This is a genomic window from Agromyces sp. Marseille-Q5079 (genome assembly GCF_051016555.1).
Lineage (GTDB): Bacteria > Actinomycetota > Actinomycetes > Actinomycetales > Microbacteriaceae > Agromyces.
On sequence record NZ_JBPEJF010000006.1, the window covers coordinates 167,336 to 211,104 of the forward strand.

37 protein-coding genes (1 of these 37 cut by a window edge) are annotated in these 43,769 nt (G+C 68.9%); 19 read left to right on the top strand and 18 right to left on the bottom strand.

Translation table 11 applies throughout. The features are described from left to right. Both ACR3IO_RS14815 and ACR3IO_RS14820 read left to right on the top strand, forming a co-directional pair. Window positions 1-725 carry the 3' portion of a glutamine synthetase family protein gene (locus ACR3IO_RS14815; protein WP_434071977.1) on the top strand. 613 nt of this gene lie to the left of the window's left edge, so 725 of the gene's 1,338 nt are visible here — the last part of the coding sequence; its start codon lies off the left edge, out of view; its stop codon occupies window positions 723-725. A 10-nt stretch (window positions 726-735) separates the two neighbouring features. Next, complete coding sequence (locus ACR3IO_RS14820) at window positions 736-3,753, top strand: bifunctional [glutamine synthetase] adenylyltransferase/[glutamine synthetase]-adenylyl-L-tyrosine phosphorylase (protein ID WP_434071978.1); 3,018 nt, start codon at window positions 736-738, stop codon at window positions 3,751-3,753. 213 nt (window positions 3,754-3,966) lie between these two features. Here ACR3IO_RS14820 and glnA read toward each other — a convergent pair whose 3' ends face one another. Beyond that, entirely contained in the window at window positions 3,967-5,391 is a 1,425-nt protein-coding gene (glnA, locus tag ACR3IO_RS14825; protein WP_434071979.1) for a type I glutamate--ammonia ligase, read from the bottom strand. A 147-nt stretch (window positions 5,392-5,538) separates the two neighbouring features. Between glnA and ACR3IO_RS14830 the strand changes: the two genes are divergently transcribed. Further along, window positions 5,539-5,973: an RDD family protein gene (locus tag ACR3IO_RS14830; protein ID WP_434071980.1), complete on the top strand. Its 435-nt coding sequence runs from the start codon at window positions 5,539-5,541 to the stop codon at window positions 5,971-5,973. 125 nt (window positions 5,974-6,098) lie between these two features. Here the strand turns inward: ACR3IO_RS14830 and ACR3IO_RS14835 are convergent, their stop codons facing one another. The 3 genes from ACR3IO_RS14835 to lipB form a co-directional block, all read right to left on the bottom strand. Then, window positions 6,099-6,812, bottom strand: coding sequence for a DUF4191 domain-containing protein (locus ACR3IO_RS14835; protein WP_434071981.1), 714 nt, complete (start codon window positions 6,810-6,812; stop codon window positions 6,099-6,101). Between the two features lie 73 nt (window positions 6,813-6,885). Then, complete coding sequence (gene lipA / locus ACR3IO_RS14840) at window positions 6,886-7,875, bottom strand: lipoyl synthase (RefSeq protein ID WP_434071982.1); 990 nt, start codon at window positions 7,873-7,875, stop codon at window positions 6,886-6,888. Continuing rightward, window positions 7,872-8,513, bottom strand: a complete 642-nt coding sequence (gene lipB / locus ACR3IO_RS14845; RefSeq protein WP_434071983.1) for a lipoyl(octanoyl) transferase LipB — start codon at window positions 8,511-8,513, stop codon at window positions 7,872-7,874. The genes lipA and lipB overlap by 4 nt, the downstream gene beginning before the upstream one ends. A 155-nt stretch (window positions 8,514-8,668) precedes the next feature. On the opposite strand from lipB, the gene ACR3IO_RS14850 reads away from it, so the two are divergent. Next, on the top strand, window positions 8,669-10,282 hold the full coding sequence (locus tag ACR3IO_RS14850; RefSeq protein ID WP_434071984.1) for a hypothetical protein: 1,614 nt from the start codon (window positions 8,669-8,671) through the stop codon (window positions 10,280-10,282). Here the strand turns inward: ACR3IO_RS14850 and sucB are convergent. From sucB to ACR3IO_RS14865, 3 genes are all read right to left on the bottom strand, one after another. Further along, on the bottom strand, window positions 10,279-11,718 hold the full coding sequence (sucB, locus tag ACR3IO_RS14855; protein ID WP_434071985.1) for a 2-oxoglutarate dehydrogenase, E2 component, dihydrolipoamide succinyltransferase: 1,440 nt from the start codon (window positions 11,716-11,718) through the stop codon (window positions 10,279-10,281). The two genes, ACR3IO_RS14850 and sucB, sit on opposite strands and share 4 nt — an antisense overlap. 66 nt (window positions 11,719-11,784) lie before the next feature. Continuing rightward, on the bottom strand, window positions 11,785-13,158 hold the full coding sequence (gene lpdA / locus ACR3IO_RS14860; protein ID WP_434071986.1) for a dihydrolipoyl dehydrogenase: 1,374 nt from the start codon (window positions 13,156-13,158) through the stop codon (window positions 11,785-11,787). 98 nt (window positions 13,159-13,256) lie between these two features. Continuing rightward, window positions 13,257-14,735, bottom strand: a complete 1,479-nt coding sequence (locus ACR3IO_RS14865; protein WP_434071987.1) for a leucyl aminopeptidase — start codon at window positions 14,733-14,735, stop codon at window positions 13,257-13,259. An 87-nt stretch (window positions 14,736-14,822) separates the two neighbouring features. On the opposite strand from ACR3IO_RS14865, the gene ACR3IO_RS14870 reads away from it, so the two are divergent. The 4 genes from ACR3IO_RS14870 (at window position 14,823) to ACR3IO_RS14885 (ending at window position 19,377) form a co-directional block, all read left to right on the top strand. After that, entirely contained in the window at window positions 14,823-15,749 is a 927-nt protein-coding gene (locus tag ACR3IO_RS14870) for a proteasome assembly chaperone family protein (RefSeq protein ID WP_434071988.1), read from the top strand. 322 nt (window positions 15,750-16,071) lie between these two features. Next, on the top strand, window positions 16,072-17,373 hold the full coding sequence (locus ACR3IO_RS14875; protein ID WP_434071989.1) for an RNA polymerase sigma factor: 1,302 nt from the start codon (window positions 16,072-16,074) through the stop codon (window positions 17,371-17,373). A gap of 7 nt (window positions 17,374-17,380) precedes the next feature. Beyond that, complete coding sequence (locus tag ACR3IO_RS14880) at window positions 17,381-18,637, top strand: Mur ligase family protein (protein ID WP_434071990.1); 1,257 nt, start codon at window positions 17,381-17,383, stop codon at window positions 18,635-18,637. Continuing rightward, entirely contained in the window at window positions 18,634-19,377 is a 744-nt protein-coding gene (locus ACR3IO_RS14885) for a type 1 glutamine amidotransferase (RefSeq protein WP_434071991.1), read from the top strand. The genes ACR3IO_RS14880 and ACR3IO_RS14885 overlap by 4 nt, the downstream gene beginning before the upstream one ends. Before the next feature lie 144 nt (window positions 19,378-19,521). Here ACR3IO_RS14885 and ACR3IO_RS14890 read toward each other — a convergent pair whose 3' ends face one another. Beyond that, entirely contained in the window at window positions 19,522-19,752 is a 231-nt protein-coding gene (locus ACR3IO_RS14890) for a DUF7455 domain-containing protein (RefSeq protein ID WP_434071992.1), read from the bottom strand. A 146-nt stretch (window positions 19,753-19,898) separates the two neighbouring features. Here ACR3IO_RS14890 and ACR3IO_RS14895 point away from each other — a divergent pair, with 146 nt between their 5' ends. After that, complete coding sequence (locus ACR3IO_RS14895; RefSeq protein WP_434071993.1) at window positions 19,899-21,977, top strand: DNA gyrase/topoisomerase IV subunit B; 2,079 nt, start codon at window positions 19,899-19,901, stop codon at window positions 21,975-21,977. A 97-nt stretch (window positions 21,978-22,074) separates the two neighbouring features. Here ACR3IO_RS14895 and ACR3IO_RS14900 read toward each other — a convergent pair whose 3' ends face one another. Then, the gene (locus tag ACR3IO_RS14900) at window positions 22,075-24,549 is read right to left on the bottom strand and encodes a DNA gyrase/topoisomerase IV subunit A (protein WP_434071994.1); all 2,475 of its coding nucleotides are present in this window, start codon (window positions 24,547-24,549) and stop codon (window positions 22,075-22,077) included. A 72-nt stretch (window positions 24,550-24,621) separates the two neighbouring features. Between ACR3IO_RS14900 and ACR3IO_RS14905 the strand changes: the two genes are divergently transcribed. Then, window positions 24,622-25,770: an alkaline phosphatase family protein gene (locus ACR3IO_RS14905; protein ID WP_434071995.1), complete on the top strand. Its 1,149-nt coding sequence runs from the start codon at window positions 24,622-24,624 to the stop codon at window positions 25,768-25,770. 113 nt (window positions 25,771-25,883) lie between these two features. On the opposite strand, the gene ACR3IO_RS14910 is transcribed toward ACR3IO_RS14905, so the two are convergent. Continuing rightward, window positions 25,884-26,465, bottom strand: coding sequence for a DUF3043 domain-containing protein (locus tag ACR3IO_RS14910; protein WP_434071996.1), 582 nt, complete (start codon window positions 26,463-26,465; stop codon window positions 25,884-25,886). 37 nt (window positions 26,466-26,502) lie between these two features. Here ACR3IO_RS14910 and ACR3IO_RS14915 point away from each other — a divergent pair, with 37 nt between their 5' ends. The 5 genes from ACR3IO_RS14915 to ACR3IO_RS14935 all read left to right on the top strand — a co-directional run bounded on the left by ACR3IO_RS14915 (window position 26,503) and on the right by ACR3IO_RS14935 (window position 31,621). Further along, window positions 26,503-27,933, top strand: a complete 1,431-nt coding sequence (locus tag ACR3IO_RS14915; protein WP_434071997.1) for a dipeptidase — start codon at window positions 26,503-26,505, stop codon at window positions 27,931-27,933. Window positions 27,934-28,011: 78 nt separating this feature from the next. Beyond that, entirely contained in the window at window positions 28,012-28,362 is a 351-nt protein-coding gene (gene erpA / locus ACR3IO_RS14920) for an iron-sulfur cluster insertion protein ErpA (protein ID WP_434071998.1), read from the top strand. Window positions 28,363-28,562: 200 nt separating this feature from the next. After that, a complete protein-coding gene (ctaC, locus tag ACR3IO_RS14925) occupies window positions 28,563-29,465 on the top strand; it encodes an aa3-type cytochrome oxidase subunit II (RefSeq protein ID WP_434071999.1) in 903 nt (300 codons plus the stop codon). Next, entirely contained in the window at window positions 29,462-31,198 is a 1,737-nt protein-coding gene (ctaD, locus tag ACR3IO_RS14930; protein ID WP_434072000.1) for an aa3-type cytochrome oxidase subunit I, read from the top strand. Before ctaC ends, ctaD begins: the two co-directional genes overlap by 4 nt. After that, window positions 31,199-31,621 (top strand): cytochrome c oxidase subunit 4, encoded by a 423-nt coding sequence (locus ACR3IO_RS14935; RefSeq protein ID WP_434072001.1) that lies wholly within the window; start codon window positions 31,199-31,201, stop codon window positions 31,619-31,621. It abuts the gene before it with no gap. A gap of 278 nt (window positions 31,622-31,899) precedes the next feature. Here the strand turns inward: ACR3IO_RS14935 and ACR3IO_RS14940 are convergent, their stop codons facing one another. The 5 genes from ACR3IO_RS14940 to ctaE form a co-directional block, all read right to left on the bottom strand. Further along, window positions 31,900-32,697, bottom strand: coding sequence for a methyltransferase domain-containing protein (locus ACR3IO_RS14940; protein WP_434072002.1), 798 nt, complete (start codon window positions 32,695-32,697; stop codon window positions 31,900-31,902). Window positions 32,698-32,810: 113 nt separating this feature from the next. Then, window positions 32,811-34,418, bottom strand: coding sequence for a cytochrome bc1 complex cytochrome b subunit (gene qcrB / locus ACR3IO_RS14945; protein ID WP_434072003.1), 1,608 nt, complete (start codon window positions 34,416-34,418; stop codon window positions 32,811-32,813). Further along, window positions 34,415-35,491 (bottom strand): cytochrome bc1 complex Rieske iron-sulfur subunit, encoded by a 1,077-nt coding sequence (gene qcrA / locus ACR3IO_RS14950; protein WP_434072004.1) that lies wholly within the window; start codon window positions 35,489-35,491, stop codon window positions 34,415-34,417. The genes qcrB and qcrA overlap by 4 nt, the downstream gene beginning before the upstream one ends. A 37-nt stretch (window positions 35,492-35,528) precedes the next feature. Further along, on the bottom strand, window positions 35,529-36,323 hold the full coding sequence (gene qcrC / locus ACR3IO_RS14955; protein WP_434072005.1) for a cytochrome bc1 complex diheme cytochrome c subunit: 795 nt from the start codon (window positions 36,321-36,323) through the stop codon (window positions 35,529-35,531). A gap of 49 nt (window positions 36,324-36,372) precedes the next feature. After that, entirely contained in the window at window positions 36,373-37,011 is a 639-nt protein-coding gene (gene ctaE / locus ACR3IO_RS14960) for an aa3-type cytochrome oxidase subunit III (RefSeq protein ID WP_434072006.1), read from the bottom strand. 132 nt (window positions 37,012-37,143) lie between these two features. Between ctaE and trpD the strand changes: the two genes are divergently transcribed. Further along, the gene (gene trpD / locus ACR3IO_RS14965; protein ID WP_434072007.1) at window positions 37,144-38,196 is read left to right on the top strand and encodes an anthranilate phosphoribosyltransferase; all 1,053 of its coding nucleotides are present in this window, start codon (window positions 37,144-37,146) and stop codon (window positions 38,194-38,196) included. Window positions 38,197-38,258: 62 nt separating this feature from the next. On the opposite strand, the gene glpK is transcribed toward trpD, so the two are convergent. Together glpK and ACR3IO_RS14975 are read right to left on the bottom strand one after the other, a co-directional pair. Continuing rightward, window positions 38,259-39,773 carry a glycerol kinase GlpK gene (gene glpK, locus ACR3IO_RS14970; protein WP_434072008.1) on the bottom strand — a complete coding sequence of 505 codons (1,515 nt, stop codon included), beginning with the start codon at window positions 39,771-39,773 and terminating at the stop codon, window positions 38,259-38,261. A gap of 96 nt (window positions 39,774-39,869) precedes the next feature. Next, a complete protein-coding gene (locus ACR3IO_RS14975) occupies window positions 39,870-40,628 on the bottom strand; it encodes an MIP/aquaporin family protein (protein WP_434072009.1) in 759 nt (252 codons plus the stop codon). 204 nt (window positions 40,629-40,832) lie between these two features. Here ACR3IO_RS14975 and dhaK point away from each other — a divergent pair, with 204 nt between their 5' ends. Genes dhaK through dhaM form a run of 3 tightly spaced genes read left to right on the top strand, consistent with a single transcriptional unit; the run spans window position 40,833 to window position 43,210 of the window. Beyond that, complete coding sequence (gene dhaK, locus ACR3IO_RS14980) at window positions 40,833-41,834, top strand: dihydroxyacetone kinase subunit DhaK (RefSeq protein WP_434072010.1); 1,002 nt, start codon at window positions 40,833-40,835, stop codon at window positions 41,832-41,834. Window positions 41,835-41,844: 10 nt separating this feature from the next. Beyond that, window positions 41,845-42,492 (top strand): dihydroxyacetone kinase subunit DhaL, encoded by a 648-nt coding sequence (gene dhaL, locus ACR3IO_RS14985; RefSeq protein WP_434072011.1) that lies wholly within the window; start codon window positions 41,845-41,847, stop codon window positions 42,490-42,492. Between the two features lies 1 nt (window position 42,493). Next, a complete protein-coding gene (gene dhaM, locus ACR3IO_RS14990; RefSeq protein ID WP_434072022.1) occupies window positions 42,494-43,210 on the top strand; it encodes a dihydroxyacetone kinase phosphoryl donor subunit DhaM in 717 nt (238 codons plus the stop codon). A 44-nt stretch (window positions 43,211-43,254) separates the two neighbouring features. Here the strand turns inward: dhaM and ACR3IO_RS14995 are convergent. Further along, window positions 43,255-43,769 (bottom strand): SDR family NAD(P)-dependent oxidoreductase (locus ACR3IO_RS14995; protein ID WP_434072012.1); only part of this gene is annotated, 515 nt, incomplete at its 5' end.

Genomic DNA, 43,769 nt, shown 5'->3' on the forward strand with positions numbered 1-43,769 from the left:
CGGCCGACAACATCATGACCTTCCGAACGGTCATCAAGGAGGTCGCGATCGAGCAGGGCGTCTACGCGACGTTCATGCCGAAGCCGTTCTCGCAGTTCCCGGGCAGCGGCATGCACACGCACCTCTCGCTCTTCGAGGGTGACTCGAACGCCTTCTACGAGGCCGGCTCGCAGTACCAGCTCTCGAAGATCGGGCGACACTTCATCGCCGGCCTGCTGCGTCATGCGAACGAGATCTCCGCCGTGACGAACCAGTTCGTGAACTCCTACAAGCGCCTCTGGGGCGGGGACGAGGCTCCGAGCTTCATCTGCTGGGGCCACAACAACCGTTCGGCCCTCGTGCGGGTCCCGCTCTACAAGCCCAACAAGGGGCAGAGCGCTCGCGTCGAGTACCGTGCGATCGATTCGGCCGCGAATCCCTACCTCGCCTTCTCGCTGCTCCTCGCAGCGGGCATGAAGGGCATCGAGGAGGGCTACGAGCTGCCGGCCGAGGCCGAAGACGACGTCTGGGCGCTCACCGACAGCGAGCGACGTGCGCTCGGGTACAACCCGCTGCCGGCGAGCCTCGACCACGCGATCGAGTACATGGAGGGCTCCGAGCTCGTTGCCGAGACGCTCGGCGAGCAGGTGTTCAACTACGTGCTGGCGAACAAGCGGGCCGAATGGCGCGACTACCGCACGCAGGTGACGCCGTTCGAGTTGCATCGCAACCTCGAGATCCTCTGACCTGCCCCGGATGTCCCGTCAGACGCCGACGCTCGGACGACTCGCACGAGCCGGATTCGACGACCTGTCGGCGGCGGCATCGCGTCTCGGCGCCCTTGCCGACGCGACCTCGCTCGATGAGGAGCACCTCCTCGCGGCGTTCGCGCACGCAGCGGACCCCGACGAAGCGCTGATCGCGACCGAGCGACTCCTCGCTCGCGCCCCGCAGGAGGTCACCGCAGCGCTCGAGCAGTCGGCGTCGGCCGAACGGTTCGCCAGGTTGATCGGCGCCTCCCGTGGGTTCGCGGACTTCCTGCTGCGGCATCCGTCCGAGCTCGCGCTCTTCCAGGAGGTTCCCGGGCCGCCGTTCACCGCGGGCGAGGCGCGCGAGCTCCTCCTCGACGCCGTCGAGCAGGCATGGACGGCTCCGAAGTCGTCGTTGGAGTCGGCATCCGGGGCGCTGCGCGTGCGCTACCGGAGCCTGCTGGCCCGCATCGCGGTCTACGACCTCACCCGCCTCGACGCCGTCGACGCGGTCGAGTCGGTCGCCGCCGGACTCGCCGACCTCGCGGGCGCCACGCTCGATGCCGCGTTGCGGGTCGCCCGGCTCGCGACCTCGCGAGCCGAGGGCGCCCCCGCCGCGCCCGGGTTGTTCCCCGAGGTCGAGGTCGAGGCCACCAGGCTCGCGATCATCGGCATGGGCAAGGCGGGCGCCAGGGAGCTCAACTACGTGAGCGACGTCGATGTCATCTACGTCGCGGAGTCGGCCGACGAGTCGGTCGCGTCCAATGCCCGCGCGCTCGAGATCGCGACGCGTCTCGCGATGATCCTCATGCGCGTCATCTCGGAGCCGGGCGTCGAGCCGCTGCTGTGGGAGGTCGATCCGAACCTCCGACCCGAGGGCAAGGACGGCGCGCTCGTGCGCACGCTCGATTCGCATCTGCAGTACTACGACCGGTGGGCCAAGAGCTGGGAGTTCCAGGCCCTGCTGAAGGCCCGTCCGCTCGCCGGTGATGCGGAACTCGGCGCCCGCTACGCGGCAGGCGTGGGTCCCAAGGTCTGGACGAGCTCGGGTCGCGACGGCTTCGTCGAGTCCGTGCAGCGCATGCGGGAGCGCGTGACCGAGTTCATCCCGGCCGATGAGATCGCGTACCAGGTGAAGCTCGGGCCCGGAGGCCTGCGCGACATCGAGTTCACCGTGCAGCTCCTGCAGCTCGTGCATGGCGCGAGCGACGACGCGATCCACCAGAAGGGCACGCTGCCGGCCCTCGAGGCCCTCGCCGACAACGGCTACGTCGGCCGCGAGGAAGCGGCCGAGTTCTCGCGCGACTACCGGCTGCTCCGCGTGCTCGAGCATCGACTCCAACTCGACCGGCTTCGGCGAACGCACCTCATGCCGCAGGACCCGGCCGGCATGCGGCGGATCGCGCGGGCATCGGGACTCGCACCCGACGCCGAGCGTCTCGCCGAGGTCTGGCAGACCGTCCGCCAGCGCGTGCGCGGACTGCACGAGCGGCTCTTCTACCGGCCGCTCCTCTCGGCCGTGGCTGCGCTCCCCGCATCGGGACTCGAGCTGACGAGCGCCCAGGCCGAGGCCCGCCTCGCCGCGATCGGCTTCCGCGACCCGCGTGGTGCGCTCGCGCACATCGGCGCGCTCACGGCCGGGGTCTCGCGTCGCGCGCAGATCCAGCGCCACCTCATGCCCGTGCTCATCTCGTGGTTCGCCGACGGCACCGACCCCGACTTCGGGCTGCTCTCGTTCCGTCGACTGAGCGACACGCTCGGCACCACGCACTGGTACCTCCGCCTGCTCCGGGACTCGTCTGACGCCGCACTGAACCTGACCAAGGTGCTCTCGGGCTCGCGCTTCGCCGCGGCGCTCCTCGAGCACAGTCCCGAAGCCGTCGCCTGGCTCGAGGACCTCGACGAGCTTCGCCCGCGCAGCCTCGCTGCGCTCGAGGAGGAGGGCCGGGCAGTCCTCGCCCGTCACACCGAGCCCACCGCCGCGGCGAAGATCTTCCGTGCGATTCGTCGTCGAGAGGTCCTGCGCCTCGCGCTGGCAGCGATCCTCGACGTCGTCACCGTCGAAGACCTCGGTCGCGCGCTCAGCGACGTCACCGAGAACCACATCGCGGCGCTGCTCGCGGCGATCCGCGGCGCCGACCCCGACGGCATCGAGTTCGCGGTGATCGGCATGGGCCGGTTCGGCGGGCGCGAGCTCGGCATCAGCAGCGACGCCGATATCATCTACGTCTACCGGCCGACGGATGCGGCTCCCGATGCCGCGCATTCGCACGCGCTCCGCATCGTCGCCGATCTCGTGCGGCTCAGCGAGGACGCACGCCTCCCGTTCGAGCTCGACGCCGATCTCCGCCCCGAGGGGCGCAACGGCGTCATCGCCCGCTCGCTCGACGCCTACCGCGCGTACTACGCGCGCTGGTCGCTGACCTGGGAGGCCCAGGCACTCCTGCGGGCGCGGGGGGTCGCGGGCGATCACGCGCTGATCGACGACTTCACCGAACTCGCCGACACGGTCCGGTATCCCGCGACGATCTCCGACCGCGACATCCGCGAGGTCAAGCGCATCAAGGCACGCGTCGAGAACGAGCGCCTCCCGCAGGGCGCGGATCCCACGCGGCACCTGAAGCTCGGACGCGGCTCGCTGAGCGACGTCGAGTGGTACGTGCAGCTCGCGCAGCTCGAGAACGCAGCGGAGGTCCCGGCGCTCCGCACGACGTCGACCCTCGACGCCCTCGCCGCGTGCGTCGAGCACGACCTCATCTCGGATGCCGATGCGGAGACGCTGCGCACCGCGTGGGTGCTCGCCTCCCGTGCGCGGTCCGCACTCACGCTCTGGCTCCAGCGCACCACCGACGTGCTTCCCGTCGAGCGCACGCAGCTCGAGGGCGTGGCTCGCATCATGGGCTATCCGCCGGGCTCGGCGACGCAACTCGAGCACGACTACCTCGCCGTCACCAGGCGAGCGCGCGCCGTGTTCGAGCGCGGCTTCTACGGCGAAGAGGAGCGGCGCGAGCCGACGACTCACTGAGTGCACGTGCGAGCTCGCCTCGAGCCTGCCGCTCGATGATGCCGCTCGGCGCACCGGTGCTCGGCGCGTCATCGCTCGGCGCGCGCGTCCGATCCGACCCCGCGACGCGAACCCGTCGTGCCCGACCCGAGCCGCAGTGCCGGAAACGGCGGATGGGCCTGCACCGCCGAAGCGATGCAGGCCCATCCGGGTGCTGCAGGGGGAGTGTCCGAATCAGACGCCGTAGTACAGCTCGAATTCGAACGGGTGCGGACGCTGGGCCAGGGGCTTCAGCTCGCGCTCGCGCTTGTAGTCGATCCAGGTCTCGATGAGCTCCTTGGTGAACACGCCGCCCTCGAGGAGGAAGTCGTGGTCGGCCTCGAGCGCATCGAGCGCCTCGCCGAGCGAGCCGGGGACCTGCGGGATGAGCTTGGCCTCCTCGGGGGGAAGCTCGTAGAGGTCCTTGTCGACGGGCTCGTGGGGCTCGATGCGGTTCTTGATGCCGTCGAGGCCTGCCATGAGCTGCGCGGCGAACGCGAGGTACGGGTTGCCGGAGGCATCCGGCGCGCGGAACTCGATGCGCTTGGCCTTCGGGTTGGTGCCCGTGATCGGGATGCGGATGGACGCCGAGCGGTTGCCCGCCGAGTACACGAGGTTGACGGGGGCCTCGAAGCCGGGAACGAGGCGGTGGTACGAGTTCACCGTCGGGTTCGTGAAGGCCAGCACCGCCGGCGCGTGCTTGAGGAGGCCGCCGATGTACCAGCGAGCCAGGTCGGAGAGTCCGCCGTAGCCGGCCTCGTCGTAGAACAGCGGCTTGCCGTCGTTCCACAGCGACTGGTGCGTGTGCATGCCCGAGCCGTTGTCGCCGAACAGCGGCTTCGGCATGAACGTGGCGGTCTTGCCCCACTGCTCCGCCGTGTTCTTGACGATGTACTTGAACTTCAGGATGTCGTCGGCCGCGTGCACCATGGTGTCGAAGCGGTAGTTGATCTCGGCCTGGCCGCCCGTGCCGACCTCGTGGTGCGCGCGCTCGAGGATCAGGCCTGCATCGATGAGCTTCAGCGAGATGTCGTCGCGCAGGTCGGCCTGCTTGTCGACGGGGGACACCGGGAAGTAGCCGCCCTTGTACGGCGTCTTGTTGCCGAGGTTGCCGCCCTCTTCGGTGCGGCCGGAGTTCCAGGCGCCCTCTTCGGAGTCGACCGAGTAGAAGCTGGAGTGCTGGTTGACCTCGTAGCGCACGTCGTCGAAGATGTAGAACTCGGCCTCGGGAGCGAAGAACGCGGTGTCGGCGATGCCGGTCGACGCGAGGTACTTCTCAGCCTTCTTGGCGACCTGACGCGGGTCCTTGGAGTAGATCTCGCCGTTGCGCGGGTTGTAGATGTCGAAGACCATGATGAGCGTGCGCTCGACACGGAATTGGTCGATGTACGCCGTCGTCACGTCGGGGATGAGCTGCATGTCGGACTCGTGGATGTTCGCGAATCCACGGATCGAGGAGCCGTCGAACAGCTGCCCCACCGTGAAGAACTCCTCGTCGACGGTCGACGCCGGGATGTTGAAGTGCTGCTGCACGCCCGGGAGGTCGGTGAAGCGGATGTCGAGGAACTTGACATCCGTCTCCTTGATGAACTTGAGCACTTCAGAGGAATCACTGAACATGGGTTGGAATCTCCAAGGGGGCGAATTGAACCGGCGAGGCCGGACGGACGTGCACAGCCAATAGCGACCGTACAGAGGGAGGGTTTCTCTACCGTGACGCAGTTGTTTCCGGCATGTTACGCAGGTGGCCGCCGATAGAATCCATGGGTGCCTGACTCTACACCGACCACCTTCGGCCAGCTCGAACCCAGCCGCTGGCCGGGGCAACGACTCGGCCTCCCAGACGAGGGTCGGGGTTCGGTCGCGCGCGTCGGGCGGCGCATCCTCGCGATCCTCATCGACTGGGCGTCGGCGCTGCTCATCGCGCTCCTGTTCGCCCCGTACAGCTCGGCACTGCACTCGTGGCTGACGCTGGCGCTGTTCGCGCTGCTGCAGATCGTCTTCATCCCGACCATCGGCGGCAGCATCGGACATCGTCTCATGGGTCTGCGCATCGTGCCGATCGCCGGCGGCTGGGTGGGCCCGTGGCGCCCGGTCGTGCGAACCCTGCTCCTCGTGATCGTCGTCCCGGCGCTGGTCTGGGATTCCGACCAGCGCGGGTTCCACGACAAGGTCGCGGGAACGGTGCTCACGCGCGCGTGACCCCGCGCGCGTTCGCCTCACGCACGTCGTTGAGGCGCGCAATCCGAGCTGCCTCGAACCGCGCAGACGAAAGCGGCATCCGACTCGAGTCGGATGCCGCTTTCGGGATGTCGTGGGTGTGGGACTCAGCGCATCTTCCCGCGCTGCGGACGTGCCTTCATCGGGTCGATGCCCTTCGGGATCGGCAGCGAGTTCTGCAGCGAGTTGAGCCGGTTGGAGACCGCGAGGACCTCGGGCTTGGTGAGCGTGCGCTTGATCTTGCGGAGTGCGGCCGGGAGCCGGTGCAGCTCGATCGAGCTGTCGTCGGTTCCGACCGAGAGGAGCGTGACGGGCACGTTCGGCAGGATGCGCGTGACCTTGCGCTTCTCGTCGTCGAGCATGCGCTGCGTGCGCGAGAGCGGACCCTCGCTGATGAGGGCGACGCCGCCCCGACCGACGGCGCGGTAGACGGCGTCCTGCGTCTTGCCGTTCACGGCGACCGGCATCTCGTTGCCGATCCATCCGCCTCGGAGTCCGCTGCGGAGCACCGCGCCGACGGCGCCGGGCTGGCCCTCGATCTGCGAGTACGCGGCGCGCTCGGCGCGTCGGCCGAGGACGATCATCGCCAGGAGGAGACCGGCGAGCACGCCGGCGACGATCCAGAGCGCGATGGTGAAGCCGTTTCCCTCGCTGAGCCAGAGCGCCAGGCCGAGGCCGACGATCACTGGGGCGAGGAAGACCAGCAGCATGAACCACTGTGCGGTCGGGTCGTAGCGGCGGGTCATCTGGAAGACCTGCCACATCTGCTTCAGACGGCCTGGTTCCTTCGGAGCAGACGACGAGTCCTTGGTGCGTGCCATGCAGACAAGGATACCGGCGCGCGGGGCCGCCTCCGACCGTGTTCTCGGCGGGCGAAGGCGACCTGCGGATGCCTCAGCCGACCGCCTGCGCGAAGCCCAGTTCCGTGTCGGCGAGATGGGCGAGCTGCGGGGGGAGACGGCGCCCCTTCGCATGCATCGACTGCGCCCAGAGGCGACCCGCGCGGTAGGACGAGCGGACGAGGGGGCCTGCCAGCACGCCGAGGAACCCGATGGCCTCGGCCTCGGCCTTGAGCTCGACGAACTCCTCGGGTCGGACCCACCGGTCGACCGGCAGATGTCTCGGGCTCGGGCGCAGGTACTGGGTGATCGTGATGATGTCGGTTCCCGCGTCGTGCAGGTCCTGGAGCGCCTGGGAGACCTCCTCGCGTTCCTCGCCCATGCCGAGGATGAGGTTCGACTTGGTGATCAGGCCCGCGTCGCGGCCCTGGGTGATCACGTCGAGCGAGCGCTCGTAGCGGAACGCCGGGCGGATGCGCTTGAAGATGCGCGGCACGGTCTCGACGTTGTGGGCGAAGACCTCCGGCCTGGCGGAGAAGACCTCGCCGAGGTGTGCCGGGTTGCCCGAGAAGTCGGGGACGAGGATCTCGACGCCGGTCCCGGGGGACTGGCGGTGGATCTCCCGGATCGTCTCCGCGTAGAGCCAGGCGCCCTCGTCGGGCAGGTCGTCGCGCGCGACGCCCGTGACCGTCGAGTACCGGAGGTTCATCCGCAGCACCGACTCGGCGACGCGACGCGGCTCGTCGATGTCGTAGTCGGCGGGCTTGCCGGTATCGATCTGGCAGAAGTCGCAGCGCCTGGTGCACTGCGATCCTCCGATGAGGAAGGTCGCCTCGCGATCCTCCCAGCACTCGTAGATGTTCGGGCAACCGGCCTCCTGGCAGACCGTATGCAGGTCCTCGCTCTTCACGAGGCTCTGCAGCTGCCGGAACTCGGGACCCATCTTCGCCTTGGTCTTGATCCACTCGGGCTTGCGCTCGATCGGCGTCTGGGCGTTGCGGACCTCGAGGCGCAGCATCCGGCGCCCCTCGGGTGCGGTGCTCATGCGGCGACCACGACCTCGAACTCGGCGCGCAGGTGCGAGCCGACCGTGGCCAGCACGTCGGCCGGAGTCGTCTCCAGGCCGGTCTCGCGGGAGATCGTGGTGACGCCGGCATCCCGGATGCCGCAGGCGACGATCTTCTCGTACGGTTCGATCGAGTTCGAGCAGTTCAGCGCGAAACCGTGCATGGTCACGCCGTCGGCGACTCGGATGCCGATCGCGGCGATCTTGTTCTCGCGTCCCGGGGGACCGACCCAGACGCCGGAGCGACCGTCGACCCGGCGCCCTTCGACGCCGAGTCCCGCGAGGACGTCGATGAGCACGCCCTCGAGGCGCCGCACGTAGGCGACGACGTCGACGGGTTCCGCCAGGCGGATGATCGGATAGCCGACGAGCTGGCCCGGACCGTGCCAGGTGATCTTGCCGCCCCGATCGACGTCGATGACCGGGGTTCCGTCGGTCGGCCGCTCGTCGGGCGCGGTGCGCTTGCCGGCGGTGTAGACGGAGGTGTGCTCCAGGAGGAGGACGGTGTCAGGGCGTTCGCCGCTGACGACCGTGCGATGGACGGCGCGCTGAAGGTCGAGACCCTCGATGTACGGCACGGAGTTGGCGCTTAGCCCCGCGACGACGAAGTCGAGCATGGCCTCATTCTAGACAGCGGATGCTTCCCGGTCGCACCGGGCGCGGCGTGCGACCGAGTCCCGACCCGTCCTCGACACCTGCCGGTCGCAACGCGCCGTCACCGAACCGGGTCGGCGCACGAACGGACCGGTGCCGGCCGCGTCAGGCTGGGCGCATGAAGCGACGCATGCGACGCAAGGCCGGTCCCGAGCCCGATGCGGCGACGTTCGCCGAAGGCGGCGATTCGAGTGCCGAGAACGGCATCGCGGGCTACCGCGTCCTGCGGCGCATCGCGTCCGGCCGGCGTGCAGAGGTCCTCCTCGCGGTCGCGACGCGACCGGGCCCGGACGGTGGGGATCCGTCCTTGCGTCCGGGAGATGTCGCTGGGGCCGCGATTTCGGCACCCCTCGTCGTGCTCCGGGTCTACCACGACGATGTCGACGACCTCGGCATCGCGACGGAACTCGCCATCATGGAGGCGGCAGATGGAGCGGGAGCTCCGGAGCTCATCGACGTCGCGATCGCGGATGACGGGGCCCGTGTCCTCGTGGTGGAGCGCATCGCCGGCGTCACGGTCGGCCAACTGCTCGCGACACGCGCGCTCGATCCCGGAGAGGCCGTCACGCTGATCGCGCCGGTCGTCGCGGCCGTCTCGTCACTCGCCGACCAGGGCGTCGTGCACCTCGGGCTCTCTCCATCCGATGTCCGTCTCGACGCGACCGGAAGGCCGCGCCTGCTCGGCCTCGGCGGGCTGGTCAAGATGCCGGGGGATGGTGCGCAGCGCACCGCGCTCAGACGTGAGGGTCTCGCGGCGCTGGTCGAGTACGTCGAGTCCGTGGTCGCCGCGGTTCGCCCGGGAGGCGTCTTCGACGGCGTGCGGTCGCTGATGGCGCGGGCGCTCGACGCGCGGCCCTTCGTGCCGTTCGAACTCGACCTCGAGCGCGCGGTGTTCGCTGCGGCGCCGCCCGTGCCGGTGAGCGGTGCGGCGTCGGCAGTGGGTCAGCGGGTGCCGGCGCGGATGCTGCCGGCCCAGGCACTCGACCATTCCGACCTCGATCCGGTCGTGGAGCAGGGATCGCCTGCGCGCGGACGTCGGGGCGGAGCCGCTTCGACGGCGGCGGGGCTGCTCGAGGTCGCCGACCTGCCCACGCCGATCGTCGAGCGCCTGGCGGACTCGCTCGAGGGGGATCGCGTCGGGCGACTGCGGCTGGGCATCCAACGCTGGATCCGCCGTCGCAAGCGACAGGTCATCGTGGCGGTGCTCATCGGGGGTGCGGTCCTCGTCGTCCTCCTGACCGCCGTGCCTCCGACACCGGCCGGCGCCGGGCCGTCCGTCGCGGAACCCGGTGCCGTATCCGGGGCACTCGGTCATGTCGACGACTCCGACCCGTCGCCCACGCCGGTCGGCGAGCCTGCCGCAGACGATCGGTCCGATGCGTCGGATGCGCCCGATGCGTCCGATCTGCTGGCGAGCGTCGCCGAGCCGGCCGAGGCCGCGTCGGAGCTCATCCGTCGCCGAGCCGAGTGCTTCGCGGCCCTCGAGCTCGACTGCCTCCGGCCGCTCGTGCAGCCCGGCTCCCCAGTCGAGGAATCCGATTGGAATCTCATGCTGGCCGCTCGGGACGGCGGCCCCGGCGTTCCGACGCTCGATGCGGACCACGTCGAGCTCGTGGCCGAGATGGGAGCCGCGGTGCTGGTGCGTGCTCCAATCCTCGACCGAACGCAACCGGCCTCGCTCCTCATCGTGAGGAGCGAGGCCGGTTGGCGTCTTCGAGAGGTGTTCGACTAGAGGCCGAGGTCGCCTTCGAAGTCACCGGACTCGAGGCGGTCCTTGACGGCCGTGAGGAAGCGGGCCGCGTCGGCACCGTCGATGATGCGGTGGTCGTACGAGAGGGCGAGGTAGACCATCGAGCGAACCGCGATGGCCTCGGAGCCGTCCGTGGTGACCACGACCGGGCGCTTGACCACGATGCCGGTGCCGAGGATCGCCGACTGCGGGAGGAAGACCACCGGCGTGTCGAAGAGCGCGCCGCGCGAACCGGTGTTCGTCAGCGTGAACGTGCCGCCGGAGAGCTCGTCGGGCTTCAGCTGGTTGTTGCGCGTGCGATCGGCGAGATCGGCGATCTGCGCGGCGAGGCCGGCGATGTCGAGTTCGCCCGCGTTGCGGATGACCGGCGTGAGGAGGCCCCGCTCGGTGTCGACCGCGATGCTGACGTTCTCCTGCGCCGGGTAGACGATGGAGTCGCCGTCGACCGTGGAGTTGATGATCGGATACGCGCGGAGCGCCTCGGCCGTGGCCAGCGCGAAGAAGGGCAGGAAGCTGAGCTTGTTGCCGGTCTTCTCGAGGAACTCGCCCTTGACCTTGTCGCGGAGGCGGGCGACCTTGGTCACGTCGACCTCGACGACCGAGGTGAGCTGCGCGGTCGACTGCATCGAGACGACGGCGCGCTCGGCGACGACCTTGCGCAGCCGGGTCATCGGAACGGTCGTGCCCCGAAGCGGCGACGGCTCGAGCGGAGTACGCGCGGGGGCTGCCTCCGCCTTCGGCGCGGCCTGCGCGGAGATGACGTCCTGCTTGCGGATGCGGCCGCCGACGCCGGTGCCCGTGACGCTGGCGAGGTCGACACCCTGGTCGTTCGCGAGCTTCCGGACGATCGGGGTGACGTAGCCGGGAGCCCCGGCGTGCGAACCCGTGGATGCGGCGGGCGCTGCAGCCGGTGCCGCGGGAGCTGCCGGTGCGGCGGGAGCCTCGGCGGCCGGAGCCTCAGCAACGGGAGCAGCCGGTGCGGCGGGAGCCTCGGCGACGGGAGCTGCGGGAGCAGCGGGTGCTGCGGGAGCCTCGGCGACGGGAGCCGCAGGGGCTGCCGGCGCGGCGGGCGCGGGTGCTTCGGCAGCCGGCGCCGGTGCGGCGGGCGCCTCGGCGACGGGAGCCGCTTCCGCGGGGGCTTCGGCAGCGGGTGCCGGCGCCTCCTCTGCAGGTGCAGCCGATCCGTCGCCGATCGTCACGAGTGCGGTGCCGACCTCGACGGTCTCGTCCTCCTGGACGAGGATCGCCTCGATGACACCGGCCACCGGCGACGGGATCTCGGTGTCGACCTTGTCGGTCGAGACCTCGAGCAGCGGCTCGTCGACCTCGACACGGTCGCCCACGTTCTTCAGCCAGCGGGTGACCGTGCCCTCTGTGACACTCTCACCGAGTGCCGGGAGGCTGACGGATTCGCTCATGCGCTTGTCTCCTTCACAGCGTTGGGACGCTTTCTAGCTTATTGCAGTCGTATGGGGATAGGTGGATCAGAGCGCGTGCAGCGGCTTGCCCGCGAGCTTGAGGAACGCCTCGCCCAGCGCCTCGTTCTGCGTGGGGTGCGCGTGGATGAACGGTGCGATGTCCTCGGGGTAGGCCTCCCAGTTCACGGCGAGCTGCGCTTCGCCGATGAGCTCGCCCACTCGGGCGCCGATCATGTGCACGCCGATCACCGGGCCGTCGTTGACGCGGACGACCTTGATGGAGCCGCTCGTCTCGAGGATGTGGCTCTTGCCGTTGCCGGCGAGGTTGTAGTCGTACGAGGAGACCTGGTCGGCGCCGAACTTCTCGGCCGCCTTCGCCTCGGTGTAGCCGACCGACGCGATCTCGGGGTCGCAGTACGTGACCTTCGGGATGTTCACGTCTTCGACGATGATCGGGTTGAGGCCCGCGATCTCCTCGGCGACGAAGATGCCCTGCTGGAATCCGCGGTGCGCGAGCTGGAGGCCCGGGACGATGTCGCCGACGGCGTACAGGCCGGGAACGCTGGTCGAGAGGCGCTCGTCAGTGATGACGAAGCCGCGATCGACGGTGACGCCGGCCTCTTCGTAGCCGAGTCCCTGGGTGACCGGGCCGCGGCCGACGGCGACGAGCAGGAGCTCTGCCTCGACGGTCTCGCCGTTCTCGAGCGTGATGACCACGCCGTCGTCGTTCTGGGTGACGGACTGGAAGCGCACGCCGATCTTGTAGCCGATGCCACGCTTGCGGAAGGCGCGCTCGAGCTGCTTCGAGATCGACTCCTCCTCGTTGGGCACGAGGTGGGGGAGCGCTTCGATGATGGTGACGTCGGCGCCGAAGGACTTCCAGACGCTCGCGAACTCGACGCCGATGACGCCGCCTCCGAGGATGGCGACCTTGCCGGGGACGAAGTCGAGCTCGAGGGCCTGCTCGCTCGTGATGACGCGGCCGCCGATCTCGAGGCCGGGCAGCGAGCGGGAGTACGACCCGGTCGCGAGGATGACGTTCTTGCCCACGATGCGCTGCTCGCCGACCTGCACGGCGTTCGGGGCGACGAGACGGCCCTCGCCCTCGATGACGGTGATGCCGCGGGCCTTGATGAGGCCCTGCAGGCCCTTGTACTTGCTCGAGATGATGCCCTCGCGGTACGCCGTGACGGCGGGGACGTCGATGCCCTCGAACGTCGTGCGGACGCCGAACTTGGACGACTCGCGCGAGTTGTCCGCGATCTCGGCGGCGTGCAGGAGCGCCTTGGTGGGGATGCAGCCGCGGTGCAGACACGTGCCGCCGAGCTTGTCCTTCTCGACGAGGCCGACGGTGAAGCCGAGCTGGACGGCTCGCAGCGCTGCTGCATAGCCTCCGCTGCCGCCACCGAGGATGACAATGTCAAAGTTCTGCTCGGACAACCGGAATCTCCCTTGCGCAACTGTTCTGCAGCACGAACCGCCTCGGGTGGGTCACCGTGGGCGGAGTGATGGGCGAAGAACTCGCCCCTAAGACCCTACTACTCTGCGGCGAGGTCCTCGCTCAGCCCGATCAGCGTGCGGACGGCCATGGCCGTGCCGCCGGATCCCGTGAATCCCCATGGTGCGGCGCTGTTGAATCCGGGGCCCGCGATGTCCAGGTGCGCCCATGCGATGCGCTCGGTCGAGTCGGTCCGCCGGCCGACGAACTCGCGGAGGAACACCCCCGCGACGAGCATGCCCGGGATGGTGGTGCCGAGCTTGGCGTTTGTGAGGTCGGCCACGTCGGACTTCAGGTAGGTCTTCAGGTCGCCGGGCAGCGGCATCGGCCAGAACGCCTCGTCCGCGGCATCCGCGGCTCGGCGCACGCGCTCGACCAGCGCGTCCTCGCCCATGAGCCCGCCGATGCGGTGGCCGAGGGCGACGACCTGCGCGCCGGTCAGCGTGGCGACGTCGATGATCGCATCGGGCTGCTCCTCACTCGCCGCCGCGAGTCCGTCGCCCAGCACGAGACGTCCCTCGGCGTCGGTGTTGATGACCTCGACGGTCGTGCCGCCGCGCAGGCGCAGCACGTCGTTCGGACGGATCGCGGTGCCCGACGGCATGTTCTCGGCGAGGCAGAGCCAACCGGTGACGCGAATCGGCACCTCGAGCGTGGCGAGCGCGAGCATGGCGGACAGGACGGTCGCCGCGCCCGCCATGTCGGACTTCATGCCCACCATCGAGCCCGCCGGCTTCAGCGAGAGCCCTCCGGTGTCGAAAGTGATGCCCTTGCCCACGAGCGCGAGGTGCGTGCTCGCCGACTCGGGGGCGTACTCGAGGCGGACGAGGCGCGGGCCGCGCACCGAGCCCTGGCCGACGCCGAGGATGCCGCCGAAGCCGTCGGAGGCGAGCGCCTCCTCGTCCCACACCGTCGACGTGATGCCGACGGCATCCGCCGAGTCGACGGCGATCTCCGCGAACCGTGCGGGGGAGAGGTCTCCCGGAGGCGTGTTCACGAGGTCCTTCGTGCGGTGCACTGCGTCCGAGACCGCCCGCACCCGATCGAGGCGGACGACCGACTCGGGGTCCGTGCCGGTGAGGTGCAGCGTGATCTCCGACGCGGCCGGCTTGGGGTCGGTGCGATACCTGGTGAAGGCGTACGCGCCGAGTGCGGCGCCCTCGAGCGCGGCCTCGGCGGCATCCGCGTGGCTCGTCGGCACGGCCACCGCGATGCGGTCCTGCCCCGTCAGCTTCCGCAGCGCGCTGCCGACGGCGAGGCGCATGGACGCGGCATCCGCTCGTTCACCGAGACCCGCGACCGCGACGACGGCCGGGCCCCCGACCTGCGATGGGAGCCGGACGAGCTCGTCGATCGCGCCGCTCGCGCCGAGCGGACGGAGCAGCGGCGCCACCCAGTCATAGCCCTCGACGCCCAGGAGCACCGGGCCGTCGTCGCCCGTCGTCGCGGTGAGGACGAGGACGTCGGCATCGGACGTCGTGGCTGGCTGGTCGCTGAGGCGGAGTGCTGGGGAGCTCATGGTGCGAATGCTACGTGTTCGCTCTGAGCATCGCGCGGGCGGGCGGGAAGCGGGCCGAGGCGCCGACGTGCTCAGTAGGCTGGACGCATGCGCGATCCACGTTCCCTGTACGAGTTGAGCCCCGAGGTCGAGGTGCCTCGCGGCCTGCCGCTCGTCGCGGGCGTCACCGGGTTCGCCGATGCCGGCGGTGCCGTCGCGCAGACCACCGACTACCTGCTCGCCACCCTCGAGAACGTGGTCGTCGCGACGTTCGACGCCGACGAACTGCTCGACTACCGCGCCCGACGTCCCGTGATCCTCTTCGAGGAGGACCACATCGCCGATTACCGACCGCCGCGGCTGATGCTCTCGCTCGCGCGCGACGAGATCGGGCAGCAGTTCCTGCTCCTCACCGGCTACGAGCCCGACTTCCAGTGGGAGCGGTTCGGGGCGGCCGTTCTGCAGCTGATCGACCGCCTCGGCGTCTCCTCGACCACGTGGATCAACGCCATCCCGATGCCGGTGCCGCACACGCGCCCGGTCAGCATGACCGTCAGCGGCAACCGGGGCGAACTCGTCGAGGCCCTCTCCGTCTGGCGTCCGACCACGGAGGCGCCGGCGAACGCCCTGCACCTGGTCGAGTACCGCCTGCAGGAGTCCGGGCAGCCGGTCGCCGGATTCGTCCTGCTGATCCCGCACTACTTGAGCGACACGGAGTACCCGGCGGCCGCGGTCGCCGCCCTCGAGGCCGTGAGCAAGGCCACCGGTCGCATCTTCCCGACCGACAGCCTCCGCGAGCAGAACCGCGACTTCGTCGCGCGCATCGACGAGCAGGTGGCGGGCAACACCGAACTCGCCAAGCTCGTGGGAACGCTCGAGGAACGGCACGACACCTACATGGAGGAGACGACGCTCCGCTCCCCGCTCACCGATGAAGAGGGCGACCTGCCCTCGGCCGACGAGATCGCCGCGGAGCTCGAGAAGTTCCTCGCGGTTCGACGTCGGCACGACGACGAGTCGCCGCTCGGCAGCTGAGCCGGCATCCGCCCGGATAGATAGCCGGTCTCGGCGAGCGGATGCCTCGAGCACGGGAATTCCGGGGCGGTCGCGTTCGTTGCATCATGCAGGACGGTGGGCGCGTGCGGGTCGGGCACGGGCGACGCGCTGCCGGAGTGTACCGCAGCACCGCGCTGCGCCTGTATAATGGGGGAAGGACCCGTTCTGGTCCGCGGGCACGATCGCGTGCCGGACATCGCGGACTTGACATGGGTCCTCATAGTGTCCGAAATCGTTCGGGCCACCACGATCCGCAACCCCTCACCGGGCAGCGCCGTGCGATGTAGGAGAGGTTCAACGAATGGCAACGACGAAAGCTGCGACGTCGGCGACGACCGAGGCGGAAACGCCGACGGCTCGCGCAACGGCCGCGAAGTCGACCACGAAGGCGGCCGCGACGAAGACCGCCGCGAAGACCGCCACGGCGAGCAAGACGCCTCGCAAGACGACCGCCAAGGCCACCACCAAGCCTCGCGGTGCCGCGAAGGGCGGCGACGAGGATGAAGAGGACGCCGAGGTCGAGGTCGACGTCGACGCCGAGACGGCCGTCGACGAGGCCGACACCGAGTCGACCGACGACGACGACGAAAAGCCCGTCGCGGTCGAACCGCACCCCACCGGCGCACTCGTGCTCCGCGCGGTCGACGACGAGGACGACGTCCCCGTCTACTCCAGCGCCATCACGGGCGCGACGGCGGACCCGGTCAAGGACTACCTGAAGCAGATCGGAAAGGTCGCGCTGCTGAACGCGGCCGAGGAGGTCGAGCTTGCGATGCGCATCGAGGCGGGCCTGTTCGCCGAAGAGAAGCTGTCGCACATGACCGACGCCGAGAAGCGTTCGCAGCTCGGTCGCGAGCTGCAGTGGGTCGCGAAGGACGGTCAGCGCGCGAAGAGCCACCTCCTCGGCGCGAACCTGCGCCTCGTGGTCTCGCTCGCGAAGCGCTACACCGGCCGCGGCATGCAGTTCCTCGACCTGATCCAGGAGGGCAACCTGGGCCTCATCCGTGCGGTCGAGAAGTTCGACTACACCAAGGGCTTCAAGTTCTCGACCTACGCGACCTGGTGGATCCGTCAGGCGATCACGCGCGCCATGGCCGACCAGGCCCGCACCATCCGCATCCCGGTGCACATGGTCGAGGTCATCAACAAGCTCGCCCGCGTGCAGCGCCAGATGCTGCAGGACCTGGGCCGCGAGCCCACGCCCGAAGAGCTGAGCCGCGAGCTCGACATGACGCCCGAGAAGGTCATCGAGGTCCAGAAGTACGGCCGCGAGCCCATCTCGCTGCACACGCCCCTCGGTGAAGACGGCGACAGCGAGTTCGGCGACCTCATCGAGGACACCGAGGCGGTCGTCCCGGCCGACGCGGTGGGCTTCACGATGCTGCAGAAGCAGCTCGAGTCGCTGCTCGACTCGCTGAGCGAGCGCGAGGCCGGCGTGATCCGCATGCGCTTCGGCCTCGGCGACGGCATGCCGAAGACGCTCGACCAGATCGGCGACACGTTCGGCGTCACGCGCGAGCGCATCCGCCAGATCGAATCCAAGACGATGGCGAAGCTCCGCCACCCGTCGCGGTCGCAGTCGCTGCGCGACTACCTCGAGTAGGCCGCTGGTGCGCTACGCGCCGGCGATCCTCGTCGGCAGGCTCACCCGATTCGCCGCCCGGCTCCGCAAGCCGGGCGGCGGATCGGCTGTTCCCGGCCTGGTCGTCAACCGCATCGCCCCGAACTACCTCAAGCGCACCCTCTCCGGATTCCCGCAGGGGCTCGTGGTGGTGTCCGGCTCGAGCGGCAAGTCGACGACCACCAAGATGCTCGTGGCAGTCCTGCGCGCGCATCACGTCGAGGTGTTCACCAACCCCTCGACCGCCAACATCAGCCAGGGTCTGACCTCGGCGCTGCTCGAGCGGGCCGACTGGCGCGGTCGCGTCCCGGGTGAGATGGCCGTGCTCGAGATGGACGAGGGCCACGGCGCCCTGGTCATGCAGGGTGTCGACGCGCGCGTCGTCACGCTCATGAACGTCATGGTCGATCAGATCGACCGGTTCCACGACTCCGAGATGGTGGCGGGGATGCTCGCGCGCATCGCCGCGCGTGCGAGCGAGTCGGTCGTCGTGAACGGCGACGACGCGTACCTCGGCCGGCTCGTCGACGCCTTGGGGCCCGATGTCGCGGTGCGCCGCTTCGGCGTCGCCGAACCGGTCATGGCCTCGGCGCCACGCGGACTCGGCTACGCGGAGACGACGCCCGAGCGGATCCCCGTGGGAGACGGCGTTCGACTCGAGCGCGTCGACGGTCGTTCGGCCGTGCTCGACGACCACGGGTCGAGCGTCGCGATCGGGCTCCCGGCGCGGGGCATCCACTACGGGGTCGATGCGACGGCGGCCTACACGACTGCGAAGGCGCTGCTGGGCGAGCGCTTCGACCCGCAGACCGCTGCCGACGCGCTGAGCGCCATCCCGGCGGTCTTCGGCCGGGGTGAGCGCATCCGCGTGCGCGACCAGGACGTCGACTTCGTGCTCGTGCAGAACCCCGCCAGCTACCAGCTGAACGTCGACAGCATCGAGCCCGGCACGTCGGACATCCTCTTCGCCATCGGCTCGGATGTCCGGGACCCCTCGTACTTCTGGCCCACGGATGCCTCGTCGCTCGGCCGCGTGTCGATCGTCTCGGGATCCAAGGCACCCGAGGCCGCGCTGATGCTCGCCTACGACGACGTCGTGGTCGATCGCGTCGAGCCCGACCTCGGTCGCGCGCTCGACGACTTCCTCGCGGCGCCGGCGCCGGCATCCGGCACGAAGACGATCGTCTTCTCCGCCGACTCGATGCGGCGCACCCGCGCACACCTCGGACTCACGGGAGCGGAATGACCCTCACGATCGTGACGCTCCTGCCGTCGCTGCAGAACACGAACGGCGACGCCGAGAATGCCGCCGTGCTCGTCCGTCGCGCCACGTGGGCGGGTCTCGACGCGCGCATGGTCGCCGTCGAGTCCCGTGCCGACCTGCCCGAGGAGGTCGACGCGGTCGTGCTCGGATCGGGTAGCGATGCCTCGCTCGAGCGCAGCCGTGAGCTGCTGCTGGAGCTCCATGACGAGCTTCGGCGGTGGGGCACCGGGGGCGTGCCGATCCTCGCCGTCGGCACCGGCTGGGAGCTCCTGTCGTGGGGCATCGAGCGACCCGACGGCACCAGCGTCGAGGGCCTCGGCATCCTCCCCGGACGCGCCGTGCCGCGACCAGGTGCGCGCGTGACCGCCGAACTGGTCGTCACCGAACGCGGCACGGGCCGCACCCTCGTGGGCTTCGAGAACCATGCACGCGACTACATCGGGGCCGAGGGCTCGCCGCTCGGTCGCGTGCGGGTCGGTCACGGCAACGGGCGCGACTCCGGCCAGGAGGGTGTCGTCATGGGCGAGGTGATCGGCACGCACCTGCACGGACCGCTGCTCGCCAAGAACCCCGATCTCGCCGATCGCATCCTCGGTGCGATGGCCGCGCGGGCCGGACTCCTCTACGTGGCGGGCGAGCAGGCGAACATCGTCGACGAGTACGCGGATGCCGCACGCCGGGCGATGCTCGCGGCGGCCGGCGCCACGGGCACCGACGACTGACGCCGAGATCGGCCCGGTCCGCACGCCGGTGAACTCCTCGGCGCGGGCAACGGCGATGCAACGCCCCTGAAACGACGAACGCCCCGAGATCGGATCTCGGGGCGTTCGGTGCAGTGCCGACGGCTCAGCGGGCCGTCGCGAGCGTCATGGACGCTCGTTGAGGCGCGAGGACTCGTCGTGCCAGCTGTGCGCGATCTGGGAGAGCTTCTCCTGGTGCTTGCGACCGTGGTGGGCGCAGAACAGGAGCTCCCCGCTGCCGACGACCACGCGGATGTACGCCTGGGCGCCGCAGGCGTCGCATCGATCGAGCGCGGTGAGCTCGTACGGGGTCTCGAGTTCCTCGACCGCACCGTTGGTTTCGGTGTGCTGCGTCATGGCTCCTCCTCCTGGCTCACATTCGCGAAATCCGTTCACCAATGTAAACACGTCCGAGCCCCAAGCCCTTCCGTCGCGCCGGGCATTTCGCTCAGCGCGTAGCGCCTGTGCTCGAGAGTCGGCGGTGCTCAGTAGGCTTGGTCGACGTGAGCTCCGACTATTCCGCCCGCCATCTCTCCGTGCTCGAGGGCCTCGAGGCCGTTCGCAAACGACCCGGCATGTACATCGGCTCGACCGACTCCCGAGGCCTCATGCACTGCCTCTGGGAGATCATCGACAACTCGGTCGACGAGGCGCTCGCAGGGCACGGCACCGAGATCGCCGTGCAGTTGCACCCCGACGGCAGCGTCGAGGTGCGCGACCGCGCACGGGGCATCCCGGTCGACATCGAGCCCAAGACGGGGCTGAGCGGGGTCGAGGTGGTCTTCACCAAGCTGCACGCCGGAGGCAAGTTCGGCTCCGGCTCGTACGCGGCATCCGGCGGTCTCCACGGCGTGGGCGCGTCGGTCGTGAACGCGCTGTCCGAGCGTCTCGACGTCGAGGTCGATCGCGACGGCAAGACCTGGGCCATGTCCTTCCATCGCGGCGAACCCGGCATCTTCGCCGATGCCGGGGCACCGTCGCCCGACGCCACGTTCACGCCGTTCGAGGACCGCAGCGAGCTCAGGGTCGTCGGCAAGGTCGCGAAGGGCGTCACGGGCACGCGCATCCGGTACTGGGCCGATCGGCAGATCTTCACGAAGGGCGCCGAGTTCCAGTCAGACGACCTCATCGCGCGTGCCCGGCAGACCGCGTTCCTCGTTCCGGGGCTCGCGATCGACGTCACCGACGAGCGCGGCGAGACGCCCCACACGACCTCCTTCCAGTTCGAGGGCGGCATCTCCGAGTTCGCCGAGCACCTCGCGGTCGACGCACCGCTGACGGATGTCTGGCGGCTCACCGGCACCGGCACGTTCTCCGAGACGGTCCCCGTGCTCACCGACGGCGGGGCGATGGTTCCGACCGAACTCAAGCGCGAGTGCACGGTCGACATCGCGCTGCGCTGGGGCACCGGCTACGACACGGTCGTGAAGTCGTTCGTCAACATCATCGCGACGCCCAAGGGCGGAACCCACCAGACCGGCTTCGACCAGGGACTGCTCAAGTTCCTCCGTCAGCAGGTCGAGCAGAACGCGCGACGCCTGAAGGCCGGCAACGACAAGCTCGAGAAGGACGACGTGCTCGCCGGGCTCACCGCCGTGATCACGGTGCGCCTGCCCGAACCGCAGTTCGAGGGACAGACGAAGGAGGTGCTCGGCACTCCGGCCGTGCGCGCCATCGTCGCGAACGTGCTCACGAAGGAGCTCGGGGCGCGCTTCTCCTCGACCAAGCGCGACGACAAGGCGCAGTCCGCGCTCCTGCTCGACAAGGTCGTCGCCGAGATGAAGTCGCGCATCTCGGCTCGTGCGCACAAGGAGACGCAGCGTCGCAAGAACGCGCTCGAGAGCTCGTCGCTCCCGGCCAAGCTCGTCGACTGCCGATCGACGGATGTCGCCCACAGCGAGCTGTTCATCGTCGAGGGGGATTCGGCGCTCGGCACCGCCAAGCTCGCGCGCGACAGCGAGCACCAGGCGCTCCTGCCGATCCGCGGCAAGATCCTGAACGTGCAGAAGGCCAGCGTGGCCGACATGCTCGGCAACGCCGAGTGCGCGTCGATCATCCAGGTCATCGGCGCCGGCTCCGGGCGCAGCTTCGACATCTCGGCCGCCCGCTACGGCAAGGTCATCATCATGAGCGACGCCGACGTCGACGGCGCCCACATCCGCACGCTGCTGCTGACCCTGTTCTTCCGCTACATGCGACCCATGATCGAGGAGGGGCGGGTGTTCGCCGCCGTCCCGCCGCTGCACCGCGTCGTGGTCATGAACCCGGGCTCGAAGCCGAACGAGACGATCTACACGTACTCCGAGGCCGAGCTCGCGGGGGTGCTCGCCACCCTCAAGAAGCAGGGCAAGCGGTACCAGGACCCGATCCAGCGCTACAAGGGCCTCGGCGAGATGGACGCCGACCAGCTCGCGACCACGACGATGGACCGTCGTCAGCGAACGCTCCGCAGGGTCGGCTTGGGCGACGCCGAGAACGCCGGTCGCGTCTTCGAGCTGCTCATGGGCAACGAGGTCGCCCCCCGCAAGGAGTTCATCGTCGTCAGCGCCGACGGGCTCGAGCGCGAGCGCATCGACGCCTGAGCCGGCGCAAGGCGCGGACTCGCATCGAACGACCGAACGCGGTGGCCGATCGGCCACCGCGTTCGTCGTGTCGAACCGGTCGACGACGCCTGAAGCGTCAGCCCACGCGTGTGCCGATCGCCGCGATGTGCGCCTCGAGCGGCTGGCCGGATGCGTCGCGCTTCGCGCCCGGATCGGGCAGCTGGCGGGCGGCACCGTCGGCGGCGACGGCGAGCGCGGGGGAGGGGCCCGCCCAGGCGAGGTGCAGGGCATCCTCGCCTTTGAGGAATCGCTGCGCCCGGACGCCCCCGGTGGCCCGTCCCTTGGCGGGGAACTCCGAGAACTCGCTCACCTTCGCCGTACCGGCGTCGATGCCGAGGAGCGTGTCGCTCCCGGCGGCGATCGTGACCACGACGGTGGACTCGAGGGATTCCGGGGGCAGGCTCGTGAAGTGGATGATGTGCGCGCCCGCGGCGAGCTTGATGCCCGCCATGCCGCCGGCCGGACAGCCCTGCGGGCGAACCGTCGCCGCCGGGAAGTGGAGGAGCTGGGCATCGGATGCCACGAACAGGAGCTCGTCGCCCTCGCCGCCCTGGACCGCGCCGACGACCTCGTCGCCGGCCTTCAACCCGATGACCTCGAACTCGGGCTTGTTCGGGTAGGCGCCGACGGACACGCGCTTGACGACGCCCTGCTTCGTGCCGAGCGCGATCGAGCGGTCGGAGGTGAGCGACACTAGGGCGAGCACCTTCTCGTCGCGATTCGGCAGAGCGAGGTAGTCGCCGATCCTCACGCCGGCGCCGAGCTGCACCGAGGTCGGGGGCAGCATGGGCACGTCGACCGCCGTGAAGCGGATGAGGCGACCGAGGTTCGTGACGGCGCCGATCTCGGCGCGACTCGACGTGTCGATGACCGACAGGATCGCATCGTGCTTGCTCCGACGCGAGGGCACCGTGATCGTCGGCACGCCAGCGTCGCCCTGCTGCAGGTCGACCCGCGCGATGCGGCCGGTGGCCGACAGGAACACCCGGCACGGGACATCCGCGACCTCGAGGATCGCGGCGGCGCGCTTGGCTGCCGCACCCGTGGCGATCGGACGCGCGTCGGTCAGGAGTGTGCGTCGCGGGGTGCCGTACTTCTCCGCGATCTCGGCGAGCTCGTCGGAGACGAGCGCCTCGATGCGGTGTCGACTCGCGAGGATCGCCTCGAGCTCCTCGATCTCGGCGCGGAGCTTGTCGCGCTCGGCCTCGAGCTCGATGCGGGAGAACTTCGTGAGGCGTCGCAGCTGGAGCTCGAGGATGTAGTCGGTCTGCACGAGGCTGAGGTCGAAGACCTCCATGAGCCGGGTGCGCGCCGCCGCGGTGTCGTCGCTCGACCGGATCACCTGGATGACCTCGTCGATGTCGAGGATCGCGATGAGCAGGCCGTCGACGAGGTGCAGGCGCTCCTTGCGACGCGCGAGGCGGTACTGCGAGCGGCGCGTGACGACCGAGATGCGGTGGTCGACGTAGACCTGCAGGAGTTCGCGCAGGCCGAGGGTCTGCGGGCCGCCGTTCACGAGTGCGACGTTGTTGATGTTGAACGAGTCCTCGAGCGGCGTGAGCCGGTAGAGCTGTTCGAGCACGGCCTCGGGGCTGAACCCGGTCTTGATGCCGATGACCAGGCGGAGGCCGTTGGTGCGGTCGGTGAGGTCGGTGACATCGGAGATGCCGCTGATCTTCTTGGAGTTGACGCCGTCCTTGATCTTCTCGATGACCTTCTCGGGTCCGACGAGGTAGGGGAGCTCGGTCACCACGAGCCCCGCCTTGCGCGCGGTGATCGCCTCGATGCGCACCTTGGCGCGGGTCTTGAAGCTGCCGCGACCGGTGGCGTAGGCGTCTCGGATGCCGGCGAGGCCCACGATCGTGCCGCCCGAGGGCAGGTCGGGTGCGGGCACGAACTCCATGAGGTCGTCGAGCGTGGCATCGGGGTTCGCGATCAGGTGGCGCGCGGCCGCGATGACCTCGATGAGGTTGTGCGGCGCCATGTTGGTCGCCATTCCGACGGCGATGCCGCTGGCGCCGTTCACGAGCAGGTTCGGGTAGGCCGAGGGCAGCACCGCCGGCTGCATGAACTGGTTGTCGTAGTTCGGCACGAAGTCGACGACGTCCTCGTCGAGGCCGTCGTTCATGGCGATGGCCGCGGCGGTGAGCCGGGCCTCCGTGTAGCGGGAGGCGGCGGGACCGTCGTCGAGGGAGCCGAAGTTGCCGTGCCCGTCGACGAGCGGCACGCGCAGCGTGAACGCCTGCGCCATGCGCACGAGCGTGTCGTAGATCGCGGTGTCGCCGTGCGGGTGGTACTTGCCCATGACCTCGCCGACGACGCGGGAGGACTTCACGTGGCCGCGGTCGGGCCGCAGGCCCATCTCGTTCATGCCGAACAGGATGCGGCGCTGCACGGGCTTCAGCCCGTCGCGGGCGTCGGGGAGCGCGCGCGAGTAGATGACGGAGTACGCGTACTCGAGGAACGAGCCCTGCATCTCGGTGGCGACATCGACGTCTTCGATGTGCTCGACGATCGGTTCTTCAGCGGGCGGGTTCTTGGCTCGGGTCATCCGTGTTCTCTGCTGCTGGTGGGCTCACGCCGGGAATGAAGGGCGCGCCCTGCCTGTGCGAGACTGGGCGCGATGCCTGCCATGCTACCGGTGCCCACCGACGACGCTCCGCGCCTCACCGACGTGCTGGGCAGTTCGGCCGCCAGCCTCGGCGGTGGGGCGAACGCGTTCGGCCTTCCGGCGGCATCCGGAGTGGTCGTCGTGCTCGTCGACGGGCTCGGCGCTGCCAACCTGCAGGCGCGAGCCGGTCACGCGCGGTTCCTCACGGGGCGCATGGCCAAGCGCGACGTCATCCGCACGGTCCTGCCCTCGACCACGGCCGCCGCCCTCGCGAGCCTGACCACCGGCCGGCTGCCGGGCGAGCACGGCCTCGTCGGCTATCGGTCGCTCGATGCGGCGAACGACCGGCTCGTCAACCAGCTGAGCGGATGGGACGCCGCGATGGTGCCCGAGACCTGGCAGCGCTGCGAGACGGTGTTCGAACGCGCCGCGGCCGCCGGTATCGACCCGATCGTGATCGGGGCCGCACGCTACACGGACTCCGGCTTCACCCGGGCCGTGCTCCGCGGCGCCGAGTACCGGGCCGCGGCATCCATCGCCGACCGGTTCTCGGCTGCGCTGGAGCTGCTGGCGTCGCGTACCGCGCCGCTCGTCTACCTCTACGTGCCCGAACTCGACCAGGCCGCCCACGCCCACGGGTGGGAATCCGACCGGTGGCTCGGCCTGCTCGAGCAGGTCGACGCCGAGGTCGCGGACTTCGAGCGGCGGATGCCGCGTGGCGCGGGCCTGCTCGTCACCGCAGACCACGGCGTCGTCGACGTCCCGTCGCACCGCCACGTCTTCATCGATGCGAAGGCCGACCTCGTCGAGGGCGTGCGCCACGTCGGCGGCGAGCCGCGCTTCCTCTCGCTCTACCTCGAGCCGGGGCTCGGTGCCGAGGACCGAGGCGCCCTGCTCGCGAGGTGGCGTGCCGCGGAGGAGCACCGCGCGTGGGTGATGTCGCGAGACGAGGCGATCGACGTCGGCGTGTACGGCGCCGTCGCCGACGAGGTCCGTCCGCGCATCGGCGACATCCTGGTCGCGGCGCGCGCGGGCATCGCGTACTACGACCGCCGGGAACCGAATCGCCAGGCGGAGCTCATGATCGGCCAGCACGGCTCGCTCACCGATGACGAGACGCGGGTCCCGCTCATCCGCGGGGGCGTGTTCCGCCGGGACTGACGCCCGCACCCCGCGTCGCCCAGATCGTCGTCAGCCCGGTCGCCGCCGCCTGCGGGGCGAGACGACGAACGGCCGGGGCATCCGCCGCCGGCCGTTCGCCTGAAGTACTCGTCTCAGCTCGGGTACTGGCCCCGCCTGACCTGCGGCTTCGGCAGGCGCAGCATGCGCAGCTGCAGTGCGCGCATCGCCGCGTACCAGCGCACGCGCTCGGCCTTCTCGCCGTACTTCGCACGCAGCTTGCGCGTGAGCATCTGTCCGAGGATGACGACGTCGACGATCGCGATGAGGAAGAAGGACCAGAGGGCGAGGATGCCGATCGCCTGCACCTGGGCATTCGGGATGAAGGTGAGGATGATCACGGCGAACATCACCGGGATCAGGATCTCGCCGATGCTGAAGCGGGCGTCGACGTAGTCGCGCACGAACTTCTTCTGCGGACCGCGGTCGCGCATCGGGAGGTAGCGCTCGTCACCGGCGGCCATGCCGATGCGAGCGCGCTCGCGAGCCTCGGCCTCCTTGGCCTTCGCCGCCTTCGTCGCCTCCTTGCGATCGTTCGGCACGAGCGGACGCTTGCGGGCCGCCTCCTGCTCGGCGCGGCTCGGCGTCGGAACGCCCTTGCCGGCCTTCAGGCGCGCCTGGGTCTCTTCGAGCGTCTCGGCGCTCGGTTCTTCGCTGTTGGTGGGGTGCTTTGCCACGGGGGTCCCTCGAATCGGTTCCCTTAAGATTACCGGCATGACCGTGCCCACACCCACCGGCCCCGCATCCGCCAACCGCTCCGATGTCGTCGACGCGATCCGCGACGCCGTCGACGTCGGCTTCCCGACGACCGTCGCCGATCTCGCGAGTCTCGTCCGCATCCCGTCCGTGTCCTGGCCCGCCTTCGATCCCGCCCATGTCGCGCAGAGCGCCGACGCGGTGGCGACGCTGCTGCGCGAGACCGGCGTGTTCGAGCTCGTCGAGGTGCGCCGCGCGCTCGTCGACGACGGATCCGAGCTCGGCCAGCCCGCGGTCGTCGCGAGCCGACCGGCGCGGAACGGACGCCCGACCGTGCTGCTCTACGCCCACCACGACGTGCAGCCGCCCGGAAAGGACGAGGACTGGGAGACCTCGCCGTTCGAGCCGACGCAGCGAGGCGACCGCCTCTACGGGCGCGGCGCGGCCGACGACAAGGCCGGCGTCATGGCCCATGTAGGCGCGATCCGCGCCTTCGCGGAGGCCGCCGGCGACTTCGACCTCGGCCTCGCCGTCTTCATCGAGGGCGAGGAGGAGTGGGCGTCCCGCTCGTTCGCGAACTTCCTGCACGAGAACCGCGAGCTGCTCCGGGCCGACGCGATCATCGTCGCCGACTCCGGCAACTGGGATCTCGAGACCCCGGCGATCACGGTCGCCCTCCGCGGCGCGGTCGCGTTCAACGTCCGCATCCGCACGCTCGCCCACGCCTCGCATTCCGGCATGTTCGGGGGAGCGGTGCCCGATGCCATGCTCGCCGCGATCCGCGTGCTCGACACCATGTGGGCCGCCGACGGCTCGGTCGCCATCGCCGGGCTGACGAGCGCCGACCTCGAGCCGCCGGCCTTCGAGGAGGCCCAGCTCCGCGCAGAGACCGGACTGCTCGACGGGGTCACCCCGATCGGCCGGGGCTCGATCCTCTCGCGCATCTGGGCGCAACCGGCCGTGACCGTCACGGGCATCGATGCTCCGGATGTCGCGAACGCGTCCAACACGCTCGTCCCCGAGGTGCGAGTGCGCATCAGCGCCCGCATCGCCCCCGGACAGGATGCGGGGGAGGCCTACGAGGCGATCCGCTCGCACCTCGTCGCGAACGCGCCGTTCGGCGTCGACCTGGGCTTCGAAGACGTCGACCAGGGTCAGGCGTTCCTGGTCGACACGAGCGGCTGGGCGGTCGAGGAGACCCGAGCCGCGATGGCGGATGCCTGGGGCACGCCTCCGGTCGACATCGGCGTGGGCGGGTCGATCCCGTTCATCGCCGAGCTCGTCGAGGAGTTCCCCGAGGCGCAGATCCTCGTCACCGGTGTCGAGGACCCCGATTCGCGCGCGCACAGCCCGAACGAGTCGCTCCACCTCGGCGTGTTCAAGCGCGCACTGCTCAGCGAGGCGCTGCTGTTCGCGAGGCTCGACGCGCGCGAACCGGCCGATTCCTGACGTCCGGCCCGATTCGCAGGAGCAGCGGGTAGAATCCCGATCAGACATGAGGCGTTCTTCGACGCACCGAGGAGAGACATGAGCGACACCATCACCGACACCGCCCACGGTGTGAAACTGAGCGATCCCGCGGCCGACAAGGTGCGGAGCCTCCTCGAGCAGGAGGGGCGCGACGATCTCCGTCTCCGCGTCGCCGTGCAGCCCGGGGGCTGCTCCGGCCTCATCTACCAGCTCTACTTCGACGAGCGGCTCCTCGACGGCGACGCCGTCGTGGACTACTCGGGAGTCGAGGTCGTGGTCGACAAGATGAGCGTCCCCTACCTCGACGGCGCCTCGATCGACTTCGAGGACACGATCCAGAAGCAGGGCTTCACGATCGACAACCCCAATGCACAGGGAAGCTGTGCATGCGGTGACTCGTTCCACTGAGCACCGCGATTCCACTCCGAGAGGGAGGCTGCCATCGGCAGCCTCCCTTTTGTTGTTTGCGCAGATGACTCGACAATTCCGGCGCCGAAACGGGAGAAAACGGGGCCGTCGTGCACGTCGGGGCTGCCGAGTCGGAGTAGGCTGTCCAACGATCATGCGCTTCACTGTGAAGCGCCTTCGAGTCTCCCGAAAGGTCACCGGTGCGCCACAATCGCCGTCTCCGATGGGCTGCTATTCCGATCGCAGCGTCGCTCAGCCTCGTCCTCGCTGGGTGCACGACAGCTCAGCTGAACGGGTTCCTGCCGGGCTTCGAGGAGGGCCAGCCTCCCGTCACCAACCACACCGAGCGCGTCTCCGGGCTGTGGGTCACGTCGTGGATCGTGCTGCTCGTCGTCGGCGTCATCACGTGGGGCCTGACGATCTGGGCCGTCATCGCCTACCGCCGCCGCAAGGGGCAGACCGGCCTCCCGGTCCAGCTGCGCTACAACATGCCGATCGAGGTCTTCTACACGATCGTCCCGCTCATCCTCGTCCTGGGGTTCTTCGCCTTCACCGCGCGCGACCAGGAGGCCATCGAGGCCCGATTCCCCGAAGACCAGATCGACGTCAAGGTCGAGGTCATCGCGAAGCAGTGGGCGTGGGACTTCAACTACGTGAACGAGGACGTCTACTCGCCCGGCATCCAGGGCCAGCTCTCCGACGAGGGCCCCAGCGGTTCGCTGGTCGAGTCCGAAGTGCCGACGCTCTACCTGCCCGTCGGCAAGAACGTCGAGATCGAACTCGAGTCGCGTGACGTCATCCACTCGTTCTGGGTCGTGGACTTCCTCTACAAGAAGGACATGTTCCCCGGCAAGACCAACTACATGTCGTTCGTCCCCGAGCGTGAGGGCACCTACGAGGGCAAGTGCGCCGAGCTCTGCGGCGAGTACCACTCGATGATGCTCTTCAACGTGAAGGTCGTGTCCGAGGGCGAGTACGAGGACTACATCGACTCGCTTCGCGATCTCGGCCAGGAGGGCCAGCTCTCCAACGAGTACGACCGCAATCAGAACCTGCCCGGAACGGGCGCGCCCGAACTGAAAGAGGAGCACGAAGGCGAATGAGCACCACGACCGCACCGGCTCGGCCGCAGTCGAGCAGCCTTCCCTTCGGCGTCTCGAAGGTCGAACGCAAGGGCAACGTCCTTGTGCGGTGGATCACCTCCACCGACCACAAGGTCATCGGGTACATGTACCTGATCACCTCCTTCGTCTTCTTCTGCATCGCCGGCGTCATGGCGCTGATCATCCGCGCCCAGCTCTTCGAGCCCGGGCTCGAGATCGTGCAGACGCGTGAGCAGTACAACCAGCTCTTCACGATGCACGGCACGATCATGCTGCTCATGTTCGCGACGCCGCTGTTCGCGGGCTTCGCCAACGTGCTCATGCCGCTGCAGATCGGTGCCCCCGACGTCGCCTTCCCCCGACTGAACGCATTCGCCTTCTGGCTCTTCGCGTTCGGCTCGCTGATGGCGGTCTCGGGCTTCTTCACCCCGCAGGGCGCAGCCTCATTCGGATGGTTCGCCTATCAGCCACTGGCGTCGACGACGTTCTCGCCGGGTGTCGGCGGCAACCTCTGGATGCTCGGCCTGGGCCTCTCCGGCTTCGGCACGATCCTCGGCGCGGTGAACTTCATCACGACGATCATCACGATGCGCGCACCCGGCATGACGATGTTCCGCATGCCGATCTTCACCTGGAACACGCTCGTCACCTCGATCCTCGTGCTGATGGCATTCCCCGTGCTCGCGGCCGCGATCCTCGCAGCCGGCGCCGATCGCGTGTTCGGCGCACACATCTACGACCCCGCCAACGGCGGCGTCATCCTGTGGCAGCACCTGTTCTGGTTCTTCGGCCACCCCGAGGTCTACATCATCGCGCTGCCGTTCTTCGGCATCGTGTCCGAGATCTTCCCGGTGTTCAGCCGTAAGCCGATCTTCGGTTACTCGACCCTCGTCTACGCGACGATCGCGATCGCGGCGCTGTCCGTGACCGTGTGGGCGCACCACATGTACGTCACCGGCTCCGTCCTGCTGCCGTTCTTCTCCTTGATGACGATGCTCATCGCGGTGCCGACGGGTGTGAAGATCTTCAACTGGATCGGCACGATGTGGCGAGGCTCGATCACCTTCGAGACGCCGCTGGTCTGGTCGATCGGCTTCCTGATCACCTTCGTGTTCGGTGGTCTGACCGGCGTCATCCTCGCCTCGCCGCCGCTCGACTTCGCAGTCTCCGACACGTACTTCGTCGTCGCGCACTTCCACTACGTGGTGTTCGGCACCGTCGTGTTCGCCATGTTCGCCGGCTTCTACTTCTGGTGGCCGAAGTGGACCGGAAAGATGCTCAACGAGACGCTGGGCAAGTGGCACTTCTGGCTGCTCTTCATCGGCTTCCACACGACCTTCCTCATCCAGCACTGGCTCGGTGTGGTCGCGATGCCGCGTCGGTACTACTCGTACCTGCCCGAAGACAACATCACCTGGATGAATCAGCTGTCGACGATCGGATCCGCGATCCTCGCGATCTCGCTGATCCCGTTCTTCCTCAACGTCTACATCACGGCTCGACGTGCACCGAAGGTGACCGTCAACGACCCGTGGGGCTACGGACGTTCGCTCGAGTGGGCGACGAGCTGCCCGCCGCCGCGTCACAACTTCACCTCGATCCCGCGCATCCGCTCGGAGTCCCCGGCGTTCGACCTGAACCACCCCGAGGCCGGCATCCCCGTCGGAATCGGAGCAGGCAAGGACGCGCCCGATGCGCCCGTATTCGACGTCGAGACGAAGGAAGTCAAGTAAGTGCGCGCGAATGTGATTCTCTTCTGGATTCTCTCGGGGTTCTTCGCGATCGCCGCAGTGATCTACATCGTCTGGAGCGCGATCGACGATCTCGAACCTGGTGTCGAATGGGTCGGGCTCGTCGCGATCTCGCTGAGCGCGGTGCTCGCTGCGTTCATCGCGTTCTACCTCGGACGCGTGCACAAGGCGCAGGGCGCTGAACTGCCCGAGGATCGTCTCGACGCGAACATCGACGATGGCGACCCCGAGCTCGGATTCTTCAGCCCGTGGAGCTGGTGGCCGATCATGCTCGCCGGTTCTGCCGCGCTGCTCTTCCTCGGCCTCGCAGTCGGGTTCTGGATCAGCTTCATCGCGGTCGGTGTCGGCGTGATCAGCCTTGTGGGCTGGGTCTACGAGTACTACCGGGGCAACTTCGCCCGCTGATCCCTCCGAACCAGGAACGGCCTCCACACGGCGTGTGGGGGCCGTTCTGGCGTATGCGGGGTTGCGGGAGGCAGGCACATGCCCCGGGTCCTGGCGGACCGGGCATACGAGCGGCTCTTTCACGCTGCGGTCATCGGCGGCGAGGGGTCGGCAGGATCAACATCCCGCTCGTTGGTGCGAGAAGGAGTGCCGCGGCGGCTCGGGGGTGCAGGCGGCCGTCATTCTCGTTGTACGCCCTCGGGGAGGAGGACATCGCGCCCTGACGCGCGGAATGCCGCTCAGGGATCGACGTCGTCGGGAGGAAGTGCGAACGTGAGGACGTCGACGGCAACGGTCACCGTCGTGTGCTCGCCGATTTGCTCGGCTTCGTCGCGTGCGGTCGTCGGCAGATGATGCGCGGTCGGCCCCATGGCCGTGAGCAGCGCGCGCTGCGCGGTATCGACGTCGCCGGTGTACTCGACGGGCACTTGGCCGACGAGGGCGAAGCCGGCCGCCGCGAGCGCTGAGGTGACCTGGTGCTGCTTGCCTTCGGGAATCGTCAGCATCGAGCCGCTGCGCTGCAGCTCGAGAAGGTGGTTCTCGCGCGGGACGACGACGACCAGGATGCCGCGCGCGCGGATCACCCGGGCGTACTCGGCGGGATTGCGCGGAGCGAAGATGTTGAGCGCGATGTCGACGACGTCGTCGCGCAGGGGGAGTGGGCGCCAGATGTCGAGTACGACGCCGGTGGCACCCTCGACGGCGCGCGTGGACATGCGCACTGCTGTTGGCGAACGATCGGCCGCCAAGACCGGGGACCCTTCGTGGGCAGTCGCTACGACCTCGGTGTAGTAGCCGGTGCCGCTCCCGAAGTCCGCGATTCGGGGGAGCGCTGCGCCTCCTCGAGGCGACCATGCGGATGTCGCATCCCTCAGCGCTGAGGCGATGGGTCCGTACAGCGCACTGTCGAGCAACGCAGCACGTGCGGCGAGCATCTCGCGGTCGTCGCCGATGGTGCGCGGGGCCTTCGGCGGCAGGAGCGTGACCGTGCGGTACTTGGAGACGTCGAAGCGATGGCCGTTCTCACACCCGATCACGAGTCGATCGATCGGTTCGAGGTCGTGAACGCAATTCGGGCACCGGAACCACGTCGTATCGAACGACATGGGTCCAGTGCCCGAATCGGTGTAGCGGTTCAGCTGATGAGCGGTCAGTGGTGTTCGCCGTGACCGGACTCGAGCTCGCCCTTGGTGACCGGGGCGATGCGATCCTCGAAGAACCAGCGCGAGAGCGAAGCCCGGAACCGCTGTGCGGCCGTGATCTTGCCACGCGCATTGGGACGGATCATGAGCGGCGTGTACGACTCGAAGCTCACCAGGCGCCAGCGGTCGTACTCGTCGAGCGGCTCGTGCACCTCGATGTACTCGCCACCGGGCAGACGGACGATGCGACCGGACTCGAACCCGTGCAGCGCGATCTCGCGATCCTTCTTCTGGAGCGCGATGCAGACGCGCTTCGTGATGAAGTACGCGATGAACGGCCCGATGATGACGACGGCCTGCAGGGCGTGGATCACGCCTTCCATCGTCAGCCAGAAGTGCGTCGCCAGGATGTCCGAGCTCGCAGCCGCCCAGAGGCCGGCGTAGAACGTGACACCGGCCGCGCCGATGGCGGTGCGGGTGGGCGCGTTGCGGGGACGATCGGCGATGTGGTGCTCGCGCTTGTCGCCCGTGATCCACGCTTCGATGAACGGGTACAGGAGGACGAGCACGATGAAGATGCCGATCGCCACGAGCGGGACGATGATGTTGAACGACCAGGTGCGCTCCAGCCACACGAACTCCCATCCCGGCGGAATGAGTCGCAGTGCGCCGTCGGCGAAGCCGATGTACCAGTCGGGTTGCGTTCCGGCCGATACCGGTGACGGGTCGTAGGGGCCGTAGTTCCAGATCGGGTTGATCGTGAACAGGGCGGCGATCAGCGCCAGGACACCGAAGATGATGAAGAAGAATCCACCGGCCTTCGCGGCGTAGATCGGAAGGATCGGCGGGCCGACGGCGTTCTGCGGGGTCTTTCCGGGGCCTGCGTACTGCGTGTGCTTGTGCACGACCACGAACACGAGGTGCAGGGCGATGAACGCGATGACGAGCGCCGGCAGGATCATGATGTGCAGCGAGTAGAGGCGTCCGACGATCTGCGTGCCCGGGAACTCGCCACCGAAGATCAGGAACGAGGTCCACGTTCCGATGACCGGAATGCCCTTGACCAGGCCGTCGATGATGCGGAGGCCGTTGCCGGAGAGCAGGTCGTCGGGAAGCGAGTATCCGGTGAAGCCCTCGGCCATGGCGAGGATGAAGAGCGTGAAGCCGATCACCCAGTTGAACTCGCGAGGCTTGCGGAACGCACCCGTGAAGTAGATGCGGAGCATGTGCAGGCCGATGGCGGCCACGAAGAGCAGTGCAGCCCAGTGGTGCATCTGCCGGACGAAGAGCCCACCGCGGACGTCGAACGAGATGTCGAGGGTCGACGCCATCGCGACCGACATCTCGACGCCCTTGAGCGGCACGTACGAACCGTCGTAGTGCACCTCGGCCATGGAGGCCTGGAAGAAGAACGTCAGGAACGTTCCGGAGATGAGGATGACGACGAACGAGAAGAGCGCGACCTCACCGAGCAGGAACGACCAGTGGTCGGGGAACGCCTTGCGCCCGAGCTCCTTGACGAACCCCGCGACGCTCGTGCGTTCGTTCACGTAGACGGCCGCGGAGGCCGTGAACGACCTCTTCTGCGTGCCAGTGGTGGGCGTTACGGTGCTCAATGGCGCTCCCAGAAGCTCGGGCCGACGGGTTCGTTGAAGTCGCTCTGCGCGATGAGGTAGCCCTCGTCGTCGACCGCGATGGGCAGCTGGGGCAGCGGGCGCTTGGCCGGGCCGAAGATGACCTCGCAGTGGTTGGCCACGTCGAACTGGGACTGATGGCACGGGCAGAGGAGGTGGTGGGTGTGCTGCTCGTAGAGTGCGACCGGGCAGCCGACGTGCGTGCAGATCTTGGAGTAGGCGACGATGCCGTCGTACGACCAGTCCTTGCGCTCGGGGAGTTCGTTGAGCTCGCTGGGCTCGAGGCGCATCAGCAGCACGGCCGCCTTGGCCTTCTGATCGAGCTTTCCGTGCTCGAGCTCGGCCAGGCCCTCGGGGATCACGTGGAACGCGCTGCCGATGGTCACATCGGAGGCCTTGATCGGTGCGCCGCTGGGGTCGAGCGCGAGTCGCGTGCCCTTGCGCCACATGGTGTGGCTCAGGAGCGGCACGGGCAGCTCGTCTTGAGGAGCGAGGCCGCGGAAGAGCACGAGTGCCGGTAGCGGGAAGACCACGATCGCGCCGATGAGGCTGTTGCGGATCACGGTCCGGCGGGTGAAACCGGACTCGCGATCGGAGTCGGTGAAGACCTTGACCGCGGCTGCCTGCGTCTCGGGGGATCCGCCGATCGCGTGACGCTCGTCGACGAGCTCGACGTCCTCCATGACCGACTTGCCCCAGTGGACGATTCCGATGCCGAGCGCGAGCAGCGCGAGCGCCGCACCGAGTCCGATGAACAGGTTGTTCAGCCGGACGTCGCCGACGTTGTTCGACTCCATCGGGAAGAGCATGTAGGCGGCAACGGCCCAGAGGCTTCCGAGGATCGAGAGGTAGAACAGCGTGTAGACGGTGCGCTGCGCGCGCTTCTCCCGCTTCGGGTCCTCGTCGGTCACGCGGGGGCGGTGCGGCGGGAATCCGGGGTTCGTGAACCCGTCCTGAACGATCAGCGCGGTGCCCGGTGAGGCATTGGATTCGTGCGCGGCATGCGACGAGTCGGCAGCGGCGAGCTCAGCTCCGCTGTTGTCGTCCTGGGCCATGGTTCTCCTTCTTCAGGTACTTCGGTACCGGCGTGCGCTAGTTGGACTTCGCCGTGATCCACACGGTGATCGCGACGATCGCGCCGAGACCGAAGATCCAGATGAACAGACCCTCGGCGACGGGGCCGAGCGAACCGAGCTCGAATCCGCCGGGGGACCGGTTGTCCTGGACGTACTTCAGGTACGTGATGATGTCGCGCTTGTCTTCGGGCGAGATGTTCATGTCGTTGAAGACCGGCATGTTCTGCGGGCCCGTGACCATCGCCTCGTAGATGTGAACTCCCGAGACGTCGGTCAGCGGGGGAGCGAACTTGCCCTCGGTGAGGGCGCCACCCGCGCCGGCGACGTTGTGGCACATCGCGCAGTTGATGCGGAAGAGCTCGGCGCCGTTGGCGGCATCGCCGCCGCCGTCGACGAGGTGGGCATCGGGGATCGACGGGCCGGGGCCGAGGGACGCGACGTATGCGGCCAACTGCTGCACCTGCTCGTCGGTGAACTGCGGCGGCTTCTCCTGCGCCTGCGGGCCAGACATCTGCATCGGCATGCGCCCGGTGCCCACCTGGAAGTCGACTGCGGCGGACCCGACGCCGATGAGGCTGGGCCCGTTGTCGGTGCCCTGCGCGGACAGACCGTGGCACGTGGCGCAGTTCGCCTGGAAGAGCTTCTTGCCTTCGTCGATGGTCTGCTGCGAGGTGAGATCGGTGTCTGCCTGGGCCGTCGTGCCTGCGCTGAGCGCGGCGTACGCGCCACCGGTGAAGACGAGTCCGATCGCGAGCAGTGCGACCGTGGCGAGGGGGTGCCTGCGGCCGGTGCGTCGCTTCGTGCGGTTCATGGGGTTCTTCCTATTCGCGGGCATGCTGGGTCGGCGCTCCTGCTTACGACTATCTGAGGACGTAGATGACAAGGAAGAGACCGATCCAGACGACGTCGACGAAGTGCCAGTAGTACGAGACGACGATCGCGCTCGTCGCCTCCTTGTGCCCGAAGTTCTTGACGGCGAACACACGGCCGATGACCAGGAGGAATGCGATGAGACCGCCGGTCACGTGCAGGCCGTGGAAGCCGGTCGTGAGGTAGAAGGCCGAACCGTAGGAGTTCGAGTCGAGCGCGATGCCCTCGGAGACGAGGGTGGCGTACTCGAGGACCTGGCCGGCGACGAACACGGCGCCCATGGCGAAGGTCAGGAAGAACCACTCGACCATGCCCCAGTCCCACGGCTTCCAGCTGGTCGCGTAGGGCTTCATCTTCTCGGCCGCGAACACGCCGAACTGGCACGTCACCGACGACAGCACCAGGACGATGGTGTTCGTCAATGCGAACGGGAAGTTCAGGACGCTGGATTCTGCGGACCAGAGTTCAGGCGACGTCGAACGCAGCGTGAAGTAGATCGCGAACAGGCCGGCGAAGAACATGACTTCGCTCCCGAGCCAGACGATCGTGCCCACCGCAACGGTGTTCGGTCGCTTGATCACGGGCGCGCTCGCCTGGAAAGTCAAAGAGGTGCTCGTCACGATGACCATTATGGCCGAAATCAGGGCTGAGTTTTCGTCATCCTTGGTCGCCGTGTCGAATGGGCAAGGGTAAGGATCGCCTTACTTTCGGTGTGGGAGTCCCGTGAATCGGCCGTGAATCCCCTCGCTAGGATCGAATCCATGCCCGTGGAAACGAATTGGCCCGACATTCTCACCGCCCTGCTCGACGGAGAGGATCTCAGCGTCTCGGATGCTGCGTGGTGCATGGAACAGGTCATGACGGGCACCGCGACCCACGCACAGCTCGCCGGCTTCCTCGTGGCGCTGCGCGTGAAGGGCGAGACCGTCGACGAGATCGTCGGCTTCCGCGACGCGGTCCTCGAGCACGCGGTGCCGCTCCCGGTGGATCCGATGGCGCTCGACATCGTCGGCACCGGCGGGGACCGGTTCGGCACGGTCAACGTGTCGACCATGGCCTCCGTCGTGGCCGCGGCATCCGGTGTGCCCGTCATCAAGCACGGCAATCGGGCGGCGAGCTCGGCGTCCGGTTCGTCCGACGTGCTCGCGGCGCTCGGCATCGACCTGACGATGTCGGCCGACCGCGTGGCATCCGTGCTGGAGGAGGCCGGCATCACGTTCGCGTACGCCGCGGCCTTCCACCCGGGCTTCCGTCACGCCGGCGCGGTTCGCGCCGAGCTCGGAGTGCCGACCGTGTTCAACTTCCTCGGCCCCCTGTGCAACCCGGCGAGGCCCGAGGCATCCGCCGTCGGCGTCGCGCAGCTCGATCGGGTGCCGCTCATCGTCGGCGTGTTCCAGACCCGCGGGGCGACCGCCCTCGTGTTCCGGGGCGACGACGGCCTCGACGAGCTCACGACGACCGGCCACAGCCACGTCTGGGAGATCTCGCGCGGCACGGTGAAGGAGCACGACCTCGACCCCAGGGACCTCGGCATCGCCCGCGCGAAGATCGACCAGCTGGCGGGCGGCGACGCGGCCCACAACGCCGAGGTCGTCCACAGGGTGTTCGCCGGCGAGACGGGCCCGGTGCGCGACATCGTCGTGCTGAACGCGGCCGCGGGTCTCGTCTCGTTCGAACTCGCGAAGGACCCCTCCCAGGTGCAGCGGGCGATCCTCGACCGATTCGCCGAGCAGATGGTCATCGCCGCGGATGCGATCGACAGCGGTGCCGCTGCGCGCAAGCTCGACGACTGGATCGCCGCGACCAAGCGCTGAACCGCACACGACGACGGGCCCCGCGGTTGCCGCGGGGCCCGTCGTCGGTTCCGATCAGCTGATCAGTTCACGTCCTCGTCGACCCAGTCGAAGGTCTTCGTGACGGCCTTCTTCCAGAGCCGGAGCTGGCGGTCGCGCTCATCGGGGTCCATCTTCGGTTCCCAGCGGGAGTCCTCCTGCCAGTTGGCGCGGAGTTCGTCGAGATCCGACCAGAATCCCACCGCGAGTCCGGCTGCATAGGCCGCACCCAGGGCCGTGGTCTCGGCGACGACCGGTCGTACCACGGGCACCCCGAGGATGTCGGCCTGGAACTGCATGAGCGTGTTGTTGGCGATCATGCCGCCGTCGACCTTGAGCTCAGTGAGGTTCACGCCCGAATCGGCGTTCACCGCATCGAGCACTTCGCGGGTCTGGAACGCCGTCGCCTCGAGTGCCGCTCGCGCGATGTGCCCCTTGTTGACGTACCGCGTCAGCCCGACCAGGGCACCGCGCGCGTCCGAACGCCAGTACGGGGCGAACAGGCCCGAGAACGCCGGGACGAAGTACGCACCGCCGTTGTCATCCACCGTCTTCGCGAGCTCCTCGACCTCGGGGGCCGAGGAGATGAGCCCGAGGTTGTCGCGCAGCCACTGGATCAGCGACCCGGTGACCGCGATCGACCCCTCGAGCGCGTAGTGGGCCGGCTGGTCGCCGAGCTTGTACCCCAGCGTCGTGAGCAGGCCGTTCTTCGAGTGGACGATCTCGGTGTCGGTGTTGAAGATCAGGAAGTTGCCGGTGCCGTACGTGTTCTTCGACTCGCCCGCGTCGAACGCGGCCTGGCCGAACGTGGCGGCCTGCTGGTCGCCCAGGATGCCGGCGACGGGAACTTCGCGGAGGAGGCTGGACGAGGCCGCGTTGCCGTAGACCTCGGAGGAGGAGCGGATCTCGGGGAGCATCGACTTCGGCACGTCGAACGCCTCGAGGATGTCGTCGCGCCACGACAGCGTCTCGAGATCCATGAAGAGGGTTCGGCTGGCGTTCGTGACATCCGTCGCGTGCACGCCGCCGTCGACGCCGCCGGTGAGGTTCCAGAGCACCCACGTGTCGGTCGTGCCGAACAGCAGGTCGCCCGCCTCGGCCTTCTCGCGTGCGCCCTCGACGTTCTCGAGGATCCAGACGATCTTGGTGCCGGAGAAGTACGTCGCCAGCGGCAGGCCGACGATCGGCTTGAACCGCTCGACGCCGCCGTCGGCGGCGAGCCGGTCGACGATCGACTGGGTGCGGGTGTCCTGCCAGACGATCGCGTTGTACACGGGCTGACCGGTGTTCTTGTCCCAGACCACGGCGGTCTCGCGCTGGTTGGTGATGCCCACGGCGGCGATGTCGTGTCGGGTCAGCTTGGCCTTGCCGAGCGCCTGGCCGATCACCTCGCCCGTGTTGTGCCAGATCTGCATGGGATCGTGCTCGACCCAGCCCGCCTTGGGGAAGATCTGCTCGTGCTCGAGCTGCCCGGTCGCGATGATCGACCCCTTCTTGTCGAAGATGATCGAGCGGGTGCTCGTCGTTCCCTGGTCGATCGCCAGGATGTAGTCGGCCATGACTTCCTCTCATTGCTGCACGCCCCGATCACCGAGGCACGCGATTCAGTGATGTACGTGGCCGCCCGGCCCAGACGGGCCGGGCGGCGGTGTCCGTTATCCGAGGACGGGCAGGAGGGCGAGGGCCGCCCAACCGGCGATGACTCCGCCGATGATCGGACCGACGACGGGGACCCAGGAGTACGACCAGTCGCTGCCGCCCTTGCCCTTGATCGGCAGGAACGCGTGGGCGAGGCGCGGACCGAGGTCGCGCGCCGGGTTGATCGCGTAGCCCGTCGGTCCACCGAGCGAGGCGCCGATCGCGATCACGAGGAACGCCACCGGGATGGCACCGAGTTCGGCCGGCGTGCCGCCGTAGGAGAAGCCCAGGATCACGAACACGAGGACGAAGGTGCCGATGATCTCGGTGACGAGGTTCCAGGCGTACGAACGGATGGCGGGACCGGTTGAGAAGACGGCGAGCTTGCTCGCCGGGTCGGGCTCGGCGTCGAAGTGCTGCTTGTACGCGAGCCAGCAGAACACGGCACCGATGATCGCGCCGACCAGCTGCGCGCCGATGTAGGTGAAGATCGACGCCCCGTCGATCGGGATGCCGGGCACGAACTCCGTCTCGCCCTTGCCGAGGAAGTTCACCGTCAGGCCGAGCGTGACCGCAGGGTTCAGCTGCGCACCCGAGGCGTACGAGACGATGACGCCGGAGAAGACCGCGAGGCCCCAGCCGATGTTCACCATCAGGAATCCGCCGTTGAAGCCCTTGGTCTTGGCGAGCGCGACGTTCGCCACGACGCCGCAACCGAGCAGAACCAGCATCGCCGTGCCGACCATCTCCGAAAGGAAGATGACTCCGAGATTCATTGCTACCCCCTTCGCGTGCGCCGCGACGTTGCGGCCGCAGTGTCACACTATCCCCGCGGCCCGCGCGGAGGGAATGCCCCCGCGCGACATCCGTCGAACCTCTTCCACGCCGGTCCCGTGCGGGCGTAGGTTGGCCGAGGGAGTGCTGCGTCGGAGCCGATGCATGATCGCTCGGCGTCTCGCAGCCCAGGGGAGAGGACGAGCGTGAAGAAGATCATCAACGACCCCAAGCGGGTCGTGGACGAGTCGGTCGCCGGATTCGGCGTGGCGCACGCGGACATCGTGAGGGTCGAACTCGACCCGGTGCACGTGGTCCGGGCCGATGCGCCGATCGCCGGCAAGGTCGGAATCGTCAGCGGTGGCGGCAGCGGCCACGAGCCGCTCCATGCCGGCTACGTCGGCTTCGGGATGCTCGACGCCGCCGTGCCCGGTGCGGTGTTCACCTCGCCCACCCCGGATCCCATCCTCGCGGCCACGAAGGCGGTCGACGGCGGCGCCGGGGTGCTCCACATCGTGAAGAACTACACCGGCGACGTCCTGAACTTCGAGACCGCGGCCGAGCTCGCGGCGATGGACGGCATCACGGTGCGTGCGGTGATCACCGACGACGACGTCGCGGTCAAGGACTCGCTCTACACCGCGGGCAGACGCGGCGTCGCGGGGACCGTGCTCGTCGAGAAGATCGCCGGGGCCGCTGCCGAGCGCGGCGACTCGCTCGACGAGGTCGCCGCCGTCGCGGAGCGGGTCAACGCGAACGCCCGGTCGATGGGCCTCGCGCTCACGGCCTGCATCGTGCCGCACGCCGGCGAGCCGAGCTTCGACATCGGCGAGGACGAGATCGAGATCGGCATCGGGATCCACGGCGAGCCCGGGCGCGAGCGCGTCGGCCTCGAGCCGGCGGATCGACTCGTCGACCGGCTCCTCGAGCCGATCCTCGAGGATCTCCCGTTCGGGGAGGGCGACCGCGTGCTGCTCTTCGTGAACGGCATGGGCGGCACGCCGCAGGTCGAGCTCTACATCGCCTATCGTCGCGCCGCCGAGGCACTCGGCGAGCGGGGGATCGGCATCAGCCGGTCGTTGGTGGGCAATTACATCACCGCGCTCGAGATGCAGGGGATGTCGATCACGCTCCTGAAGCTGGATGACGAGATGATCGAGCTCTGGGATGCGCCCGTGCAGACTGCGGCGCTCCGGTGGGGCCGATAGGAGAACGCGCGTGGGACTGGACATCAACTGGGCCGTCGACTGGGTGAGGCGGAGTGCCGAGGTCGTCTCGGAGCATCGGGTGGAACTCATCCGCCTCGATCGCGACATCGGCGACGGCGATCACGGCGAGAACCTCGACCGCGGGTTCGAAGCCGTGGTTCCCAAGCTCGACGATCTCGCGGCCGGATCGACGCCCGGTGACGTGCTGAAGCTCGTCGCGATGACGCTGATCTCCACCGTCGGAGGCGCCGCGGGCCCGCTCTACGGAACCGCGTACCTCAAGGCCGCGGCCGCAGCCGGCTCGGATGCCTCGCTCGACGGCCCCGCCGTCGCGCGCCTGCTCGCCGCCGCGCGCGACGGGATCGTCGCGCGCGGCAAGGCCGAGGTGGGCGACAAGACGATGATCGACGCGTGGACGCCCGCGGTCGACGCCGCGGCCGACGCCGCCGATGGCGGCGCCGATGCCACGGCCGTGCTCGCGGCGGCGGCCGCGGCCGCGGCATCCGGTGCGGAGGCCACCGAACCGCTGGTGGCTCGCAAGGGTCGCGCGAGCTACCTCGGCGAGCGCTCGGTCGGCCACCGCGATCCAGGGGCGCAGTCGAGCGCCCTGCTGCTGCAGGCGGCGGCCGACTCGGCGTCCGAGTCCACCGGTGCCTGACGTGGGAGGAGCGGGCCGCGTCGGGATCGTCTTCGTGTCGCATTCCTCCAAGATCGCCGCGGGCCTCGTCGAGCTCGCCGCGCAGATGGCGCCGGGCGTGGCGCTCGTCGCGGCCGGCGGCACCGATGACGACCGGATCGGGACGAGCTTCGACCGTGTGATGTCCGCGATCGGCGAGGCCGATTCCGGCAGCGGCGTCGCGGTGCTCTGCGATCTCGGTTCGGCGATCCTGACGGCCGAGACCGCACTGGACTTCATCGACGACGACGTGCGGGCCCGCGTGGTCATCGTCGACGCCCCGCTCGTCGAGGGCGGGGTCGCGGCTGCGGTCGCGGCCGAGTCGGGGGAGCCGCTCGGGTCCGTCGTGCGCGCGGCGAGGTCGGCGGCGGGCGCGACGCCGCCCGACGAGGCCGGAGTCGAGGTGCCGTCGGCAGGCGATGAGGGTCGCGGCGCGGCATCCGCCGGTCTCGTCCGCACCGTCACGATCGTCAACAAGGACGGACTGCACGCCCGTCCGGCGGCCGAACTCGTCAAGCTCGCGAGCACGTTCGAGCAGAAGGTGACCGTCAACGGCACCGATGCGCGGAGCCTGCTCGCGATCATGTCGCTCGGGCTGACCAGGGGTGCGACTCTGGAGGTCGCGACCGAGGACCCCGAGGGGGAGCCCGCGGTCGACGCGATCGCCGCGCTGGTCGAATCGGGATTCGGCGAGGACTGAGCGTCACCCGACGGCGCGGGGCGAGGCGCCCGCGCCGCTCGGGATCAGTTGCCGCCGGCCACCCGGATGTCCGCCCCGGAGGTGTACGAGGCGTCCGCCGACATCAGGTACACGACCGCGCCGGCGATCTCGTGCACTTCGCCGGGTCGGCGCATCGGAATGCCGGGTGCGCGTTCGTCGGGCGCATCCGGCCGCCCCGCGGCGGCGTGGATCTCGGTGCGCGTCGTGCCGGGGGAGACCGTGTTCACGCGGACGCCGACCGGGCCGAACTCCTTCGAGGCGCCCGTCGTGAGTGCGTTCAGCGCGGCCTTGCTCATCGCGTAGGTGATGTACGTGTTGGGCGATCCGCTCTTCGCCGCACCCGACGAGATGTTCACGACGCTGCCGCCGGCCCCGCCCCGATCGGTCGCCATGTGGGCGATGGCAGCCTGCGTCACCACGATCGGCGCGAGGACGTTGACGCGGAAGACGAGCTCGGTCTCCTCGAGCGGGGCGTCGAGGAACGGGCCGATGCGGCCGGTGATGCCGGCGGTGTTCACGAGGCCGGAGACGGTGCCGA

Excerpts from the sequence above, each read along its gene's own strand:
- ACR3IO_RS14820 (WP_434071978.1), top strand. The coding sequence starts at position 736 with ATGTCCCGTCAGACGCCGACGCTCGGACGACTCGCACGAGCCGGATTC.
- glnA (WP_434071979.1), bottom strand. The coding sequence starts at position 5,391 with ATGTTCAGTGATTCCTCTGAAGTGCTCAAGTTCATCAAGGAGACGGAT.
- ACR3IO_RS14835 (WP_434071981.1), bottom strand. The coding sequence starts at position 6,812 with ATGGCACGCACCAAGGACTCGTCGTCTGCTCCGAAGGAACCAGGCCGT.
- lipA (WP_434071982.1), bottom strand. The coding sequence starts at position 7,875 with ATGAGCACCGCACCCGAGGGGCGCCGGATGCTGCGCCTCGAGGTCCGC.
- lipB (WP_434071983.1), bottom strand. The coding sequence starts at position 8,513 with ATGCTCGACTTCGTCGTCGCGGGGCTAAGCGCCAACTCCGTGCCGTAC.
- ACR3IO_RS14850 (WP_434071984.1), top strand. The coding sequence starts at position 8,669 with ATGAAGCGACGCATGCGACGCAAGGCCGGTCCCGAGCCCGATGCGGCG.
- sucB (WP_434071985.1), bottom strand. The coding sequence starts at position 11,718 with ATGAGCGAATCCGTCAGCCTCCCGGCACTCGGTGAGAGTGTCACAGAG.
- ACR3IO_RS14865 (WP_434071987.1), bottom strand. The coding sequence starts at position 14,735 with ATGAGCTCCCCAGCACTCCGCCTCAGCGACCAGCCAGCCACGACGTCC.
- ACR3IO_RS14870 (WP_434071988.1), top strand. The coding sequence starts at position 14,823 with ATGCGCGATCCACGTTCCCTGTACGAGTTGAGCCCCGAGGTCGAGGTG.
- ACR3IO_RS14875 (WP_434071989.1), top strand. The coding sequence starts at position 16,072 with ATGGCAACGACGAAAGCTGCGACGTCGGCGACGACCGAGGCGGAAACG.
- ACR3IO_RS14885 (WP_434071991.1), top strand. The coding sequence starts at position 18,634 with ATGACCCTCACGATCGTGACGCTCCTGCCGTCGCTGCAGAACACGAAC.
- ACR3IO_RS14890 (WP_434071992.1), bottom strand. The coding sequence starts at position 19,752 with ATGACGCAGCACACCGAAACCAACGGTGCGGTCGAGGAACTCGAGACC.
- ACR3IO_RS14900 (WP_434071994.1), bottom strand. The coding sequence starts at position 24,549 with ATGACCCGAGCCAAGAACCCGCCCGCTGAAGAACCGATCGTCGAGCAC.
- ACR3IO_RS14905 (WP_434071995.1), top strand. The coding sequence starts at position 24,622 with ATGCCTGCCATGCTACCGGTGCCCACCGACGACGCTCCGCGCCTCACC.
- ACR3IO_RS14915 (WP_434071997.1), top strand. The coding sequence starts at position 26,503 with ATGACCGTGCCCACACCCACCGGCCCCGCATCCGCCAACCGCTCCGAT.
- erpA (WP_434071998.1), top strand. The coding sequence starts at position 28,012 with ATGAGCGACACCATCACCGACACCGCCCACGGTGTGAAACTGAGCGAT.
- ctaD (WP_434072000.1), top strand. The coding sequence starts at position 29,462 with ATGAGCACCACGACCGCACCGGCTCGGCCGCAGTCGAGCAGCCTTCCC.
- qcrA (WP_434072004.1), bottom strand. The coding sequence starts at position 35,491 with ATGGCCCAGGACGACAACAGCGGAGCTGAGCTCGCCGCTGCCGACTCG.
- qcrC (WP_434072005.1), bottom strand. The coding sequence starts at position 36,323 with ATGAACCGCACGAAGCGACGCACCGGCCGCAGGCACCCCCTCGCCACG.
- ctaE (WP_434072006.1), bottom strand. The coding sequence starts at position 37,011 with ATGGTCATCGTGACGAGCACCTCTTTGACTTTCCAGGCGAGCGCGCCC.
- trpD (WP_434072007.1), top strand. The coding sequence starts at position 37,144 with ATGCCCGTGGAAACGAATTGGCCCGACATTCTCACCGCCCTGCTCGAC.
- glpK (WP_434072008.1), bottom strand. The coding sequence starts at position 39,773 with ATGGCCGACTACATCCTGGCGATCGACCAGGGAACGACGAGCACCCGC.
- ACR3IO_RS14975 (WP_434072009.1), bottom strand. The coding sequence starts at position 40,628 with ATGAATCTCGGAGTCATCTTCCTTTCGGAGATGGTCGGCACGGCGATG.